This is a genomic window from Pedobacter cryotolerans (assembly GCF_005116475.1).
Taxonomy (GTDB): domain Bacteria; phylum Bacteroidota; class Bacteroidia; order Sphingobacteriales; family Sphingobacteriaceae; genus Pedobacter; species Pedobacter cryotolerans.
Map to the genome: position 1 here is coordinate 57,672 of NZ_SWBO01000012.1, position 43,436 is coordinate 101,107.

Genomic DNA, 43,436 nt, shown 5'->3' on the forward strand with positions numbered 1-43,436 from the left:
AGATGCTCCTTGTTCTGGTTCTGGCACATGGGGAAGAACACCAGAGATGCTTTACTTTTTTGAACAATATAAAATAGAGAACTATGTGAAGCTGCAGAAAGGTATTGCCGCAAACGTGATCAAATACCTTAAAAAAGACAGGCCATTAATTTATATGACCTGCTCTGTTTTTAAAGCCGAAAACGAAGATGTGGTAACGTATTTAACAAATAATTTTGATTTGAAATTAGAAAAAATGGAACTGATTAAAGGTTATAACAGTAAAGCTGATAGCATGTTTGTAGCACGTTTAATTAAAGAGTAATCAATTATTAAGTTTCCTAAATCATTGATTTTTTTAATTATTTCAATCTATTTTTATAATCTCTATTTGTATTGAAAACATGTAAAATGTAGATAATATTATTTTCTTCAATTATTTCGAATACAATAACATAAGGAAACTTAGCAACAACATATTCTCTATAATGCGAAAATTTTATTGGGTAAAAAAATGGATGATTTGCAATTGAAGATACATTACCTTCAATAATCATTAAAAAATGCTCGCCTAAACCTAACTTTTGCTCTTCATACCAATTATAAGAGACTTGTAATTCATCTTTAACGATAGAGGCAAAAACAATAGTATAACTCACTATTTATTTATTAATTCATTTTTAATATCAGCAAATGAAGAACCTTTGTCAATTCCTGATTTTAGATCTTCAGAACGTTTTTCCAATTCATTAATTAACGTTTGATTTTCCCACCAATTAGAAGATGAAGATTTTTGATCTACAAAATAATCTAAACCTAATTTATCCAAAAATGCTTTCACAGTTTTTTCAGCAGACTGATCATCAATATTTACAGTTATAGTTGCCATAATTTAAGTTTTAATCAAGTTTAAATAATCAAATTTATAAATACTTTTGTTAGGAAATTAAAAGATTTAGATGCTCGTAACTTATTAACATTAATACTTAGTGAAACAAAATTTAGCTACTGAAACCAATGTTTAATTTTGCTTTTTAAATGCTTAATTGCCTCAAAAAGGATGGCTAAAGCACCAATGATTACCGTATATTTTTCAAAGCTGTTCATTTCAAATTTGGTTAACTTATAGACTAATTTAACTAATATTTGTTACAAACCCGTGTTTGTTCTAAATAATTTTATGGCAATAGCTAAAAGGATTATTCCAAATGCCTTCCTTAAAATGTTTAATCCGGTTTTGCCGAAAAGCTGTTCTAACCTTGTGGTGTTTTTTAGTACGAAATAAACAAAAATCATATTTAGCAGAATACCAACGATAATATTTTGAGTTGCATATTCAGTTTTTAAGGATAATAGGGTAGTCATGGTGCCTGCACCAGCAATTAAAGGAAATGCTAAGGGAACAATAGATGTTGCTGCAGAACTATCGGCATCGTCTTTAAAAATGGTTAAGCCCAAAACCATTTCCATGGCAATCGCAAAAATTACAAATGAACCCGCAATAGCAAAAGAAGCTACATCAACACCGATAACGTTTAATAAAGTTTTACCAGCAAAAAGAAAAACAATCATTAAAAAGGTAGCTACAATTGCAGCTTTTTCGGATTCGATGTGGCCAGCTTTTTTTCTAAGTTCGATAATGATAGGAATGGAACCTAAGATATCAATGATGGCAAATAAAATCATTGTGGTAGATAATATTTGGCTTAAATTGAATTGTAAATGTTCCATAAGCAGTTAAATTTTCGACAAAGTTAAATGATTTAGTTTAAATCGATATTAATTTATCATTAGAAGTAAAACTGAGTTCTTAAAGTTAAGATGTTGTCATCTAAATCATTTTGAAAATTAGTTAAGTTAGCTTTCTCGTTTTTAATCATATCATAATAAATAACAGCTTTTAAGTTCGTGTTAAAATGATGTAAAAACCCAACACCAAAAGTATCAAAACGTACATCTCCGCCAGAAAGTCCTTTGCTTGCTGTAATTTCTTGTCCTTTAACTTTAGTGTTGGGGTCATAAAAATCGTATTTCAAAATCACCTGACTATCAGTGCTGTGCAGTGTTTGCACAAAAGTAAAATAAGCACCATTAAAGTTTCTGGTGTAATATGGCTGTCTAATAAAATTTTTATCTTCTGGTAAAGTGCCAGGCGTATTACTTGCACTTGCAGTGCCAGTTTGCAAACCAGTAATATATTCAGCTCTAAATTCAGATCTCCAGCTTTCTTGTTGTGTTCTTAATTGGATATCCGCTCCATAATATTTTCTGGGTGCAACAGTATTAAATATAGATGCTGAAGAATCTTTATGCATGGCCCAAATGTTATTTTCATTTTTCATTTGGTATTTCACATTCAGTTGATGATTTAGTCCTCCTAATAAGGTACTAATTCCACCTGCTATACGTACAGGTATTTTCTTTAAGTTAATTGCCTTATGGCTCAATCTTAATACAAAATCTTTAGAGCTATCAAATTCTGCTGGGCCAGATAAGCCTTGTCCGTTGTAAATACCTAAATCAAATTTAATGTTCTTAAGCTTCGCATCTTTTTTTCGAGGGTTAAAGGTAAACATCACGCCTAAGTCACGTTCGGTACGCATTAATATTTGCGACATTCTACCACGTTCTGGTGCTTCCCTTGCCGATGAGGAGATTTGTAATTCATTACCAAATGGCCTACCAGCTAAACCTGCTGTAAAATAAAATAATTGCCATTCATGCTCGTAATATCTACCCCAGAAATCCCTCACATTTACCCCTTGTTCAGTTCCATCAAACTGAAAAACAAAATAGGTTGAAGGTGTGCCGTCTTCATTCTTTAAGCTATAATCTGCTCTTAAACGTCCGCGTCGCAATCTAAATCTATTGTCTGTATTTTCGCCAAAAGCACCCCCCTGATAATCGGCGGGTGCGCCTTTTGATTGGGCATATTGAAATTGAGGTTGTAGGTAACCACTAAAAGAAACTGTTCCAAATTTTTTAGAAATAATCATTTGATTGTTCACAATGGTAGTATCTAAAACATCGTTAATGGTTTGCTGTGCGAATATTTTAGATTCAAACGAGGTGAGGATTACGATGAGTAAAAGTATAGGAAAAACGCTTAACGGCTTCATTTTAATGTTTTTTACAAATATAATGTTATTTCTATGTTAAGTGATGCGTAATTGTTAACTGCATAAAAAAACCATCCGCTTAGTGCGAATGGTTTAAATAAATTGATATAAATAGCTTAATTAGCCTTGTAATTTCTTTCTAAGTACAGAGTTTTTCTTTCCGTATAAGTAATAAATGGATATACCTAAAGCCATCCAAATTGCTAAACGAATCCAAGCTTCAAAAGGTAATGAAGACATTAGATAAACACATACAATTACACCCATAATCGGCACAAATGGTACTAAAGGAGTTCTAAATGGTCTTGGTCTATCAGGATCAGTTTTTCTAAGTAATAATACACCAATACAAACTAATGAGAAGGCAAATAAAGTACCAATTGATACCATGTGACCTAAATCAGTTACAGGTACAAAACCAGCAAAAATACTTACAAACACCATGAAAAATAAGTTGGTTTTAAATGGAGTTCTGAATTTAGCGTGAATGCTGCTAAAGAATTTTGGTAACAAACCATCTTTAGACATCGTATAAAACACTCTTGATTGTCCCATCAACATTACTAAAATTACAGAGGTATAACCAGCTAAAATTGCAATGATTAATCCCATTTGCAGCCAGCCATATCCAGTTACTTTAAATGCCGTTGCTGCCGGAGAAGCATCACCTTTAAAGATAGAGAATGGAACTAAACCTGTCATTACGTGAGCAAAAAGTACATATAAAATGGTACAAACCACTAATGAGCCTAAAATACCAATTGGCATGCCTTTTTGTGGGTTTTTAGCTTCTTGAGCTGCAGTAGAAACTGCATCGAAACCAATAAATGCAAAGAATACCAAAGCTGCACCCGCTGCAATACCAGAAATACCAAATTCGCCTTTAACACCAGTATTCACAGGGATATATGGCGTATGGTTTGCTGGGTTAATAAATTTCCAACCTAAAGCGATAAATAAGATTACCACACAAACTTTTACAATAACTAAAATGTTATTTAAGCTTGCTGATTCTTTAGTTCCACGGATCAACATTAATGATAATAGCGAAACAATCACTACTGCAGGTAAATTTATACCGCCACCATCAACTTCAGCAAATGATTTACTTAAGAAAAGGGGCATTTCTGTGCCAAATTCATGCAGTAACTTATTAAAATATCCAGACCACGAAACACCTACTGTAGCTGCTCCTAAAGCATATTCTAACACTAAATCCCAGCCAATAATCCATGCCATAAACTCACCCATGGTAGCGTAAGAATAGGTATAAGCACTACCAGCAACTGGTATCATAGATGCAAATTCTGCATAACACAAGCCCGCAAAAGCACATCCAACAGCTGCCAAAATAAATGATAAGGTTACCGCAGGACCAGCATGATCAGCAGCGGCAATTCCTGTTAAAGAGAATAAACCAGCTCCAATAATTGCTCCAATACCTAAAGCAACAAGACTTGTGCTACTTAATGTACGTTTGAGCGTGCCTTCGCCACTTTCTGCCGACTCGGCAACAAGTACATCAATAGGCTTTTTTAAATTCATAATGTAAATAGTTAGTTTTCGATTAGTTGTTTAGTCTTTTTAATTTCGATTCCAAACCTAAATAAAAATTATTTAATAATAAAGGGGATTTTTATTCAAAATCCCCTTTATTTAGTAACATTTATAGCTTATCAACGATTTACTAAAGTGTCGATATCATTTTTAATGGTATCAGTTCTTTCAACTCCAGCAGAATCAATGGTTTTAATAATTTCCGTTTGTGCCCTTACTTCAATTACTTTATCTGCATTTGAGGCGCTGATGGCAATATATGGAGCGATAACCAATGAAACGATCGACATTAATTTAATTAAAATGTTCATCGATGGACCCGAAGTATCTTTAAACGGATCTCCAACTGTATCACCTGTAACAGATGCCTTATGAGGCTCAGATTTTTTGAAATACATCTCGCCATTAATTTCCACTCCTTTTTCGAATGATTTTTTAGCATTATCCCAAGCGCCACCAGCGTTAGATTGGAAAATACCCATCAATACACCAGAAACTGTTACTCCAGCTAATAAACCACCTAAAACTTCTGGTCCGAAGGTAAAACCAACAAGCACCGGAGTAATTAAAGCAATCGCCCCTGGCAACATCATCTCTCTAATAGAAGCTTTGGTAGAAATGGCCACACATTTTTCGTATTCTGGTTTGGCTTTGTATTCCATAATTCCAGGTATTTCACGAAACTGTCTACGTACCTCTTGTACCATATCCATTGCTGCTTTACCCACAGCTTGAATACACAGTGCAGAAAATACAAATGGGATCATTCCGCCAACAAATAAGCCAGCCAAAACTGGGGCTTTATAAATGTCGATTGCTGTAATGCCTGCAATACCCACAAAAGCTGCAAACAAAGCCAATGAAGTTAAGGCGGCAGAAGCAATTGCAAACCCCTTACCAGTAGCAGCGGTAGTATTACCTACGGCATCTAAATTATCGGTACGCTCACGTACTTCTGGCGGTAATTGGCTCATTTCGGCAATACCACCAGCATTATCCGCAATCGGACCAAAAGCATCAATTGCCAATTGCATAGCTGTTGTAGCCATCATTCCAGCTGCCGCGATGGCAACGCCGTATAATCCAGCAAAATAATAAGACGACATGATACCAGCCGCTAATACTAAAATCGGAATAACAGTAGATTTCATTCCTACAGATAAACCTGCAATAATATTAGTAGCATGACCAGTTGAAGATTGTTGAATAATAGAATTTACAGGTGCTTTACCCATGGCAGTATAATATTCAGTTACGATACTCATTATAGTACCTACTACCAAACCTACCATTATCGCATAAAAAACATTCATACTGGTAAACTCGTAGCCACGTAAGCTTAATGTTGCTGGCAACATCCATTTTACAATAAAAAAAGATGCTACAGCTGTAATTACTATAGACGACCAGTTTCCTAAGTTCAACGCGTTTTGTACGTTAGATTTTTCATCCTTAATGGTTACAAACCAAGTACCGATGATCGAGAAAATGATCCCTAAACCACAAATTACCATTGGCAATAGGATAGGAGACATTCCACCAAAATTATCAGTCTTAGCATCAATTTCTTGCCCTAAAACCATGGTAGCTAAAATGGTAGCTACATACGATCCAAATAAATCGGCACCCATACCCGCCACATCACCTACATTATCGCCTACGTTATCGGCAATGGTTGCTGGGTTACGTACATCATCTTCTGGTATGCCAGCCTCTACTTTACCTACTAAATCGGCACCAACATCGGCAGCTTTGGTGTAAATACCACCACCAACACGAGCAAATAAGGCAATAGATTCAGCCCCTAAAGAGAAACCAGTTAATACTTCAATAGCCGTTTTCATATTTACAACACTTACTGCCCCATCAGTTCCAATTACATCAAAATAAGAGAGGAAAACGATAAATAACCCACCTAAGCCTAAAACCGCTAAGCCAGCAACACCTAAACCCATTACTGTTCCGCCAGTAAAACTTACTTTTAAAGCTTGTTTTAAACTAGTTCTTGCAGCTTGTGTGGTTCTAACATTTGCTTTGGTAGCTACTTTCATACCAATGTATCCGGCAAGTGCCGAAAAGAATGCGCCAATTAAAAAAGAGATCGAAATGATCCAACTAGAGTGAAATGGTTTGCCATTAATTTCGGTAATGGTACCAGAATAGGCCAATAATGCTGCAGCAAAAACGGCAAAAATGCTCAGCACTTTCCATTCTGCCTTTAAAAATGCCATTGCACCATCGGCAATATAGCCGGCAAGTTCTTGCATGTTTTTATCGCCTGCATCTTGCTTGTTTACCCATGCACTTTTCACGGCCATTACTATAATACCTAGTATGCCAAGCAGCGGAATTGAGTAGATTAAATTGTTTTGTAGAAAATCCATAGTTTAAGTTTATATTTTGGTTGTTTAGTTGTGATTTTTAAGGGTCATCTTGATATTAAAATACAATGTACGCAGATGAAATAAAAATAATACAAGGCTAACAAAAATAACCGTGTTTAGCTAATATTCAAATTTTTATGCAATTAGTCATTAAAAAAATTTCTTTTTAGGTAATAAACATACAACCATTTCGTTTGTCGCTATTTTTTATAATTCATAATTAACATATCTTAGCCCAAACTAAACCTCAAATTAAAATGGAATCATCATTGAGCCTACCTGTTATTAGAAGTAGAAAACAGGCTCACGATAGCTTCATCATAATTTAAAAAAAAACTAAAAAAAGATGGAAAATCAACAAGAAGAAGGCGCTAATAAAAGAAAATTAAGCCTTTTTGATGGTATAATGCTAGTAATGGGTTCAATGATTGGTAGCGGTATTTTTATTGTTAGTGCCGATATCATGAGGAACCTAGGTTCTGGTTACTGGTTAATTGTAGTTTGGTTAATTACTGGAGTAATGACTGTAGCTGCAGCTATTTCTTATGGCGAGCTTTCTTCTATGTTTCCAAAAGCTGGCGGACAGTATACTTATTTAAAGGAGATTTTTGGTAAAATGATGGGTTTTCTTTACGGTTGGGGCTTATTTGCTGTAATACAAACTGGTACCATTGCTGCGGTAGCCGTAGCTTTTGGTAAGTTTACAGCCTATTTAATACCAGCTTTAAATGATGCGGCACCAATTTTTCAGAGCGGAGGTTATAAAATTACTTGGATACAAATTTTAGCAATTGGTGTAATCATCATCCTTACTTATATTAACACAAAAGGTGTAGAAGGGGGTAAAATATTACAGAATATCTTTACAGGATCTAAAATTATAGCCATCATTGGTTTAATTATTTTAGGTTTCTTATTGGTAAAGAATAATTTATGGAACTCAAATATGAGTTTCGGCTGGGATGCATTTAAAAATTTAGCTACCGATAGTAGCGGTAGTTTCTTAAAATCAGGCTGGGAATCTATTTCCGGAATGGCAATTATGGGCGGTATTGCAGCAGCAATGGTTGGTTCTGTGTTTTCTAGTGTAGCTTGGGAAAACGTAACCTTTGTATCTGGAGAAATGGAAAATCCGAAGAAAAATGTAGTACGTTCTATGGTTTTCGGCACCTCTGCTGTAATGATATTATATCTGTTGGTTAATTTCATCTACCTCAATACCTTGGGCAGAGATGCCATTGCTTTTGCAGCAAATGATCGTGTAGCTGTGGCGGCTTCAGAGCAAATTTTTGGAAGTGGAATTGGCACCATTATCATCGCTATTTTAGTAATGGTATCTACTTTTGGTTGTGTAAATGGCATTGTATTAGCAGGTGCCAGAGTTTTTCAAACCATGGCAAAAGATGGGATGTTTTTTAAAGCAGCCATACAAAACAACAAAAATGGCGTACCAGAAAAGTCGCTTTGGATGCAAGGAATTTGGGCTTCTGTTTTGTGCCTAAGCGGACAGTATGGTAACCTGTTAGATATGATTTCTTTTGTAATTGTGCTATTTTACATGATTACTGTTTTTGGAGTAATTTATTTAAGAATAAAAAAACCAAGTTTAGAAAGACCTTATAAAACCTGGTTATATCCAATTACACCTATCATTTATTTAATTATTGGCGGTGCATTTTGTGCGCTACTTTTAATCTATAAACAACAGTATACTTGGCCAGGTTTAATCATCGTTTTACTTGGTGTACCTATTTATTTAGTAATCAACAGAAAAAAAGGAGTGATTAGCGAATAGTTTAACAATTGCTGCACTTAAATTTTTTAGAAAAGCAGGGCCTGCAAACAATCGGTACCGAAAGCCCCGCCTTCACTTCAATGCTTTTTCTACCCGTTTTCTACGATAGGAAAAATCTGTAAGATAGTAGGAGTAAATAAACTGATGAGGTTGAGGTAACAAAAAAGCATTTCCGCACCAGTCGGGTTTATATAACAAATCAATGTGCTATTGGCAAGTAAATCTCCCCTCAATTATCAGGCGGAAGGTAGGCGAAGTAATCGATGGGTTAAGTTGTGGGTAACTAGCGTTAACCAAGCATTGCCATTGCTAAGCACGCTATCTGGCCTCGTAATTATTTGTAGAGAAAAACGTTAAACTGCAAGCATTGAATTTAAATACCCTACAGCCAAAATGATTATTCAGCGAGCCGAGTGTTTGCCGTAGGTTGAAGGCAAAGATTAAGTGGAACAATTACTAACGAGAAGGAGATTGCCAGGCATAGTCGAAGACCTTTTAGTGCGCTTCGACTACGTTCAGCGTGACAAACTATGAACCTCAGTTCGATTATTAGTATACATTGTTGTGCCGTTTAAGTAATTTATTTTTGTTTCAACCACCCCGCCCTTTGGGCACCCCTTCAAAGTAGGGGAATTTCGCACTCCATTCCCCTCTTTCAAAGGTGTGGTCGTAGACCGGGGTGTTTAAAGACAATAAATAATAATCGAGCTTAGGTTATGAAATTAAATCAATATTGTAAGAAACAAAGGGGGTTGAGGCTTAAAGTCTAAATTTTATCCCGCCATTTACAACAAAACCATCAACTGGGGCATAAATATCTCTAAAAATAGGATTATTGATACTTCCGCTGTAAATGTTATCAAACTTAGTCTGACGGGTATCAGTAAAATTCTCGAAGTTGAGAAAGATCGAAAACCGATCCCAAAGTTTTTCAGCCATTAATCCTGCTGTCCAGTAGCTTTTTCCTATGCCGCCATCGTTCAATTGTTGCCTCGAAAAATAATAAGCTTCTGCTCCAATTTTCCATTTATCTTCTACCTCATACATCAGTACATTGTTTAAGCGATGCCTAGATACTAGTGGGTAATTTGTTCTAGAACTTCCTGCTTCCTGCTTAACATCTGCTAAGGTATATCCAACAAAAAGCTTAAAATCGGCATAGGTAAGCTTAAGGTTGGTTTCAATTCCCTTGGTATTTATAAGCCCATTTGGTTGTACATAAGCAAGGTTAGTTCCTGAAGAAACTAGCAATATCGGATCTGAAATTCTGGTGTAAAAAAACATTTGATTAATGCTAAATCCTAACTTGTCATCAAAAAAAGCAGATTTGTAATTGATGTCGTAATTAGCTCCATAAGATCGTTCTGCTTTTGTATTGGCTACATCGATAGGTAGTACATTGCGGAACTGAAGCCTTTCAGCGTCTTCTGTAAATACATTCGGAGCTTTGTAGCCAAGTCCGCCACTTAAACGGGTCGATAAATGTTCATTAATTTTCAGTAATCCAGCAATTCTTGGTAAAAAGAAAAAACCGTAATCGTTATGATAATCTCCCCTCAAACCTGTTTCTATACTAAACGTTTGGGTAGTATTCCAAGTGTTTTGTACAAAAGCACCAATGGTATTGTGGTTGTAGTTTCTTAGTGCGGGTGCTCCCGTATTTTTTTCTTTAAACCTATCGGTAAGAAAATTCAAGCCCATTACCCAATCTGTTTTCTCACCATTTTTACTAAAATTAGCTTCGCTATACGTAGAAACTTGTGTGCCCATAAATAAATAAGCAGGAAGAGCAATGCTTCTATCATAATAGCTTACACTATTTCGAATTGTCAATTTTTCTTTTTCTGATAGCTGATGTGTAAGTTCAGCTTGGCTACTGTATCTGTCGGTATTGTTTTGCTCAAAATATAGATTATTGTCTGCTGTTTTTCTTTTCACAAAATCAATATTTCCCCCAATCCTCTTTTCAATGGTAGCATTTATACCAGCGGTGATGGTGGTTGCTTCATTTAAATAAACAAATAGTTTCGGATTTAAAGTAAAACGATCAAATTCGGGAATTGCAGTAAGACCTAAGCCAGAAGGATCATACGCCGAACCATGATTATAAGCTGCATAGGTGGTAATGCCAATCTTTTCAAACTTTTGTGCATAAAATACGCTCGCATCAAGTCCAAGTGCTGATGTGCCATTCAATAAAAAATTCAATTGGCGCTCTTCACTAGGTTTTTTAGATACCAAATTAACTAAGCCTGCAATTGCGCCACCACCGTATAATGTTGATGATGAACCCTTAATTACCTCTACCTGTTGCAAATCTAAAGGGGCAATCTGTAAAAGTCCAAGTCCGCCAGAAAATCCTGAATAAATCGGAAATCCATCTCTGATGATTTGGGTATACTTTCCATCAAGCCCCTGAATACGGATAGATGAACTACCACTAGTTGCAGAAGTTTGTTGGGTTTGTATGCCTGTACTTTCTGCAAGCAGCATTCTAATATCGCCAGGTTTCATATTACCTTTTTCATCCAACTCTTCGCCGGCAATTACTTCAACTCTTGTTGGAATGTTGTCTATCGTTCGGCTGCCCCTTGTTGCAGAAACTATTACTTCTTCAAGGTCTTCGTCATGTTCTGTTGCAGTTAGCAATATCACCATTGCAGCAGTTTGTGTAAGTGGAAATTGCAATGTGTCAGTTCTTTTATTGTAGCCTAAGTAGGTAAAAACAAGTATTTGTTTTCCTGTCGGGATATCACTCAAAATAGCAGTTCCCGTACTGTCGGTAATGGTACCTTTTGTACTACCTAAAATTAATACAGATGCGCCTGGCAGCGGTTGGTTAGTTTGAGCATCTTTTATGATGGCCTTAAATGTATGTTGTGCGAAAGCCGTGGCGCCATAAAGTATAGCCGCCAATAGCAATAATAATTTCTTCATTATATGATTTAAATGTTAGCATAAAATATTGAAGGGAAAAATAAAAGGTTTAGTAGATTAGCCTTTTTTTGGAGGCTGCCAGATTCCTTTTGTTACGCCTTCTGTAAAGGTTAGTAAAAGTTTACGATAGAAAGTAACGGATAAATCCTTATTCTGCGGCGCAATGGCAAATGTTAATGGGGTTTCAAGTGATGCTATACAATTTCCGCAGGAATAAAAAGGTGAACAGTTTTCGCATTCATCCTTACCATTAGTTGGAGCACTTTTTTCGCTATGATTTATTTTCCTATTATTTTCTTCATTGTTTTCCCATGCACAGCACGGAACAATGTTTAGCATCAGAATAATAAAAGTAAGTATAAGCGAAGTAAGTTTCACGGGTTAAAACTAATCATTTTTCTATTTCAAATCAATTTACAACCCAATATCAAAATAAGATTGCCATTTGTAATTTGAAAAATTTATGCTTAACGCAACTATTGTTGGCTAAACTTAGCATGTCAATCTTTTTAAAGCAGCAGCAACTGGGTTTACTAAACCCGACAGAAGCGGAAATACTTTTATTTGTTTTTAAAGAGTTGACAAATCAATATCCAATTGCAAAGGATTTATAAACTCTACAAATAAAAGATTGTAGCAAATGGTGGGCCGAACAATAACCATTGCACTGTCACTGCTTTTCAAATCATAGTAATTTCAAATTTGTTAAGACCCTTTGTTCAAAATCGTAATTCGTAAATCTATTTGTTACCTTTGCAGCAATGGGAACTGCATTAGATTCGGGAATAAAAGGTTACAAAGCTTACGGCGTACATTTACGTGAAAAATACAACGGCCAACGGGTATTTAAGGTAATTGTAGATGGTGGTTTTACCTGCCCAAATAGAGATGGCAGTAAAGGTTATGGCGGTTGTACTTATTGTAATGTAGATTCGTTTACGCCAGAGCCGTCTAGAAAAAACCCAAATATTAAAGATCAGTTAATTGAAGGGATGACGAGGGCTAAAAACTCGTACAAGGCAGATAAGTTTATCGTTTATTTTCAGCCAAATACCAATACTTATGCGCCAGTACATTATTTAAAAATGATGTACGACGAAGCTTTATCTGTAAACAGTGAAAATGTAGTAGGTTTTGCAGTAGGTACCAGACCAGATTGTATTGATGCCGAAAAGGTAGCACTGTTAGAAAGCTATACAGATAGATACGATGTAGATTTGGAAATGGGTATGGAATCTATTTATGACGAAACACTTGACCAGATCAATAGAGGTTGCAGTCATGGCGAGTTTGTAGAAGCTGTTAAATTATTAGAAAATTCTAAATTGGATTTATGTGTGCATACCATTTTTGGCTTCCCTTGGGAAACGAGAGAAATGATGCTAGGTTATATTCATGAGATCAATCGCTTTCCGCAAATCAAGTTTGTGAAGTTTCATCACTTGCATATTGTAGAAGGCTCGATAATGGGAGCGAAGTACAAAAAAAATCCCTTCAAGCTTTTTACGCTTGAAGAGTATACAGATTTATTGTGTGAGTTAATACCTTTGTTGAGACCCGATATTGTGATTCAACGTTTGTTTGGTATTTCTGATTGGGATTTGCTGATTGCGCCTAACTGGGGCTTAAACAAATCGGCCATACAAACTTATATAGATAAAGAAATTGAGCGACGTGGTGTTAATCAAGGTTCGGCCTACGTTTCAGTTTAAGCAATAATAAGCTGCGGGCTTCGTGTTTCGTACTTGCCAAACAATTCATTTACCTTTATTTCTCTAAAAGTAAAAATCTCTTCTACTTTGTTTTTAATCATTATGGCATGTGCTAATTGGCCTATTGGACCAAAAGGTAAGCCATAAGTTAAAATGTCTGTCATTTCTACCCCGCCATCTATTGCTTTAAAATGATGCTGATGGTGCCAAAACTTAAATGGACCAAAGCGTTGTTCGTCTATAAAATATTTTTCTGGAGCTACTTGTGTAATTTCTGTCATCCAATTAAGCTTTATGCCAAATAGAGGAGATACTTTGTAGGTAATTATTAAGCCAGGGTACATCTTTCCATCAATCGGTGGTTCTGAAGTTACAATAAACTGCATTTCTTGAGGGGTTATTTTAGCCAGATTAGCTGGAGAAGAGAAGAAATCCCATGCTTCGTTTAAAGAGATTGGGAGTTTTTGCGAGAATTTAACTTGATAAGATTTCATAAATACAATATACGAATATAATGTTGTTGTAGATTTTTGGTGTTTCTGTAATAAATTGATAAAAAATTTACTGAATTACTTATTTATTCGTAGTTAATTTTTAATTATTGGTTTAATAAATAGTTTTTGCTTTTAATAATTAGAAAAAAAGACAACAAATAAGAATATTAATAGTTTTAAAGTGTTATTTTTTGTTGTTTTTACTTTTATTTTCTTGTTTTTCGATAAATATTTTAATAAAATTTGATTTTCAATGAAAATAATTCATAGTTTTAGCTTAATTAATCACAAATCAAACGCTAAATACAAAATTATGGCAAAAGTTTTATTCAAACAGTGGGGTCCATTTGCAGTTTTAATGATAGTTGCAATTTTATCCCTTTTTATTCCTTTACTCCCAAACTTTGATGAGGGAAAATATAATGCTGCTGATATTGCATTCATTTTAGTTTGCGCAGCGCTGGTATTTTTAATGACACCAGGTTTAGCATTTTTTTATGGTGGTATGGTGCATCGTAAGAATATACTTTCTACAATGATCAAGAGCGTGGTTGCCGCTGGGGTAATTACAGTACTTTGGGTGGTAGTAGGATTTAGTCTTGCATTTGGAACTTCAATTGGAGGCTTTATAGGGGATCCAAGAACGTTTTTCTTCTTTCAGGGAGTTAACTCTGGGCCTTCTTGGAGCTTAGCTGCAACAATTCCTTTATCACTATTTGCTGTATTTCAATTAATGTTTGCCATCATTACTCCTGGTTTGGTTGTTGGCGCAGTAGCGGAACGTATTCGTTTTACTTCATATATTTTATTTATTGTTCTTTTCGCCTTATTTGTGTATTCTCCATTGGCACATTGGACTTGGCACCCAGATGGGTTTTTGTTTAAAATGGGCGTGTTAGATTTTGCTGGGGGTACGGTTGTACATATTTCGGCTGGTATGGCAGCATTAGCTGGTGCTTTGGTTTTAAAACGCAGAAAATCTCATTTAGAGCATAAAGAAGTTCCACCTGCTAATATCCCTTATGTATTAATTGGAACAGGTTTATTATGGTTTGGCTGGTTTGGTTTTAACGCGGGTTCTGCTGTTGGCGCAAGTAGCTTAGCTGTTTCTGCTTTTGTTGCAACAAACACGGCTGCAGGTGCTGCTGGATTAAGTTGGATGTTTTTTGATGTAGCCAGAGGTAAAAAACCATCGGTTTTAGGTTTTTGTATAGGTGCGGTTGTAGGTTTAGTTGCAATTACACCAGGAGCTGGTTTGGTAAGCATTCCATCGAGTATATTTATTGGAGCGGTAGCTGCGGTAATTTCAAACCTAGTGGTTTCATGGAAACAAAAAACAAGTTTAGATGATACCTTAGATGTATTCCCTTGCCACGGTGTAGGTGGTATAGTTGGAATGTTGTTAACTGGCGTATTTGCTACCAAAACAGTAAATAGTGCAGGTGCAGATGGATTGTTTTACGGAGGTACAGAATTCTTTTTTACACAAGTAAAGGGTGCTATAATTGTGATCATCTTCAGCTTTGTAGTTTCTTTTATAATTTTTAAACTGATTAATGTATTCCAACCAATTCGTGTAACTGCAGAAGAGGAAGAAGAAGGATTGGATTACAGTCAGCATAATGAGAAATACTCACAAGGTACGCTCATCGTTGCAGGCCAAGAAGTAGAAAACAAATAAAAGGTGAGCGGCTTAAATTAAATTTTAAGCCGCTTATTTTTTCTATTCATACAATCAATCTAACCACTCACGCTTTAAATTTTAATTATGAAAATTAAACTTTTACTTTCTGCTCTTACATTTGGTTTAACCACTGCAGCTTTAGCTCAAGAAGCTGCTCCATTGCAAATTTCTGGATCTGTAGATACTTATTTTAAGTACGATTTTAGTAAAACTGGAAATATTAAAACTTCATTTGCCAATGAGCAAAACTCTGTTTCATTAGGGATGATCGATTTAGCATTGAAAAAAACTACTGGTAAAGCATCATTTGTAGGTGAGCTGTCTTTTGGACCACGCGGACAGGCACAATCTATACCAAATGCTGCTGGTGTTTACGATGAAACCGAAAACTCATTTAACATTCAAAACTTATACATCAATTATGCTTTTTCTGATAAATTTAGCATGACTGCTGGTTACATGGGTACTTTTATCGGTTACGAGGTCATCTCGCCTGCGGCAAATTTTAACTATTCTACTTCTTATTTGTTTACCAACGGACCATTCCAAAATGCTGGTGTTAAAGCTACTTACGCTTTTTCTGATAAGGTAAGCTTAATGGCCGGTTTGTTTAACGATTGGAACGCTTACCAAGATTTTAATGGTGTTTCTCATGTTGGTGCTCAATTAATGGTTTCGCCTGTTGAGGGTTGGACAGCTTATTTGAATTTCCTATCGGGATATTCGGCAGGTGCAGCTGGTACAGGAACTATTTACGATTTAACAACTGCTTATCAAGTTACTGATAAATTTAAATTAGGTTTAAATGCGGCTGATTATCATGTTTCTGGTGGTAATGGCGGTTATACGGGTGTTGCTTTATATCCGCAATATATGGTTACTCCGGCAGTTGGTTTAGGTTTAAGAGGCGAATATTTTACTTACAATATTCCTTCGGTACCAAATCCTAGTGTTACTTCTATCACTTTTTCTGCTAACCTTAAAGCAGGTGGTTTAACTTTTATTCCAGAAGTACGTTTCGATAATGATAAAGATTTCTCTCAAAGCTTTGTAAAATCTAACTTAACACCTACAAAATCAGCTTCACAATTCTCATTGGCTGCTGTTTACGCATTTTAATTCTAAAAAAAACGTTAGCTTATAAAACGTCTCGCTTTTATCGGGACGTTTTTTTTATATTTAGCCTATGAAGTTTTTCTTAAGTTTTCTATCCTCGTTTGTCTTAATCATCAGCGCCAATGCGCAAACAGAAAATACATTACCTATTGATGAAAACGGCAAGTTTATTCAATACGAAGTTGTAAATTCAACATCAAAAATAGACTTATTACAAGCTAGAGCAAATGAGTTTATTAAAAAGAAAAGTAAAATTTTAAAGCTTAAAAAATCACAAAGTGATACCGTGATTATGGCCAGTGGTAAATTTGTAATCAATAAAACTTTGTTGGTCATGTCTCGCCCATCGGGGGAAGTAATTTATCATTTTCAGGTTGAAATTAAAGAGGGTAAATACAGATTTTGGCTTACCGATTTTAAGTTTATCCCTTACATGAGAGATCGATACGGAAATTTTGTGCCAAGTACAACGGTTGGTGTACCTTTAGAAAACAATCCTGGTAAGTTAAATGCCGGCGAATGGGAAGCATATAAAACCCAAACATTTAAGTTTACCAAAGAATTTGCAGTAGAATTTAAAAATGAAATGGCGAATGCAATCCCAGCTGCTAAAGTTAAACCAGTAGAAAAAAAGGTGGTAAAGAAGGAGTGGTAAGTAGTGGAGTTTGGGAAGTCGTTGAGTTGTGAAGTCGATAGGTGAAACTCCTCAACCTTTTGGTTTAGTAAGATCTTTAGTCTTTTCTAACTTCTAAACCCTAACCATCTAAACCCTAAACCCAACCCCTCAGTGAACCATTTTATCGGCACAGGTACTACTCGCAAATGCTTCTGGCTTGGCTTTAAAAATAAATCCCATACTTAAAATATAACCCATTGCCTCGTTTAAGGCTTTATTAGATTTAAACATCGGGTTGGTATTAATATCTGCATGTACTTCCAAATCTACATCGTATAAATCTAATAAATCACATACAGCATAAGCTGTTTCGATAGATTTTTGCACTTCAACCAACATTCTTTCTTTAATGCCCATTTGTTGCGTGGTTTTATCTTGTGCAATGTACATAAAGCCGCCATGATGCTCTCTAAGTAGTACTATTACTGTTGCAAAATCGGTCATGGCACCTTTTACTTGCGAATCGGTACCAATGCAAACTTTTAATTTAAAGCCTTTTTCAGTTTCACGGATAATTGCGTTTTCTACTTCTTCTAAAATTGACGAGTGAATCACTTCGCCACTAAATTTCTTCCAAGTCATACGTATATTGGTGTTAAGTTTAACAACCCGTAATCAGGTTTATTAAATTTATGAGGTTAATGTGAGATAATGATTAAATCTATGTTGTTTAATTGTCAACATTTGTTTGGTTATCAACAAGATAAGCTTGTTTTCTATAACATTAAGTTAGTGATTCTGAGAAATGAGCAGACAAAAGTTTAATTAAATAGTTGAAAAGCAAATTCAGTATTTCATTTTAATGTTAGTCCTGCTGTACGTTTTACTTCTCCGCCGCGGCGGATCGTGCTCACTTCCATTAGGTTTAGAAATGTAAAGTTTGTACGAAAATTTACAGTTGCATGGCTTGCTAGCAATAGGTTTATTGAAAGTGTATTGGCATTTTGCAACAGTAAATAGTATTACAGGATGAAGTAAATAAGCCCGATAGTAACGAAAATCCTTTTTGTGTCACACTGAGCGTAGTCGAAGTGTACAAAAAGATTGTAGTGCAGAGCGGGGCTACCATTAATAATATAATTGTATTTGCCTTTCATAAAAATTATTAATGCTGATTTTTAAGGATAGTAATAATAGGATAACTCAAAACACTAAACGCATAGCGCCTTACGCTAAACAATTCTTACCTTTGCGCTATGATACTTCAGCCAATACTCGATAACCTAAAAATTACTGCATTAAACGAGATGCAAAACGCATCATTAGCAGCTACTAAAAAAGGTAATGATATTTTGGTTTTGGCGCCAACTGGTTCTGGTAAAACTTTAGCTTTTTTACTTCCCGTTTTAAATAATTTGAATAAAGAAAGTAAAGGGGTGCAATGTTTAATTTTGGTGCCATCTCGTGAGTTGGCTTTGCAAATTGAACAAGTTTTTAAGCAAATGGGAACGGGTTATAAAGTAAATTGCTGCTATGGCGGTCACCCGATAAAAACCGAACGTAATAATTTAGAACAACCACCAGCAGTTTTAATAGGTACACCAGGCAGAATTGCTTATCATTTGCGCCATCAAAATTTTGATGAATCATTTGTTACAACTTTAGTTTTAGATGAATTTGATAAAGCCTTAGAATTTGGCTTTACCGAAGATATGTCGCACATTATAGGAACTTTACTTTCGCTAAAGCAACGTATTTTAACTTCCGCTACTGCGATGGAAGAAATACCTGCTTTTACAGGTTTAAAAAACCACAAGGAGATTAATTTTTTGCAAGATGTACAATCTTCTCCAGATTTAAAGTTAAAGAAAGTACAAACCACAGCCGAGGATAAACTAGAAACTTTATTCGAGTTGATATGCAAAATAGGAAGTAAAACAACCTTAATTTTTTGTAACCACAGAGAAACAGTAGATCGAATTAGTGATTTATTAATTGATAAAGATTTAGCACATGATATTTTTCATGGTGGGATGGAGCAAGACGAAAGAGAAAGAGCTTTACTAAAATTTAGAAATGGAAGCATCAAAATATTAATTACCACAGATTTAGCTTCAAGAGGATTAGATATTCCTGAAATAGAGTATATTATTCATTATCAATTACCTTATACTGAAGATGCATTTTTACACAGAAACGGTAGAACAGCAAGGATGAACGCGAAAGGAACTGCTTATTTAATTTTGGCAGATGACGAGAAATACCCATTCTTAAAAGCTGATATCGAAACTGAAAAATTAAAAGGCCCTTATAAGTTACCGCAAGATAGCATTTGGCAAACCTTGTACATTAGTGCAGGTAAAAAAGATAAAGTAAATAAAATTGATATTGTAGGGATGCTCCTTAAAAAAGGTGGTTTACAAAAAGAAGATGTTGGTTTAATTGAAGTAAAAGATCAAGCTTCTTATGTGGCTATTAAACGGAAAATGGTTCCTCAGGTTTTAAGAGCTTTGGCCAACGAAAGAGTAAAGAATAAAAAAGTTAAAATAGAAACAGCAATGTAACCCCGACTCCTAAAGGGGAGGGTGACGTTAAATTTTATAAATGAAATTAATTTCCCTTTAGGGGATTTAGGGGTATGAGCAATAACGATATCATGAAAAAATTAAGGGTAGCATTATCCTTAAATAGCGACCAAATTATTGAAATATGTAAACTGGTTGGATTTACAGTTACAAAAGCAGAGTTAGGCGACATTTTTAGAAATGACGAACATCCTAACTTCAAAAAATGTGGCGATCAAATTTTGCGTAATTTTTTAAATGGTTTGGTTATTTACAAACGTGGACCAAGAGAAGAGAAAAAAGTATAAGACAAATCGTCATTTCGAACGAGCGTACTTGTTCCGATTTTACATCGGAAGCGACGAGAACCACGAAGTGCTCAGCAAAGCTAAATCTTGTTGCTTTGTGAAATTTTTTTACAGAAGCCACCAGTAGCTAACTTTGAGATTTCTCCTATCGTCGAAATGACGGTAAACTAATTAATATCGAATTTGGGTATTGCTTTTCTGTTTACCAATTTCTCGATTTTCTCTAAAAGTAAATCCATTTTAAATGGCTTCGACATAAAATCGTCTGGCGCACATTCCATCTCATTTACCTCTTTTAAATCATACAAGCCCGACATCATTAAAATAGGGATTTTTTTGGTGTCTTCATGAGATTTGATTTGGCTGCAAACAATTCGACCATCAATTTTACCCAAAACAACATCAAGCAAAATTAAGTCTGGTTTAAAATCTTCTAAACGCTCAAAAATTAATTCAGCATCGTTTAATGGCTCTACATCGTAACCACCAATTTCTAAAATCAATTGGATGGTTTCTAAAACATCATCGTCATCGTCAACAACAAGTATCTTTTTCATAATCGCAAATATATAATATTGTAAGATTAATTATATAACAATGAAAAATCATTACGGTTTACAATACTTTGAAACTATTTTTAGTTATGTTAGCCATTGTTATGGATAAACAAAAGCTACAGCCAATATTACGTTATGCCGCCTACATTTGTTTTATAATAGTAGTAATTGGGCAGTTTTTTAAAGAACAAACTTTTGTTTTGCAGAAGTATATTCCCTATTTAATTACAGCAGCATTAGTATTTTTAATCGCTAGCATTTTCTTAAAAGCCAAATCTGGAGAATTTAAGCATCAAAATTTGAAGATTAAATTTGTGTTGATTTTTATGGTTGTTGTGGTTTTGGTATTGATATTAATTTATCAATTGACGAAAAAATAGTAAATTTAAGAGCTTTGACAACTACATAGAAAGTCATCAAAGCTTTTGTTATAATTAAACTATCTTCTTATACTTAATTCTTTTCGGTGCAATATCACCTAATCTTTTCTTACGGTTCTCTTCATAATCAGAATAATTACCTTCAAAAGAATAAACTTCAGAGTTGCCTTCAAATGCTAAAATGTGCGTACAAATTCTATCTAAAAACCATCTATCGTGACTAATTACCACTGCGCAACCACCAAAGTTTTCTAAAGCTTCTTCTAAAGCACGTAAAGTATTTACGTCGATATCGTTGGTAGGCTCATCTAGTAATAAAACGTTAGCGCCTTCTTTTAAAGTAATTGCTAAGTGTACGCGGTTACGCTCTCCACCAGAAAGCACACCAACTTTCTTTTGTTGATCGCCGCCATTGAAGTTAAATTTAGAAACATACGCTCTTGAGTTTGCCTGTTTGTTGCCTAAAAGCATGTTGTCTAAACCGTCGGTAATGTTTTCGTAAACTGTTTTTTCAGGATCTAAATCGTTGTGCATTTGATCTACATAACCCAATTTCACGGTTTCACCAACTCTAAAAGTTCCTTTGTCTGGCGTTTCTTGGCCAGTAATTAAACGGAACAAAGTAGTTTTACCAGCACCATTTGGGCCGATAATACCAACAATACCAGCTGGAGGTAAAGAGAAGGTTAGGTTTTCGAATAAGATTTTTTCTCCATAAGCTTTGGTTACCCCATTAGCTTCAATAACCACATTACCTAATCGCGGACCAGCCGGAATAAACAATTCCAATTTATCTTCACGTTCATTTCCGTCTTCCGAAGCTAATTTATCGTAGTTGGCTAAACGAGCTTTAGATTTTGCATGACGAGCTTTTGGTGCCATGCGAACCCATTCTAACTCACGCTCTAATGCTTTCTGGCGTTTGCCTTCTGTTTTATCTTCTTGTGCTAAACGTTTTGCTTTTTGCTCTAACCAAGTACTGTAATTTCCTTTCCATGGAATACCTTCGCCTCTGTCTAGCTCTAAAATCCAGCCTGCAACGTTATCTAAGAAATACCTATCGTGGGTAACCGCGATAACCGTTCCTTTATAGTTTTGTAAAAATTGCTCTAACCAATCGATACTCTCTGCATCCAAGTGATTGGTAGGCTCATCTAACAATAAAACATCTGGTTCTTGCAATAGTAAACGGCACATGGCAACTCTACGGCGTTCACCTCCAGAAAGTACACCAATTAAAGTATCAGGATCTGCGCAACGCAAAGCATCCATTGCTCTTTCTAATTTGGTATCTAATTCCCAAGCGTTAACGGCATCAATTTTATCTTGTAACTCACCTTGGCGAGCCATCAATTTATCCATTTTATCGGCATCAGAATAATTTTCTTCTAAACCGAAAGCTTCATTTACTTCTTCATATTCTTTAAGGATGGCAGTAACTTCTGCAACACCTTCTTCAACTACTTCACGAACGGTTTTAGTTTCATCTAAAATGGGCTCTTGCGCTAAATAACCAACGCTATAACCTGCATTAAAAACTACTTCGCCCTGAAAAGATTTATCTAAACCTGCTATAATTTTTAATAGCGATGATTTACCAGAACCGTTTAAACCAACAACGCCGATTTTTGCGCCGTAAAAAAATGATAAATAAATATTTTTTAAAACCTGTTTTTGTGGTGGATAGATTTTACTCACTCCAGCCATTGAAAAGATTATTTTTTCGTCTGACATAATTAATTGTATTTATGCAAAGATAGTTGTTAAAATGGAAGATGGAAGAGGTAAAATGGAAGATGTTGAGCAAAGCAAAATCCAGATTTCTCGGGAGAAGATGTGTAATTCGAAATAGAAACTGCCATCAATCCCTTGCGCAGATTTATAGTTTCTATTTATTGAAGTTTCGAGCTTTTATGAAGACGAATTATTTAGTAACTTTGATAAGCAATAGAATTTACCTTATGAAAGTATTATTAGATATCAAAGATGAAAAAGCCAGTTTTTTTATGGAATTGCTTAAAAACTTTTCATACGTAAAAGCTAAGCCACTTAGCAATTATAAGGTTGAGGTCTTTGAAGGTTTACAAGAAGCTATCGAAGAAGTTAATCTCATTAAAGACGGTAAAGCAAATGGCACACCTGCAAGAGAATTAATAAATGAGCTTTGAAATTATTGCTACTTCTCGCTTTAAGCGAGATATCAAAAAATTGCTCAAAAAGTATATATCTTTAAAAAAAGAATTTGTTGAACTTTTGGATAGCCTAGAAGGAAATCCTAAGCTAGGTGTTCATTTGGGAAATGACTGTTATAAAATTCGTATAGCTATCACTTCTAAAGGTAGGGGCAAATCGGGCGGTGCTAGAGTAATTACTTACATCTTAATTAAAAATCAAAAGGTATTTCTGTTAACTATATACGATAAATCTGAAAAGGAAAATATTAGTGATAAAGAACTTAGTGGGTTTTTAGCACAGATATCTACTGACTAAAATGCTATAAAGCATTTTCTATAATTTTAGTGTTAAATTGTATAAGTGCCAATAATTGATCCACGTCAAAGTGACCCAAACAACTCATAATTTTTATGGCAACATGCCAATAAACAGGCGTAGGTTAAGCGATTTATTGCTAAACGCTAATGCCTTTTCAGCAGTGCCGAAAGATTGGCATGTAATTTTAACCGATATTAAAGGTTCTACAGGTGCTGTATTGACAGGTGCAAGTCAAAATGTAAATTACATTGCTACTGGCAGCATTGTAACAGTACTTAATTTAGCATTTAAGGCAAAAATTGTTGTCCCATTTTTCTTTGGTGGCGATGGTGCTACTTTTTTGGTGCCTGATGTTTTGGTAGAATTAGCGGTGAAAAAGCTAATGGCTTATCAAACGAATGTGATGCAAACATTCAGTTTAGATTTACGTGTAGGCAGCATACCAGTTGAGGAGATTTATAAACAAGGTTATAAAATTAACTTAAGTAAATATGGGCTAACCAAGTTTTTCTCCATTCCGGTTATTTTAGGAGATGGATTGAGTTATGCAGAAAATGTAATTAAAGATGAGTTTTATAAACTTGACCAAGCCGCTGGAGAGCTTGAAGATTTCGATTTAGATGGCATGCAATGCCGATGGGATCAGATTAGTCCGCCGGCAGATTTACAAGAAATTTTAACCTTATTAATTGCAGCACCCGAAGTAGATAAACAAGCATTAGCATTTAGCAAAGTATTAAGAGCTATTGATGAAATTTATGGCAGTGTTAGAAAAAGGCAACCCATATCTGTAGAAAAACTTAAATTAAACACCACCTACAACCGTATTAAAACCGAAATGCGAAATAGAATTGGTAAGATTAAATTTTTTGAGTTACTGCAAACTTGGTTTGTAACCTCTTTTGGGCCAATTTATTTTCTCACCAATCACGGCAGAAGATATTTGAAACGTTTAGTAGAAATGTCTGATACTTTGGTAATGGATGGCAAAATAAATACCGTAATTAGTGGTACCGAGCTGCAGCGTTCGCAATTGTTTAAGGTATTGGATGATTTGGAAAATGCCAAGGAGATTATCTATGGTTTTCATATTAGCAATGCTTCTGTAATGTCTTGTTACGTAAGAGATATGAAAGATGACCATATCCATTTTGTTGATGGGGCAGAAGGCGGTTATACAAAAGCTGCGGGAATTTTGAAAGGGAAGGTGCTAAATAATAATATGTGAGAACTGGCATTTTTGTAATGCAATCGCTTTGCTAAATTATCTGTTGCAAAAAAAGACAATTATTGCTTAAATTTTTTGTAAGCCTATATTATTTAAAAATATAAGCAATTCGCCTTTTTCTGAAGTGCTAATTTCATCGAAATTAATTAAAATGCCTATGTTTTTTGGGTTAGCATCGATGAAAACTTTCTCTTTTATTACTTTATAATACGTAAATGCTTCCCACTTAAATATTGTTGTATATGATGGGTATATAACAGAGATAAAATTCTCAGTTATGTTTATGCTAATTAAACTTTGAGTATTTCGTGATAATTGAAATTTTAAATTAGTTAAATGATTAGTTTTTATAACTAAAGCAGCCCTTAACATTGTTAGTGCATAGGTAATAATTATAGCGCTAAAGAAAAAGGCAGGATTAAAACCACCAATAGTTGAATTATTATTGATGATTTCTGAAAATAAGATTGATAGGCCCATTAATAACATTATTGAGAGCAGTATCAATGTTTTTTTAGACTTGTAAATCCATTGCTTATTAAATATTTTAAGATGTTGTTCAAGATTTCTTTCAATTACGATATTCATAGTGTTAATATTTTGGGTTAAATTAATTAAAAACTTTAAAAGATGCTTAAGAAGTTAAATCCATTTTTGCCGTTAGAAATTTTCAATTAATTGGCAAGAAGTCCAACATAGCATGGGTGTGCTCTCCGCTAGTTTGAGCTTGCAGCGCCGCAATGATTTTGAAGGGAAAGATTAGTGATGGAAATGGAAGAGTTAAGATAGAAGATATGAATTGCTATGCACTGCGCTAGTTCGAGCTTGCAGCTCGGACTTTTTAAGAATATAGTTATGAGTTGCAAGCTTCGCACCAGAAAGGGGAAGAAGGTGGTTTATAACAAGGCAGCTGCGATTTTGAAAGGGAAAAATAGAGATGGAAAATGGAAGCGGTAAGATGGAAGATGTCTTGAAATTTCGTCTTTGCGAGTCTCCGATCCTTCATCGGGACGAAGCAATCTCCTTTTAGTATGTAGTCAATTAGTTTTAGCCAGCCATCGGAGACTGTAAACAATAAGATTAAGCGTTGCTTTACGATCTTGCAGGTTTACTTTGTTTCTTACACATTCCCAACCCATCTAAACCCGATCGTAACGAAAATCCTTTTTTGTTACGCTGGCCCTTCGACTACGCTCAGGATGACAATACAAAAAAGATTGTAGTGGAGAGCGGGACTGACTTTAATAGTAGCAATGATCTTGCTTTTCTACAAGATAGGAGAAGTTAGATATGAGATGTGAGACTTTGGAAAGCAAAAAACTATTCTATCAGCCTTCCAATAGCATTACGATACCTAGTCGCTTGTCCCGACTTCTTCGGGAAGCTGGGTATGGAGTTGAACTTAGCCTGTCAAAACTGCTACATTCAACCAGAAACCTAACAATATGTCAGTAAAAACAGCCCTAAAAAACCTTACATAAAACCGACAAAATCTAGTATATGATGCGTAAATTAGATTTATGAAAAGATAAAAACCTATTTTCTATTTGATTACGTAAATAAAGAATAAGCCGAGTGCTTTTTTGGTAGTGTTAATTTTTGTTAATTCGTAAAGAAAACCACAACCTTATCCACCAAAATGGCGTAATTGTTGATAAATTATAATAATCTGGATGCTTGATTTATAAAACAAATTTATAGTTTAGAGCCATCCGGTTTATACACACATATTATGGAAGCTAAATTTTCTCCACAAGTAAAAGATGTGATTTCTTTTAGCAGGGAAGAAGCCCTGAGATTAGGACACGATTATATAGGCGCTGAGCATTTGCTCTTGGGCTTAATTCGCGAAGGTGATGGTATGGCCATTAAGATATTAAAGTCTTTAGGAGTTGATACTTCTAAACTTCGCCGTTCTATTGAAGAAGCCGTTCGCGGTACTTCGAGCGTTACGGTTAATTTGGGCAATATTCCATTAACCAAACAGGCCGAAAAGGTATTAAAAATCACTTATTTAGAAGCAAAAATATTTAAAAGCGATTTAATTGGAACTGAGCATTTATTACTGTCTATTTTAAGAGATGATGATAATATTGCTTCGCAAATTTTATTGCAATACAGCGTTACTTACGAAATCTTTAAACAAGAGGTTGAAGTAAATAAAAACGGATTTAGAGATGAAGCACAAGGTGGTGGTACCGCCGGCGGCGATGATGATTACCAAGAAGAGGAAAGTTTTGCTACACCTAAAAAGGTATCAGACATTAAATCTAAAACGCCTGTATTAGATAATTTTGGTCGCGATTTAACGCGTGCTGCCGAAGAAGGTAAATTAGACCCAATTGTTGGTCGCGAGAAAGAGATTGAGCGTGTTTCGCAAATCTTATCACGTAGAAAGAAAAACAATCCAATTTTAATTGGTGAGCCTGGTGTTGGTAAATCTGCCATAGCCGAAGGTTTGGCTTTAAGAATTGTACAACGTAAGGTTTCTAGAGTTTTATTTAACAAACGTGTAGTTACGCTAGATTTAGCTTCTTTGGTGGCTGGTACAAAATACCGCGGTCAGTTTGAGGAGCGTATGAAAGCGGTAATGAACGAGTTAGAGAAATCTACAGATGTGATTTTATTTATTGATGAAATTCATACCATAGTAGGTGCTGGTGGGGCATCTGGCTCATTAGATGCATCGAATATGTTTAAACCAGCATTGGCTAGGGGCGAAATACAATGTATTGGTGCAACCACTTTAGATGAGTACCGTCAGTACATTGAGAAAGATGGAGCATTAGATCGTCGTTTCCAAAAGGTAATGATTGAGCCAGCTACACCTGATGAAACCATCGAAATTTTAACGCGTATTAAAGATAAATACGAAGAGCATCATGGTGTTACTTATACAGACGAAGCAATTAAAGCTTGTGTTACTTTAACAGCTAGATACATTACAGATCGTTTTTTACCAGATAAAGCTATTGATGCTTTAGATGAAGCTGGTTCGAGAGTGCATTTAACCAATATTCATGTTCCAGAAAATATCATCACTATTGAAAGTAAAATAGAAGATATTAAAATTGAGAAGAACAAAGTAGTTAAAAGTCAGAAATACGAAGAGGCTGCCAAATTGCGTGATACTGAGAAAAACTTGTTAGAAGAGTTAGACCGTGCCAAAGCAGAATGGGAAGCTGAAACAAAAACAAAACGTTACGAAGTTTCGGAAGATAGCGTAGCTGAAGTAGTTTCGATGATGACTGGTATTCCGTTGCAACGTGTTGGGCAAGCAGATAGCACCAAGCTATTGAACATGTACGACAAAGTGAACGAGAAAATTATTGGTCAAGATGATGCGATTAAGAAATTAACCAAAGCCATACAACGTACAAGGGCCGGATTAAAAGATCCTAAAAAACCTATTGGTTCATTTATTTTCTTAGGTCCAACAGGTGTTGGTAAAACTGAATTGGCAAAAGAATTAGCTCGTTTTATGTTTGATAGCGATGATTCGTTAATTCAAATTGACATGAGTGAGTACATGGAGAAATTTGCCGTATCTCGTTTGGTAGGTGCGCCTCCAGGATATGTTGGTTATGAAGAAGGTGGACAATTAACTGAAAAAGTTAGAAGAAAACCTTATGCGGTTATCTTGTTAGATGAGATTGAAAAAGCTCACCCAGATGTGTTTAATATCTTGTTGCAAGTATTAGATGAAGGCCAATTGACTGATAGTTTAGGCAGAAAAGTAGATTTTAGAAATACAATTATCATCATGACATCGAACATTGGTGCTCGCCAGTTGAAAGATTTTGGGCAAGGTGTTGGTTTCTCTACTACGGCAAAAACAAGCCAAACAGATGCAAACAGCCGTGGTGTAATTGAAAATGCATTAAAACGTGCTTTTGCGCCAGAGTTTTTAAACAGAGTTGATGATGTGGTAGTATTTAACAGCTTAGGTAAAGATGAAATCTTTAAAATTATCGATATCGAGTTGAAATCTTTATTTGGCCGAGTAAATACTTTAGGTTATGAAGTTAAATTAACCGAAACTGCTAAAGAATTTATCGCAGAAAAAGGTTTTGATAGTGCTTTTGGTGCTCGTCCGTTAAAACGTGCGATACAGAAATATTTAGAAGACCCAATTGCTGAAGAAATATTAAAAGGAGATATTGCAGAAGGTGATACCTTAGAAATTGATTACGATAAAGAAAAAGAAGAGATTACTGTTTTAAACAAAACTGGTAAGAAAAAGAAAAAAGAAGAGGGAGCGTAATATCTCCACGTCACCCTGAATTTATTTCAGGGTTTTAATTGAAAGTAAAAACCCCGATGTAAAATTTTACATCGGGGTTTTTTTGTGGTAAAAATTTAAAAAATTGTAAAAGAAAAACTATCTAATTTTTATAAAAATCTTTTTATCTAGTGTATGTTTTAGTATGTTTAACATTGTTAAGTATTTAATTTTCAATAGGTTAATATAATTTATTTTAAGTTAAATCATTTAATATTTAGTTAATTTGTGCATAAAAAATCAATCTTTGAAACTTATAATTTTATTTTTTCTTATTTTAATATCCAGCAGTGTTTACGCAATTGATGGTTGTGTATCAACAGCCAACAATATTATGTATACGCAAAGAATTGGGATGAGTAATAATTATAGAGGTGGAGCTGCTAGGCCATCTATCACTTTGCCGGCAGGATGTTATTGGATATATGTTATTCCGAGTAGCCCTTGTAATGTAAATAGTGGTCCTGGTGCTGGACCTGGTTTTCTTGCTAATACAGTTTATGATTGTGATATCGACACCAATATTTTATTTTTATTAGTTGGTGCTTTGGGACTTGGAGGTTTCGTTATTAGAAAGAAAAATAATATTGCATTTTCAAATTAGCGGGGATTTCATTATTTCCTTAAGATTTAGCTTCGCTGAGTACTTCGTATTTCTCAGTCGTAAAAAACTCATTTAGAAATGACGAAAAGAAGTTCTAAATTAATTCTATTAAAGCTTCATAATAATTCTTTAAAGCTTTATCATTAGTTTCTAAAAACAAAAATGGTTCGATCAACTCGAGTTCCATTAGTACAAATTCATTATTAACCATTGCACCATCAACTCTGGCATACAAACATCCTTTTGCAAATTGATCAACATATTTTTGTGCGGTTTCAACTAATTCATCATTTGGTTGCTGTGGATGAACTGTTCCGCCAAAAGTAGCTTGGACTCTAAAATCGCCTTTGGCTGCTTTTTTTAGCAAAGCATGACTAAATTTACCATTAAAAAATAAAAATGATAGTTCACCTTTTTCCTCAATTTCTTTTAAAAATGGCTGAGCGATAAAGTCTTCTTTTTGAACAAGGGTTTTTAACTTTTCATTTATTTCATCAACATTTGCTGCGGTAACTTTAAATGTGTTTTTAGAACCTCCACTAACAGCGGGTTTTACAATAAATTGATCAGTTGTAAAATCTTCAAAATATTGTAGAAGATTAACCTCACCACCTTTGGTTATAAATTTACTCGGTGTAACTTTTAGTCCAGCTTTTTCGATATCAAATAAGTAATGCTTGTCTGCATTCCATCTAACAGTTTCTAGTGGATTTAAAAGTTTAATATTTAGGTCTTCGATCTTTTTTAACCAAGCATAAAAATCTTCAATTAAATCAAAATAATCCCAAGGTGATTTAAGAATAGCTAAGTCGTAATTTTCCCACTTTACTTGTTCATTATTCCATATTTCTTTAGTTATGTTTAATCCCTTTTCAGTTAAATAACTGATGATTTGATCATCTTCATTGTTTACGTTGATGGTATTATAAGCACCTTTATCTTGATAAGTTACTAAAGCTATATTCATTATGTTGAGTTGAGTTTCGAAGGTAAGGAAATTATAGTTTCCGTCATATCGAACGAGCTTTTTGCGAGGAGATATCTCTTAGTTTCTTAAGTATGCCCATGTTTAATAAAGGCTTTTATGAGTGAGATTTAGCTTCGCTGAGCACTTCGTGGTTCTCGTCGCTGCGCTCTGTCGAAATGACGCGATCATAACTAAAACAAACTCATTTGTGCTTTAGGTACTTTAAAAAGTGTTTGGTCTAATTCAAATCTTTCATTGTTTAATCCGTTCAGTCTACAATGTAGTTTAAAGGTATTTCTAATCATTTCTGCAAAATTACCTTCGCCTCTCATGCGACTACCAAACCTGCTATCGTTAACATTTCCATTGTGGCAATTTTGTATTTGGTGCCAAACTTTATCAAATCTATCGGGAAAGTTTTTTCTGAGCCAATCTTCAAATATCTGATTAATTACACCATTTAATCTTACCACTGTATAACCTGCACTTTTACAACCGTTATCAGCGCTTGCTTTTAAAATGGAGGGCATTTCATAGTCATTTAACCCAGGAATCATCGGTGCTGCCATTACACCTGTTGGTAAATTCACTTTACTTAATTCTTCAATAATTTTGAGCCGTTGCTTGGCTGTTGTGGTTCTAGGTTCCAGTTTTAAACGTAATTTTTCATTTAAGCTAGTAATAGAAACATAAACCGTAACTAATTTTAGCTTTGCTAAATCTTGCAGAATATCCAGATCCCTCAAAATCAAAGCATTTTTGGTAATCATTGAAATTGGCTGTTTGTACTGCAGTGCAATTTCCAAGAGTTGTCGAGTAAGTTTAAACTTCCGCTCTGCTGGCTGATAGCAATCTGTATTGCCAGATAGTGAAATAGGAGTGGCGTCCCAACCTTTTTTAGCTAAAAACTTTTTAAAAAGTTCTGGTGCATCTTTTTTCACAATTATTTTACGTTCAAAATCTAAACCAGCACTAAAGCCCCAGTACTCGTGAGAGTTGCGGGCATAACAATAAATACAGCCATGCTCGCAGCCTTGATAAGGATTTAAGGAATAGGCCATGCCAACATCAGGACTATCGACTTTGTTTACTACAGATTTAGATTTTCCAATAATGAAAATTGTTTTAGAATTTGGTTCTTCCCAATCATCAATTCCTTCTGGATGTTCTTTAGCTAAAGTATTTTTTAGAAATTTATTAGCAGTGTTAAATTGAGCACCTCTGCCATTTGAATAATCATTTGCATTATCTTTAGCTAAATCCATAGTCTAAAATTACTAAAAATATTAGTAATTTAATCCCTGTGTTTTCAACAATAAGTGGATAAAGTTAGAAAGAGTGAAGGTGGATGGTTAATGGTAAGTAATCTTAAATCTCATTACTCAAAACTTACCTTTTGGCTAAAGGAATATAATCCATAGGCACCATATCGGCTACTTTTTCATAAGCCCAAATACCTTCATACAATAATGTTCTTGAATCTAAAATCCCTCCATTTTCATAAAATCGAAAAGCACCTTGGGTTAATCTGGCTAAAGAAACTTGATAATTTGAAATCTCTATGGGTCTATTAATCCACGATCCAGATTTGTCATATTCGGGAGTTTCTCTTTCTTTTGTATAAATAACGCAAAGCGCATCGGTATAATTTAGGTATTTTAAATCTTGGTTATAATAGTGTAAAAGTGTATCTACCAAAATTTTATTTCGATTAAACTTATTGATGAATTTTGGCATTTCTTTCTGCTTTCTCCAAAATAAAAGTTGCGAAGTATCAACTTTTGCAGCGTTAATTCTAATTCCAGTTTTAGCTGGCGGGGTTTTAAGAAAAGCGATGTTCTGATCAATGACGCTTTCGCTTAATCGATTAGGATTAATCACTTTCTCCATTTTATGAATGATAAAACCTTCTTCGGCCGTTGTTCCTTTGTAAAGCGATTTAAAGAAATGCTGGGGAGATCCATAATAGGCAGTTTCTCTCATTTCTATCAGTTTTTTCTTTTTAGATGGAGATGCTTTTAACTCTTCGAAGAATGGTTTGCCAGAATAATAAATGATATTTGTTCGGCTGTTAAATTCAAAATAATCTAACATATATTTTATCCGATAGCCCAATGCTTTATTTTCAATGATTAAAAATTCATCAGTTTTTACTGTTAAAGTACTATTGGTAATGTCATAATCAACCCGTAAAACTTGCGGATTTAATATTTTGCAGAGTTTTGAGTTTGGAGATTTTCCAATAAAATATTCCTTAAATTGATTGATATATTTCTGACGATTAGGGTCAACACGAATGACAACTTCATTTAACATTACCGTATTTTCTTTGAGTAAAAAATTTACAGTAACCGATTTGTCTGATATGATAGTGTTTCTTGAAAATGGCAAATACCCCACCATTTGAACCAAAATATCGTAATTACCAGGTTTTAAATTAGGTAAAGAAAATTTTCCGTTAAGATCTGTTTGAGTTGCAATTTTATAGCCACTAATATAAACTGCTGCCCCAGGAAGTGTTTCTTTTTGATCTCTTATTACGCCACTGATAGAAAATGTTTGAGCAAATGTAAAAGTGCTAATCAATAAGAATAGGATAGAGATAACAAGTGACTTAAACATTGTTACGAATGTAATAAATCGGCTCTATAAAAATAATGAATGATAAAATATTTAACTTTTTTAACAATTTATTCCTTGTTGTTGTTATTCTTTAAATAATCCATTGGTACCATATCGGCTACTTTTTCGTAAGCCCAAAAACCCTTATAAAGTAACGCCCTAGGGTCGGCAACAGCGCCGTTACCATAAAAATTAACCGAAGGATTTAGTAACTTAAGTACAGATATTTGAAAATCATTCAAATCCATGGGTCTATTTTGTTTTAGTCCGCTAGAGTTAAATACAGAAGTCTCTTTCTCATTTTTGTAGATTACATAAAGCTCATTGTTGTATTTAATTGTTTTTAAGTCATCATTAAATTTGCTAACCAAGGTATCAACCAAAACATCTTTTCTACTTACCACGCTAAACTCTTTTGGTTCTTTTCGTTGTTTGAGCCAATAAGATAGAGAATCGCTGCCATTAAAAGTTAACACATTCGTCAATCCGTTTTTACCAGTTGTTAATTGCTTAATTTTAGCATTAATTAGGCTATCAGCAGGTCTGTTTTTATTAGGTATTTTTGATATTTTATTGATGACAAAACCCTCTTGAGTTATAGTGTTATCATATAAAGATTTGAAAAAATGTTCTGATGAGCCATTGTAAGCAATTGCTCTGTTTTTTAGCCATTTTTTTTGCTTAGCACCGCTGCCCTTCATTTCTTCAAAATGCGGATGACCAGCATAAAAAACCATTTTTATATTATAATCATATTCAAAATACTCCAGCAAATATCTCAGTTTGTAACCAAGCGCTTTGTTTTCGATAATCAAAAAGTCTGAAGCTTTTACGGTTAATAAACTTTGCGTTTTATCGTCATCAATAATTAAAGCATCGGTATTTAGTATTTTGCAATCTGCAGCATTTGGGGTTTTACCAATAAAAAAATCTTTAAATAGTGCAATATAATATGCTCTATTTGGATCGGGTTTAATGACCACTTCTTTTAATAAATTAACGTTTTCTTGTAACGTTATGTTTAAGGTTACGGGTTTATCAGAGATGATTACATTTTTAGAATAGGGTAAATAACCTATCATCTGTATTAAAATATCGTAATTGCCAGGTGATAGTTTTGGTAAAGAGAATTTGCCATCGTTATTAGTTAATGTTGCAATTTTATAACCACTCACATAAACGGCGGCACCAGGTAAGGTTTCTTTTTTATCTCTTACTGTGCCAGTAATGGTGGATGTGCTTTGTGCATGTATAAAAGGGGGTATACAAAGAAAAAGCAATAAAATAATCAATTTTTTAGTCATGAAGGTAAATTTAACTAAAAAATTAGTAGTTAGAATAGCGATATCACTATTTTAATTATTCATAATTAAAACTAACTAACCCAACAACTCCTTAGCATTTTGCAAAGCAGATGCTCCTGGATTTTTACCACTCAACATTTCTGCAATGACAGCAACACGTTCATCTGCACTTAACTTTCTAATTCCCGTAGTAGTTTTATTATTTGCCTCGTTTTTATATACAAAATAATGAGAATTGCCTTTTGCAGCAATTTGTGGTAAATGGGTAATCGATAAAATTTGCATATCGTTGCCCAAATCAGCAATCACTTCACCAACCTTTAAAGCAGTTTCGCCAGAAATACCCGTGTCAATCTCATCAAAAATAAGTGTTGGTAACGATGTATGTTTAGCCAAAAGTGATTTAATTGCCAACATTAGTCTCGATAATTCACCTCCAGATGCAACTTTATTTACTGGTGCGGTCGCTTGTCCTGCATTCGCCGAAAACAACATTTGGGTATAATCAAGTCCATCTTTGTTTAGTTCAGTAATTGTTTCTTGCACAAAATGTAATTTTGCATTTGGCATTCCTACTCTTTGCAAGGTTTTAGCAGTTGCTATTTCAACTACTTTGATAGACTTTTTACGATTAACACTTAACTCTTGCGCTTGCTTTGTTAAGTATATAACCAATTGTTCAATTTCCTCTGTTAAAACTTCAATTTGTTCATCAGATGAAATTAGCTGCGCCAAACTATCTTCCAATTTTTGCTGAACTTGTAATAATTCGTTATTGTTGGCTACACGATGTTTTTGTTGCAAGGTATATAGAACATCTAACCGTTGTTGTATAATAGATAATCGTTCTGCACTATGCAAAGTTTTGCTTTCTATTAGTGAAGTTTCATCAGCAATATCTTTAATCTCTATCATGCTCGATCTTAAACGCTCAAACAAAACATTAATTTCAGAATCAAATTTTTCAATATTTTGTAATTGTATAGTAGCTTCCTTTAAAATGCTCGTTGCAGAAATTTCATTTTCAGTAAGTAGGGAAGTAGCCATTAATAAACTTCTTTTAATACCTTCAGCATGGGTAAGTTTCTCCAATTCTTGCTCTAAATCTTCTTGTTCGCCTTCTTTTAAATTGGCTTGTTCCAATTCGTTAAACAAGAATTGCTCGTAGTCTTGCTTGGCTCGAGCTTCATCGGCTTTGCTAATTAATGTTTTTAATAACGATTGATCTTGCTTTAATTTTTTAAATCCTCCTCTATAAGTTGCCAAAAGCGATTCGTGATTTGCTAATGAATCTATAATTAACAATTGAAATTCAGGATTGTTAATTTCTTGCGTTGCATGTTGGGAGTGAATGTCGATTAACTTTTCGCCAACTTGCTTTAATATCGAAAGATTTACAGGGGTATCATTTATAAAAGCTCTTGATTTGCCATCGGCAGAAATTTCTCTACGCAGTAAAGTCTCAGCTTGAAAATCTAAATCGTTGGTTTCGAATAGGGGTTTTAGTTGTTCATCCGCCAGTAAAAAACTGCCTTCAATAACACACTTTTTATCTTGGTTAAAAAAATACTTACTCTCCGCCCGTTGACCTAAAATTAAAGATAGTGCTCCTAAAATGATAGATTTACCAGCACCAGTTTCTCCGGTGATGATATTTAAACCCTGATCAAACTCAATTTCTAGGTTGTCAATTAAAGCGTAATTACGTATAGAAAGTTTCTGTAGCATATCTACCGCTAAAATAAACATTAAACACCTAAGGTTTTAAAGGTTTTTTAAACAAAAAAGGACAAGAATTAATCCTGCCCTTCGCACTGTTTCATTTGTTTGGTTTATTTAATTCTCTGTTGGCTTAACTTTTAAATCCTTGGTCTTTTCTAAATTAATAATTTTAAGAGGAACTGCATCGAAATCAATCTTGTTTAGTTTTTCAGTACTTAAAGACTCAATTGCCGAAAATCTTTCAACGTCTTTTAAATTTAATTTTGTAAGGTTAGCCAAGTTTCCTGTTAATGGTAAAAAGTTTTTATGGATTTCAGTATTACCATCAAATAACAAGAATGCTTTATCTGTATTAATCCCTTTTTTCTTTTTCAATTTGTCTAAATCTTCCTCATATTTCTTTCTTAACTCTTTATATTCTGGCGATTCTTGAAGTTTCTTTAATTCATCCATTTTTTGCTTCCATTCAGGAGAATTAAATTTCTTTTGCATCTCTAGCGCATTTTCTTGAACCTTAGCTATACGCTCTTTCCACTCTTTGGATTCAAATTTCTTTGCCATAGCTAAACTTTGTTGTTGAATTTTGGCCATGCTCTCTTTCCATTCTTTAGATTGAAATTTTTTGGCAATAGCTAAACTTTGCTCCTCAACTTTAGCCATACGCTCCTTCCATTCTTTAGAGTTAAATTTTTTTTCCATCTCTTTAGCATCAAATTCAATCTTAGCCATTTTATCTTTCCATTCTGTTGAGTTTACTCTTTTCTCTATTTCTTTGGCGTTCAATCCAATTTTAGTCATTTCGTCTTGCCATTCTTTAGAATTAAAAAATTTGGATGTAGAGTCGCCAACAAAAATCTGTCTTTGTACAGTTTTTCTTAAACTATCAGGCATATCTTTTATCGAATTGTACGTTTTTACATTCCCGTTGTCATCTGTTATAATTATTCGTGCTTTACGTTTTACTTTTACAGTATCAGTATCTGAATTTACAATTAAGTGTGTATTCATCGCTTTGTCTTCAATACTTGATGTTTTTAAACTGAGTGCTAAAGCTTTTTTAGCCTCTTGTCTTTTAGATGGATTTATCCAAGCTATTGATGCAACTGTTGCGATAGCCAATGTTAGGATAAGAAATTGCTGTTTAACATTAATGTAATTAGTTTTCATTTGTGTGATTCTTTTAATACGTTGATATAAGTGTTGATTTTTTCCTGTAGCTGCTAATGATAACGCTGGTGTTCGTTTATCTTTTAATAACTCTAATTTTAGCAGAGCATGGGCATAGGTTAATGGTGTTCCCGTAGCTTTTATCACCAAGTCATCACAAGCATGTTCCCTTTCAATGTGAATAATTTTAGTGGTAAGCCATACAAATGGATTAAAGAAAAGTATAGTTTCTATTAATGTTTTAACAAGGTTGATGAGATAGTCATTTCTTCTAATATGCGATAGTTCATGAATTAAAATTGCCTCAACTTGTTTGGTGTCTAACTGCGTTGCCAATGAAATTGGAAACAAAACAACAGGTTTAAAAAAGCCAATAACCAAAGGCACATTAACTCTTTCTGATAGATAAAACTTAACCTTTTTTGCTATTTTTAATTGAAAAATCGTCATGTCAAAAACAATTCTCCAGCTTTCTGGGATATTCAGTTTACTAGCTTTTTTAAGTTTCTTAAGTTTAAAATATCCAGATAGGAGCACAATTAGCTGAAAAATAATACCCACAATATAAACCGAAACAACCACAGGGAAGTAAGCTTCGGTTTTTAGATTAATTGTATCATTAAATAGCACCAAGTCTTTTAAATCATTCGAGCTCATGCTAATTGATTCTAAATTTCTATTTGTAGAAGTCTCAAATAAAGTGAATAGGGTATAGCAAAATATGCTAAAAATTATAAAAAGTGACCCAAATGCTAGGTTGTGTTTTATTTTAGATGTCATTCTAGGCCATATCAGAAAGGCGGCAAAAAGAATGGCATAAATAATAGCACCTTGCCATAATGAATGTATAATGCTCCATCCAATTGCCTTTACCATGTTGTTTAAAAAAGCTTCCATAATTTTTTTATTGAATTGATTTTTGTTACCGACTAAACCTTCTATCTTTTAGTCCTTATCCCTCAACTTCTATTTGCCTTCTACCTTTTTTAAGTATTCCTTTATCAAATCTATTTCTTCCTTACTCGCAGATTTGTTTCCTAAAGCTTGCATAACCAATCTCGCTGCTGAGCCATTAAAAACATTATCAATCATTTTATTTACCAACTGCTGCTGTGTTTTTTCCTGATTAATTAATGATCTGTAAATGTGTGTTTTTGAACTAGTATCCCTATCTACTAATCCTTTCTCAAGCATAATTTGCATCAATTTTAAAGTTGTTGTATAACCAGCATCTTTTTTATTTAGGGCTTCATGTACTTCACGTACAGTACAATTTCCGGTTTTCCAAAGCACCTGTAAAATCTCTAATTCACCCTCTGTCGGTTTGATATTTGTATGATCCATAATATTACTACGAATTATTTCGTATTCAAATGTACGAATGTATTCGTACAATCAAAACATTTTAACAAAATTTTAACAAAAATTTTTAAATTGGGTATTGGGAGCGATTAACGAGCCTTTTTTAAAGCCTCATATTTGCCAATATTAGCTGGGTCAACTTCGCTTAGTAAGTTGTAAGCTTTAATTCTGTCGGCTAAATCAAGAGTTGATAATACGTTACTTAGTTCATCAGCTTTGCTTGCTAAATAAACATTAGGAAAAATGGAACCTAATTTTTGCTTGTCTAAAACCTGTAGATCATTTAATAAAGCCAGAATGTTTTTGGCACCATTAGGTATGTTTTCTTGTAACTTATCAAGTCCATTTAAGTGGTAATTGTAAATAAATACCCTTAAATCTCTAAAACTATTATTCAATAAGTTTTCATTTAGCCAGAAACGATTGCGTAAACCATCATTTGCTTTCCATCCTTTATTACCCGCAGTTTGGGCAATGTTCATCAGCATCTGTGCTTTTAAATAAAGAGGAGTGCCACCAAGTTTACTAAAACTATCCTTATCTACGCCAATAATGGTGTAAGCATAATAACCTAAAAGAGAGCTTAAATTTGAGATGAAGTTCTGATCAGAGAAATCAAGAGGTTGTCCTTCGTTGTAGTTGAAGTTAAAATCCTTATCACTTATGTTTAATATTGTACTATAATATGAACTACCAAACACGGGTCTACTACTTTGTATCTGAGCTTCGGCGCCAAAACTAGAGCTGCCATCCCAACTCGTAATGGTGATGATAAGATTGCATTCAATTCTTTCTTGCGGCATATAAGTTTCCGCAGTCCACTTATTATTGTTAAGAAAATCTCTAATTGTAGTCTGTAATTGCTCTAAATTCCTTTTGTTAATGTTGGCAACATTGGGTGCCAAAACTTGCACCCGCGAATTAAGCTCTTGTGCATTTACAGAAATGCTAAATAATATTAAAAAGATGCAACCAAATATTTTTTTCATAGTACAGCCAATTTAAGCACTTCTTTGCAAATATCCATGGCCACTTCTTTTTTAGATTTTACAGTAAAACTGATTTTATCAAGGCGCCTATTAAATATAGTTATTTTATTGGTGTCGGTTTTAAAACCAGCACCATCATCATTTAAAGAGTTTAATACAACAAGGTCTAAATTTTTCTTTTCGAGCTTTTCTTTTGCATACATTTCCTCTTGATTGGTCTCTAAAGCAAAGCCTACTAAAATCTGTGCTGTAGTTTTTTGTTTGCCTAAACTGGCTAAAATGTCTACCGTTTTCTTTAGTTCAATGTTAAAACTATCTTCTTTTTTCTTAATTTTCTGCTCAGCAACTGTTACAGGGGTATAATCTGCTACAGCAGCACTCATAATGGTAATATCGCTAGCAGAAAAATGAGCTGTACAAACGTTCAACATTTCTGCTGCACTTGTAACATCAATTCTGTTTAGATTAGTTTTAGTTTTTTCGGCCGTCGGACCAGTAATTAAAGTAACATCAGCACCTAATTCATAAAGTGATTCTGCAATTGCAAAGCCCATTTTACCCGATGAATGGTTTCCAATAAAACGTACTGGGTCAATTGCCTCATAGGTTGGCCCAGCTGTTACTAAAGCTTTTTTACCCAATAACGGTAAGCCTCTTTTAATAGTTGCAACTAAAAATTCAATAATTTCTTCAGGTTCAGCCATTCTGCCTTCACCAACTAATCCGCTAGCCAACTCACCACTATTTGGAGAAATTAATGTATTGCCGAAGCTTTTTAATCGATCAATGTTTTCTTGAGTGCTTTCATGTTTCCACATATCTAAATCCATTGCCGGAGCAAAATATACAGGGCATTTAGCCGATAGATATACCGCAGTTAATAAATTATCACATAATCCATTTGCCATTTTACCAATGGTATTTGCACTAGCTGGGGCAATAATCATATAGTCAGCCCAAAGGCCAAGTTCTACGTGGTTGCTCCAAACGCCCGTTTCGGCTTCGAAGTATTGGGTATAAACAGGATTTTTAGAAAGCGTGGCAAGGGTTAAAGGAGTAATGAAATTACTCGCGTCTGCCGTTAGAATAACCTTAACGTTTGCACCAGCTTTAATAAGTAACCTTACTAGCATGGCCGATTTGTATGCCGCAATACTGCCGCAAACGCCAAGGATAATATTTTTATTGCTCAACATACCTCATCTTAATCAAAGGTGCAAGATAAGCAATGGCATCAATTATTTTTGTTCTTTTGAAGGATTTCTGTGGTAAACTTTACCATTCAAAAACTCATCAATTGCAATTAAACTTGGCTTAGGCATACGTTCGTAGTGCTTGCTAATTTCAATTTGCTCTCTGTTTTCAAAAATTTCTTCCAAATTATCATTAGATGAAGCAAACTCGGCTAATTTACCGTGTAATTCTTCTTTCATGTTATTCGAAATCTGATTAGCCCTTTTAGAAATAATCACTAATGATTCATAAATGTTATCAGTAGTCGCATCTAAATCATGCACATTTCTAGTTACCGTAGTATTCGGTACTGCAGGTTTTGCTGTATTCATTATTTTTGGTTTTTAATCTCTAATTTAGTACTATCTATATTTTTTGCCCCTTTTTTCTCTAAGGCCATTAATCTATCATACTCTGCTTTCTCAGCAGCTATAATTTTTTGAGCTGTAACAATTCCGTTTTCGCTATCTTCCTTTAATTGGTTTGCCTCTTTAGCGTATTTGCTGCTAGGGTAAGCCTCTACGAACTCATTATAATAAGTAATAGCTTCCTTAAAACGCTCTTCTTGTCTAATCGGATAACTATTTTTAGCATACATAAACTGTGATTTTACAATCAACAAATTCATTTCCTCCGCATATTTAATATCTGGGAACTCAATTTGCGCATTCTTTAACGCTACAACTGCCGATTTATAATTATCAATGCTGTATCCACCTAAATCATAATACAATTTAGCATTATCAAAAGCTTTAGTCTCTAATTTACCTCTTAAATTTGCTATATATTGAGCTGCTTGCGTAGCTCTATCACTTTTAGGATATAAATTGATGAAAAGCTGTAATGCATCAATCGCTTTATAAGTATTATCCTGGTCTAATGAAGATTTAGGAGAATCTAAATAAAAGCAATAAGCTCCCATATATCTACATTCTTCAGCATTTTTACTTGCCGGATAGGTATCTGCAAACTCTTTAAATTTATAACGTGCTGTAGTATAGTCCTTTAGGCGATACAAAGTAAAAGCGTAATAATAACTTAACTCCTCCGCTTCAGCAGTTCCTCTGTATTTTTGTGATAAACCTTCAAATAAAATTAAAGCCTTCGAGTAATCTTTTTTATTGTATAACCTAATACCTTCTTGGTATTTCTTCAAAACATCATTACTTAAGCGTAGCTTCTCAAACTTGCTTTTGCAGCCAGCTGTGCCTAATAAAATAATGGTAAAACTTAAAATAAGTAGTTGTTTAATTTTAAACATTTTGCAAAGATAAGGTAATAATACGATAACGTCAATTAAAAATAATAGACTGCTAAGCTAAATAAAGCTATTCATCCAATCAAACGCTTAACAAATTTTAACATAATATAGGATCTGTCTTTTAAAGAAGTTTATTCATAACTATAATTACACCATTCGTAACACGGCGAGAGCATCTTTATATATATACTGTACCAGTAATAGTGAAAAATTTCTACAAAACTTAATGCTATATATATGCTATATAGTTATTAATCATAAAAATATCTTAATTGATTAGCAGATCAGATACAGTGTTTCAATTAATTAAATCCCGTCGTCCGCTGCAATCTTTGCCTGGGCGTTCGCTGCTAATTCCAAGTTAGAGGTTTGGCAAAGTATTTTCGCTACCACCGGGTCTATTTAACAAAGGTCAGTGCTGCTATTTGAGTGTAGCCCTGCATCAATCTAAAAATATAGCAGTATATATATAGGATACATCGGTTATTCATACTTCAACATTCGGAAATAAATTTAAGCCTATTAACCAGTAATCAATTTAACGGGCAATTCATTTGTATATATAATAGGATAATCATTCACTCACCTGTATATATATTAACACATACAATGAGTACTTATTACCAGTCCACAGCACCTCCTTAAAACTTTTCACTTTGTAAATCATGCACTTATGATATTTCTATAGAATATTCTTATAATATATTTGTTGTTACGTTTAATTTTTCTACTTTTGCATCCCGCTTCGGAGGAGGCGAATGGGTTTACGGAAATAGTGATAGGGGCATTGAAAAAGGGGATTTAAAAGTATTTGAGCTGTAAATAAGCCACTTACGAAAAAGACAAAAAAATTTCAAAAAAAGTTTTGGAAATTAAAAAATCTTCTTACCTTTGCAACCCGCTACGGAGGTAACGACAGAAGGAGAAAAGGAAAAGAGAGGATGAATTGAAATAGGGAAACAAAGAGCAAACAACGAAACGAAAAAAAAGTTTCAAAAAA

At 34.2% G+C, this 43,436-nt stretch carries 38 protein-coding genes (1 of these 38 only partly in view); 14 read left to right on the forward strand and 24 right to left on the reverse strand.

Annotated elements, in window-relative coordinates; genetic code table 11:
- Window positions 1-304: the 3' portion of an RsmB/NOP family class I SAM-dependent RNA methyltransferase gene (locus FA045_RS16475; RefSeq protein WP_136878186.1), read on the forward strand. 860 nt of this gene lie to the left of the window's left edge; the window shows 304 of its 1,164 coding nt (coding positions 861-1,164); its start codon lies beyond the left edge, outside the window; its stop codon occupies window positions 302-304.
- A 37-nt stretch (window positions 305-341) separates the two neighbouring features.
- On the opposite strand, the gene FA045_RS16480 is transcribed toward FA045_RS16475, so the two are convergent.
- The 6 genes from FA045_RS16480 to FA045_RS16505 form a co-directional block, all read right to left on the reverse strand.
- Entirely contained in the window at window positions 342-638 is a 297-nt protein-coding gene (locus tag FA045_RS16480; protein WP_169305077.1) for a type II toxin-antitoxin system RelE/ParE family toxin, read from the reverse strand.
- Window positions 638-868, reverse strand: coding sequence for a hypothetical protein (locus tag FA045_RS16485; RefSeq protein ID WP_136878188.1), 231 nt, complete (start codon window positions 866-868; stop codon window positions 638-640). The genes FA045_RS16480 and FA045_RS16485 overlap by 1 nt, the downstream gene beginning before the upstream one ends.
- A gap of 260 nt (window positions 869-1,128) precedes the next feature.
- Window positions 1,129-1,710: a MarC family protein gene (locus FA045_RS16490; RefSeq protein WP_136878189.1), complete on the reverse strand. Its 582-nt coding sequence runs from the start codon at window positions 1,708-1,710 to the stop codon at window positions 1,129-1,131.
- A 59-nt stretch (window positions 1,711-1,769) separates the two neighbouring features.
- On the reverse strand, window positions 1,770-3,098 hold the full coding sequence (locus tag FA045_RS16495; protein WP_136878190.1) for a porin: 1,329 nt from the start codon (window positions 3,096-3,098) through the stop codon (window positions 1,770-1,772).
- A 120-nt stretch (window positions 3,099-3,218) separates the two neighbouring features.
- Window positions 3,219-4,643: an amino acid permease gene (locus tag FA045_RS16500; RefSeq protein ID WP_136878191.1), complete on the reverse strand. Its 1,425-nt coding sequence runs from the start codon at window positions 4,641-4,643 to the stop codon at window positions 3,219-3,221.
- A 131-nt stretch (window positions 4,644-4,774) separates the two neighbouring features.
- On the reverse strand, window positions 4,775-7,039 hold the full coding sequence (locus FA045_RS16505; RefSeq protein WP_136878192.1) for a sodium-translocating pyrophosphatase: 2,265 nt from the start codon (window positions 7,037-7,039) through the stop codon (window positions 4,775-4,777).
- Between the two features lie 346 nt (window positions 7,040-7,385).
- Between FA045_RS16505 and FA045_RS16510 the strand changes: the two genes are divergently transcribed.
- The gene (locus tag FA045_RS16510; protein ID WP_136878193.1) at window positions 7,386-8,834 is read left to right on the forward strand and encodes an APC family permease; all 1,449 of its coding nucleotides are present in this window, start codon (window positions 7,386-7,388) and stop codon (window positions 8,832-8,834) included.
- Between the two features lie 759 nt (window positions 8,835-9,593).
- Here FA045_RS16510 and FA045_RS16515 read toward each other — a convergent pair.
- On the reverse strand, window positions 9,594-11,771 hold the full coding sequence (locus tag FA045_RS16515) for a TonB-dependent receptor (protein WP_136878194.1): 2,178 nt from the start codon (window positions 11,769-11,771) through the stop codon (window positions 9,594-9,596).
- A gap of 57 nt (window positions 11,772-11,828) precedes the next feature.
- On the reverse strand, window positions 11,829-12,149 hold the full coding sequence (locus tag FA045_RS16520) for a DUF6660 family protein (RefSeq protein WP_169305078.1): 321 nt from the start codon (window positions 12,147-12,149) through the stop codon (window positions 11,829-11,831).
- A gap of 383 nt (window positions 12,150-12,532) precedes the next feature.
- Between FA045_RS16520 and FA045_RS16525 the strand changes: the two genes are divergently transcribed.
- Window positions 12,533-13,483 (forward strand): TIGR01212 family radical SAM protein, encoded by a 951-nt coding sequence (locus FA045_RS16525; protein ID WP_136878196.1) that lies wholly within the window; start codon window positions 12,533-12,535, stop codon window positions 13,481-13,483.
- On the opposite strand, the gene FA045_RS16530 is transcribed toward FA045_RS16525, so the two are convergent.
- Window positions 13,480-13,977: an SRPBCC family protein gene (locus FA045_RS16530; protein WP_136878197.1), complete on the reverse strand. Its 498-nt coding sequence runs from the start codon at window positions 13,975-13,977 to the stop codon at window positions 13,480-13,482. The two genes, FA045_RS16525 and FA045_RS16530, sit on opposite strands and share 4 nt — an antisense overlap.
- A 313-nt stretch (window positions 13,978-14,290) precedes the next feature.
- On the opposite strand from FA045_RS16530, the gene FA045_RS16535 reads away from it, so the two are divergent.
- The 3 genes from FA045_RS16535 (at window position 14,291) to FA045_RS16545 (ending at window position 17,432) form a co-directional block, all read left to right on the forward strand.
- Window positions 14,291-15,658, forward strand: a complete 1,368-nt coding sequence (locus FA045_RS16535) for an ammonium transporter (protein WP_136878198.1) — start codon at window positions 14,291-14,293, stop codon at window positions 15,656-15,658.
- An 87-nt stretch (window positions 15,659-15,745) separates the two neighbouring features.
- The gene (locus FA045_RS16540; RefSeq protein WP_136878199.1) at window positions 15,746-16,780 is read left to right on the forward strand and encodes a porin; all 1,035 of its coding nucleotides are present in this window, start codon (window positions 15,746-15,748) and stop codon (window positions 16,778-16,780) included.
- Window positions 16,781-16,847: 67 nt separating this feature from the next.
- The gene (locus tag FA045_RS16545) at window positions 16,848-17,432 is read left to right on the forward strand and encodes a DUF4468 domain-containing protein (RefSeq protein WP_136878200.1); all 585 of its coding nucleotides are present in this window, start codon (window positions 16,848-16,850) and stop codon (window positions 17,430-17,432) included.
- 129 nt (window positions 17,433-17,561) lie between these two features.
- On the opposite strand, the gene FA045_RS16550 is transcribed toward FA045_RS16545, so the two are convergent.
- Entirely contained in the window at window positions 17,562-18,035 is a 474-nt protein-coding gene (locus FA045_RS16550) for a ribonuclease H-like YkuK family protein (RefSeq protein ID WP_136878201.1), read from the reverse strand.
- Between the two features lie 614 nt (window positions 18,036-18,649).
- Between FA045_RS16550 and FA045_RS16555 the strand changes: the two genes are divergently transcribed.
- Window positions 18,650-19,957 carry a DEAD/DEAH box helicase gene (locus FA045_RS16555; RefSeq protein ID WP_136878202.1) on the forward strand — a complete coding sequence of 436 codons (1,308 nt, stop codon included), beginning with the start codon at window positions 18,650-18,652 and terminating at the stop codon, window positions 19,955-19,957.
- Window positions 19,958-20,049: 92 nt separating this feature from the next.
- Window positions 20,050-20,265 carry a DUF1456 family protein gene (locus tag FA045_RS16560; protein WP_225871368.1) on the forward strand — a complete coding sequence of 72 codons (216 nt, stop codon included), beginning with the start codon at window positions 20,050-20,052 and terminating at the stop codon, window positions 20,263-20,265.
- A gap of 167 nt (window positions 20,266-20,432) precedes the next feature.
- On the opposite strand, the gene FA045_RS16565 is transcribed toward FA045_RS16560, so the two are convergent.
- Window positions 20,433-20,822 carry a response regulator gene (locus FA045_RS16565; protein ID WP_136878204.1) on the reverse strand — a complete coding sequence of 130 codons (390 nt, stop codon included), beginning with the start codon at window positions 20,820-20,822 and terminating at the stop codon, window positions 20,433-20,435.
- An 86-nt stretch (window positions 20,823-20,908) separates the two neighbouring features.
- Between FA045_RS16565 and FA045_RS16570 the strand changes: the two genes are divergently transcribed.
- Window positions 20,909-21,202, forward strand: coding sequence for a hypothetical protein (locus FA045_RS16570; RefSeq protein ID WP_136878205.1), 294 nt, complete (start codon window positions 20,909-20,911; stop codon window positions 21,200-21,202).
- Window positions 21,203-21,256: 54 nt separating this feature from the next.
- Here FA045_RS16570 and ettA read toward each other — a convergent pair whose 3' ends face one another.
- Entirely contained in the window at window positions 21,257-22,936 is a 1,680-nt protein-coding gene (gene ettA / locus FA045_RS16575; RefSeq protein ID WP_136878206.1) for an energy-dependent translational throttle protein EttA, read from the reverse strand.
- A gap of 227 nt (window positions 22,937-23,163) precedes the next feature.
- Here ettA and FA045_RS16580 point away from each other — a divergent pair, with 227 nt between their 5' ends.
- From FA045_RS16580 to FA045_RS16590, 3 genes are all read left to right on the forward strand, one after another.
- Complete coding sequence (locus FA045_RS16580) at window positions 23,164-23,370, forward strand: hypothetical protein (RefSeq protein WP_136878207.1); 207 nt, start codon at window positions 23,164-23,166, stop codon at window positions 23,368-23,370.
- Window positions 23,360-23,692: a type II toxin-antitoxin system RelE/ParE family toxin gene (locus FA045_RS16585; RefSeq protein WP_136878208.1), complete on the forward strand. Its 333-nt coding sequence runs from the start codon at window positions 23,360-23,362 to the stop codon at window positions 23,690-23,692. Before FA045_RS16580 ends, FA045_RS16585 begins: the two co-directional genes overlap by 11 nt.
- Before the next feature lie 103 nt (window positions 23,693-23,795).
- A complete protein-coding gene (locus FA045_RS16590) occupies window positions 23,796-24,923 on the forward strand; it encodes a DUF3095 family protein (protein WP_136878209.1) in 1,128 nt (375 codons plus the stop codon).
- A 66-nt stretch (window positions 24,924-24,989) separates the two neighbouring features.
- Here FA045_RS16590 and FA045_RS16595 read toward each other — a convergent pair whose 3' ends face one another.
- Window positions 24,990-25,511, reverse strand: a complete 522-nt coding sequence (locus FA045_RS16595) for a hypothetical protein (RefSeq protein ID WP_136878210.1) — start codon at window positions 25,509-25,511, stop codon at window positions 24,990-24,992.
- A gap of 1,144 nt (window positions 25,512-26,655) precedes the next feature.
- On the opposite strand from FA045_RS16595, the gene FA045_RS16600 reads away from it, so the two are divergent.
- Together FA045_RS16600 and FA045_RS16605 are read left to right on the forward strand one after the other, a co-directional pair.
- Window positions 26,656-29,187 (forward strand): ATP-dependent Clp protease ATP-binding subunit, encoded by a 2,532-nt coding sequence (locus tag FA045_RS16600; protein WP_136878211.1) that lies wholly within the window; start codon window positions 26,656-26,658, stop codon window positions 29,185-29,187.
- A 265-nt stretch (window positions 29,188-29,452) separates the two neighbouring features.
- A complete protein-coding gene (locus FA045_RS16605) occupies window positions 29,453-29,809 on the forward strand; it encodes a hypothetical protein (RefSeq protein ID WP_136878212.1) in 357 nt (118 codons plus the stop codon).
- Window positions 29,810-29,903: 94 nt separating this feature from the next.
- On the opposite strand, the gene FA045_RS16610 is transcribed toward FA045_RS16605, so the two are convergent.
- The 11 genes from FA045_RS16610 to FA045_RS16660 form a co-directional block, all read right to left on the reverse strand.
- On the reverse strand, window positions 29,904-30,776 hold the full coding sequence (locus FA045_RS16610; RefSeq protein WP_136878213.1) for an ATP-grasp domain-containing protein: 873 nt from the start codon (window positions 30,774-30,776) through the stop codon (window positions 29,904-29,906).
- A gap of 191 nt (window positions 30,777-30,967) precedes the next feature.
- On the reverse strand, window positions 30,968-32,041 hold the full coding sequence (locus tag FA045_RS16615; protein WP_136878214.1) for a PA0069 family radical SAM protein: 1,074 nt from the start codon (window positions 32,039-32,041) through the stop codon (window positions 30,968-30,970).
- A 124-nt stretch (window positions 32,042-32,165) separates the two neighbouring features.
- Entirely contained in the window at window positions 32,166-33,398 is a 1,233-nt protein-coding gene (locus tag FA045_RS16620; protein ID WP_136878215.1) for a carboxypeptidase-like regulatory domain-containing protein, read from the reverse strand.
- Between the two features lie 68 nt (window positions 33,399-33,466).
- Window positions 33,467-34,702, reverse strand: coding sequence for a carboxypeptidase-like regulatory domain-containing protein (locus FA045_RS16625; RefSeq protein WP_136878216.1), 1,236 nt, complete (start codon window positions 34,700-34,702; stop codon window positions 33,467-33,469).
- 75 nt (window positions 34,703-34,777) lie between these two features.
- Window positions 34,778-36,451 (reverse strand): DNA repair protein RecN, encoded by a 1,674-nt coding sequence (gene recN, locus FA045_RS16630; RefSeq protein ID WP_317130580.1) that lies wholly within the window; start codon window positions 36,449-36,451, stop codon window positions 34,778-34,780.
- A gap of 87 nt (window positions 36,452-36,538) precedes the next feature.
- Window positions 36,539-38,488: a M56 family metallopeptidase gene (locus tag FA045_RS16635; protein ID WP_136878217.1), complete on the reverse strand. Its 1,950-nt coding sequence runs from the start codon at window positions 38,486-38,488 to the stop codon at window positions 36,539-36,541.
- 69 nt (window positions 38,489-38,557) lie between these two features.
- Entirely contained in the window at window positions 38,558-38,986 is a 429-nt protein-coding gene (locus FA045_RS16640; protein ID WP_317130581.1) for a BlaI/MecI/CopY family transcriptional regulator, read from the reverse strand.
- A 56-nt stretch (window positions 38,987-39,042) separates the two neighbouring features.
- Window positions 39,043-39,942, reverse strand: a complete 900-nt coding sequence (porD, locus tag FA045_RS16645) for a type IX secretion system protein PorD (RefSeq protein ID WP_136878218.1) — start codon at window positions 39,940-39,942, stop codon at window positions 39,043-39,045.
- A complete protein-coding gene (coaBC, locus tag FA045_RS16650) occupies window positions 39,939-41,138 on the reverse strand; it encodes a bifunctional phosphopantothenoylcysteine decarboxylase/phosphopantothenate--cysteine ligase CoaBC (RefSeq protein ID WP_136878219.1) in 1,200 nt (399 codons plus the stop codon). Before coaBC ends, porD begins: the two co-directional genes overlap by 4 nt.
- Window positions 41,139-41,180: 42 nt before the next feature.
- A complete protein-coding gene (locus FA045_RS16655; protein WP_136878220.1) occupies window positions 41,181-41,507 on the reverse strand; it encodes a DNA-directed RNA polymerase subunit omega in 327 nt (108 codons plus the stop codon).
- Window positions 41,507-42,436 (reverse strand): outer membrane protein assembly factor BamD, encoded by a 930-nt coding sequence (locus tag FA045_RS16660; RefSeq protein WP_136878221.1) that lies wholly within the window; start codon window positions 42,434-42,436, stop codon window positions 41,507-41,509. Before FA045_RS16660 ends, FA045_RS16655 begins: the two co-directional genes overlap by 1 nt.
- Window positions 42,437-43,436 lie beyond the last annotated feature (1,000 nt).

What these genes read in the sequence shown, in the direction of transcription:
- FA045_RS16655 (WP_136878220.1), bottom strand. Translation starts at nt 41,507, where the DNA reads ATGAATACAGCAAAACCTGCAGTACCGAATACTACGGTAACTAGAAAT.
- FA045_RS16535 (WP_136878198.1), top strand. Translation starts at nt 14,291, where the DNA reads ATGGCAAAAGTTTTATTCAAACAGTGGGGTCCATTTGCAGTTTTAATG.
- FA045_RS16595 (WP_136878210.1), bottom strand. Translation starts at nt 25,511, where the DNA reads ATGAATATCGTAATTGAAAGAAATCTTGAACAACATCTTAAAATATTT.
- FA045_RS16500 (WP_136878191.1), bottom strand. Translation starts at nt 4,643, where the DNA reads ATGAATTTAAAAAAGCCTATTGATGTACTTGTTGCCGAGTCGGCAGAA.
- FA045_RS16540 (WP_136878199.1), top strand. Translation starts at nt 15,746, where the DNA reads ATGAAAATTAAACTTTTACTTTCTGCTCTTACATTTGGTTTAACCACT.
- FA045_RS16610 (WP_136878213.1), bottom strand. Translation starts at nt 30,776, where the DNA reads ATGAATATAGCTTTAGTAACTTATCAAGATAAAGGTGCTTATAATACC.
- FA045_RS16495 (WP_136878190.1), bottom strand. Translation starts at nt 3,098, where the DNA reads ATGAAGCCGTTAAGCGTTTTTCCTATACTTTTACTCATCGTAATCCTC.
- FA045_RS16555 (WP_136878202.1), top strand. Translation starts at nt 18,650, where the DNA reads ATGATACTTCAGCCAATACTCGATAACCTAAAAATTACTGCATTAAAC.
- FA045_RS16615 (WP_136878214.1), bottom strand. Translation starts at nt 32,041, where the DNA reads ATGGATTTAGCTAAAGATAATGCAAATGATTATTCAAATGGCAGAGGT.
- FA045_RS16570 (WP_136878205.1), top strand. Translation starts at nt 20,909, where the DNA reads ATGTTAGCCATTGTTATGGATAAACAAAAGCTACAGCCAATATTACGT.
- FA045_RS16585 (WP_136878208.1), top strand. Translation starts at nt 23,360, where the DNA reads ATGAGCTTTGAAATTATTGCTACTTCTCGCTTTAAGCGAGATATCAAA.
- FA045_RS16545 (WP_136878200.1), top strand. Translation starts at nt 16,848, where the DNA reads ATGAAGTTTTTCTTAAGTTTTCTATCCTCGTTTGTCTTAATCATCAGC.
- FA045_RS16620 (WP_136878215.1), bottom strand. Translation starts at nt 33,398, where the DNA reads ATGTTTAAGTCACTTGTTATCTCTATCCTATTCTTATTGATTAGCACT.
- FA045_RS16635 (WP_136878217.1), bottom strand. Translation starts at nt 38,488, where the DNA reads ATGGAAGCTTTTTTAAACAACATGGTAAAGGCAATTGGATGGAGCATT.
- FA045_RS16485 (WP_136878188.1), bottom strand. Translation starts at nt 868, where the DNA reads ATGGCAACTATAACTGTAAATATTGATGATCAGTCTGCTGAAAAAACT.
- coaBC (WP_136878219.1), bottom strand. Translation starts at nt 41,138, where the DNA reads ATGTTGAGCAATAAAAATATTATCCTTGGCGTTTGCGGCAGTATTGCG.
- recN (WP_317130580.1), bottom strand. Translation starts at nt 36,451, where the DNA reads ATGTTTATTTTAGCGGTAGATATGCTACAGAAACTTTCTATACGTAAT.
- FA045_RS16590 (WP_136878209.1), top strand. Translation starts at nt 23,796, where the DNA reads ATGCCAATAAACAGGCGTAGGTTAAGCGATTTATTGCTAAACGCTAAT.
- FA045_RS16515 (WP_136878194.1), bottom strand. Translation starts at nt 11,771, where the DNA reads ATGAAGAAATTATTATTGCTATTGGCGGCTATACTTTATGGCGCCACG.
- FA045_RS16625 (WP_136878216.1), bottom strand. Translation starts at nt 34,702, where the DNA reads ATGACTAAAAAATTGATTATTTTATTGCTTTTTCTTTGTATACCCCCT.
- FA045_RS16530 (WP_136878197.1), bottom strand. Translation starts at nt 13,977, where the DNA reads ATGAAATCTTATCAAGTTAAATTCTCGCAAAAACTCCCAATCTCTTTA.
- FA045_RS16525 (WP_136878196.1), top strand. Translation starts at nt 12,533, where the DNA reads ATGGGAACTGCATTAGATTCGGGAATAAAAGGTTACAAAGCTTACGGC.
- ettA (WP_136878206.1), bottom strand. Translation starts at nt 22,936, where the DNA reads ATGTCAGACGAAAAAATAATCTTTTCAATGGCTGGAGTGAGTAAAATC.
- FA045_RS16565 (WP_136878204.1), bottom strand. Translation starts at nt 20,822, where the DNA reads ATGAAAAAGATACTTGTTGTTGACGATGACGATGATGTTTTAGAAACC.
- FA045_RS16550 (WP_136878201.1), bottom strand. Translation starts at nt 18,035, where the DNA reads ATGACTTGGAAGAAATTTAGTGGCGAAGTGATTCACTCGTCAATTTTA.
- FA045_RS16660 (WP_136878221.1), bottom strand. Translation starts at nt 42,436, where the DNA reads ATGTTTAAAATTAAACAACTACTTATTTTAAGTTTTACCATTATTTTA.
- FA045_RS16600 (WP_136878211.1), top strand. Translation starts at nt 26,656, where the DNA reads ATGGAAGCTAAATTTTCTCCACAAGTAAAAGATGTGATTTCTTTTAGC.
- FA045_RS16510 (WP_136878193.1), top strand. Translation starts at nt 7,386, where the DNA reads ATGGAAAATCAACAAGAAGAAGGCGCTAATAAAAGAAAATTAAGCCTT.
- FA045_RS16505 (WP_136878192.1), bottom strand. Translation starts at nt 7,039, where the DNA reads ATGGATTTTCTACAAAACAATTTAATCTACTCAATTCCGCTGCTTGGC.
- FA045_RS16560 (WP_225871368.1), top strand. Translation starts at nt 20,050, where the DNA reads ATGAAAAAATTAAGGGTAGCATTATCCTTAAATAGCGACCAAATTATT.
- FA045_RS16580 (WP_136878207.1), top strand. Translation starts at nt 23,164, where the DNA reads ATGAAAGTATTATTAGATATCAAAGATGAAAAAGCCAGTTTTTTTATG.
- FA045_RS16490 (WP_136878189.1), bottom strand. Translation starts at nt 1,710, where the DNA reads ATGGAACATTTACAATTCAATTTAAGCCAAATATTATCTACCACAATG.
- porD (WP_136878218.1), bottom strand. Translation starts at nt 39,942, where the DNA reads ATGAAAAAAATATTTGGTTGCATCTTTTTAATATTATTTAGCATTTCT.